This window comes from Psychroserpens sp. (genome assembly GCF_047633235.1).
In the GTDB taxonomy this organism is placed as follows: domain Bacteria; phylum Bacteroidota; class Bacteroidia; order Flavobacteriales; family Flavobacteriaceae; genus Psychroserpens.
In genome coordinates this window covers 1-53,660 of record NZ_JBLIET010000023.1, presented here as the reverse complement: position 1 = coordinate 53,660, position 53,660 = coordinate 1, and the positions used below count along the sequence as shown (strand labels likewise).

General features: G+C 33.6%; 46 protein-coding genes, 2 tRNA genes and 1 pseudogene. 20 read left to right on the top strand and 29 right to left on the bottom strand.

Annotated features, from left to right (window positions below; genetic code table 11):
- Positions 1-2,228, bottom strand: a 2,228-nt coding sequence (locus ACJAZK_RS09315; RefSeq protein ID WP_415223702.1) for a WD40/YVTN/BNR-like repeat-containing protein, incomplete at its 3' end; no start/stop codon positions are given.
- Between the two features lie 541 nt (positions 2,229-2,769).
- Positions 2,770-3,376, bottom strand: a pseudogene (locus tag ACJAZK_RS09310) (VIT1/CCC1 transporter family protein).
- Positions 3,377-4,018: 642 nt separating this feature from the next.
- Here ACJAZK_RS09310 and ACJAZK_RS09305 point away from each other — a divergent pair.
- The gene (locus ACJAZK_RS09305; RefSeq protein ID WP_415223701.1) at positions 4,019-4,465 is read left to right on the top strand and encodes an FKBP-type peptidyl-prolyl cis-trans isomerase; all 447 of its coding nucleotides are present in this window, start codon (positions 4,019-4,021) and stop codon (positions 4,463-4,465) included.
- Between the two features lie 745 nt (positions 4,466-5,210).
- Here the strand turns inward: ACJAZK_RS09305 and ACJAZK_RS09300 are convergent.
- The 5 genes from ACJAZK_RS09300 to ACJAZK_RS09280 form a co-directional block, all read right to left on the bottom strand.
- Entirely contained in the window at positions 5,211-5,885 is a 675-nt protein-coding gene (locus ACJAZK_RS09300) for a hypothetical protein (RefSeq protein WP_415223700.1), read from the bottom strand.
- Positions 5,886-6,092: 207 nt separating this feature from the next.
- The gene (locus ACJAZK_RS09295; protein ID WP_415223699.1) at positions 6,093-6,941 is read right to left on the bottom strand and encodes a DUF6671 family protein; all 849 of its coding nucleotides are present in this window, start codon (positions 6,939-6,941) and stop codon (positions 6,093-6,095) included.
- A 19-nt stretch (positions 6,942-6,960) separates the two neighbouring features.
- The gene (locus ACJAZK_RS09290; protein WP_415223698.1) at positions 6,961-7,917 is read right to left on the bottom strand and encodes an L-threonylcarbamoyladenylate synthase; all 957 of its coding nucleotides are present in this window, start codon (positions 7,915-7,917) and stop codon (positions 6,961-6,963) included.
- Positions 7,918-7,925: 8 nt separating this feature from the next.
- A complete protein-coding gene (locus ACJAZK_RS09285) occupies positions 7,926-9,272 on the bottom strand; it encodes a dihydroorotase (RefSeq protein WP_415223697.1) in 1,347 nt (448 codons plus the stop codon).
- A 196-nt stretch (positions 9,273-9,468) separates the two neighbouring features.
- Positions 9,469-9,891, bottom strand: a complete 423-nt coding sequence (locus ACJAZK_RS09280) for a hypothetical protein (protein ID WP_415223696.1) — start codon at positions 9,889-9,891, stop codon at positions 9,469-9,471.
- A gap of 442 nt (positions 9,892-10,333) precedes the next feature.
- Between ACJAZK_RS09280 and ACJAZK_RS09275 the strand changes: the two genes are divergently transcribed.
- Positions 10,334-11,851, top strand: a complete 1,518-nt coding sequence (locus tag ACJAZK_RS09275) for a choice-of-anchor I family protein (RefSeq protein WP_415223695.1) — start codon at positions 10,334-10,336, stop codon at positions 11,849-11,851.
- A 201-nt stretch (positions 11,852-12,052) separates the two neighbouring features.
- On the opposite strand, the gene ACJAZK_RS09270 is transcribed toward ACJAZK_RS09275, so the two are convergent.
- From ACJAZK_RS09270 to ACJAZK_RS09250, 5 genes are all read right to left on the bottom strand, one after another.
- Positions 12,053-12,520 (bottom strand): GNAT family N-acetyltransferase, encoded by a 468-nt coding sequence (locus tag ACJAZK_RS09270; protein WP_415223694.1) that lies wholly within the window; start codon positions 12,518-12,520, stop codon positions 12,053-12,055.
- A gap of 161 nt (positions 12,521-12,681) precedes the next feature.
- The gene (locus ACJAZK_RS09265; RefSeq protein ID WP_415223693.1) at positions 12,682-12,888 is read right to left on the bottom strand and encodes a hypothetical protein; all 207 of its coding nucleotides are present in this window, start codon (positions 12,886-12,888) and stop codon (positions 12,682-12,684) included.
- Positions 12,889-13,026: 138 nt separating this feature from the next.
- Positions 13,027-14,883 (bottom strand): M1 family metallopeptidase, encoded by a 1,857-nt coding sequence (locus tag ACJAZK_RS09260; RefSeq protein ID WP_415223692.1) that lies wholly within the window; start codon positions 14,881-14,883, stop codon positions 13,027-13,029.
- Between the two features lie 177 nt (positions 14,884-15,060).
- Positions 15,061-15,297 carry a hypothetical protein gene (locus ACJAZK_RS09255; protein WP_415223691.1) on the bottom strand — a complete coding sequence of 79 codons (237 nt, stop codon included), beginning with the start codon at positions 15,295-15,297 and terminating at the stop codon, positions 15,061-15,063.
- The gene (locus tag ACJAZK_RS09250; RefSeq protein ID WP_415223690.1) at positions 15,290-15,745 is read right to left on the bottom strand and encodes an SRPBCC family protein; all 456 of its coding nucleotides are present in this window, start codon (positions 15,743-15,745) and stop codon (positions 15,290-15,292) included. The genes ACJAZK_RS09255 and ACJAZK_RS09250 overlap by 8 nt, the downstream gene beginning before the upstream one ends.
- A gap of 303 nt (positions 15,746-16,048) precedes the next feature.
- Between ACJAZK_RS09250 and ACJAZK_RS09245 the strand changes: the two genes are divergently transcribed.
- The 7 genes from ACJAZK_RS09245 (at position 16,049) to ACJAZK_RS09215 (ending at position 24,972) form a co-directional block, all read left to right on the top strand.
- Positions 16,049-17,995 (top strand): peptidylprolyl isomerase, encoded by a 1,947-nt coding sequence (locus ACJAZK_RS09245; RefSeq protein ID WP_415223689.1) that lies wholly within the window; start codon positions 16,049-16,051, stop codon positions 17,993-17,995.
- 1 nt (position 17,996) lies between these two features.
- The gene (locus tag ACJAZK_RS09240) at positions 17,997-18,848 is read left to right on the top strand and encodes a peptidyl-prolyl cis-trans isomerase (protein WP_415223688.1); all 852 of its coding nucleotides are present in this window, start codon (positions 17,997-17,999) and stop codon (positions 18,846-18,848) included.
- Positions 18,832-20,268 (top strand): peptidylprolyl isomerase, encoded by a 1,437-nt coding sequence (locus ACJAZK_RS09235; RefSeq protein ID WP_415223687.1) that lies wholly within the window; start codon positions 18,832-18,834, stop codon positions 20,266-20,268. Before ACJAZK_RS09240 ends, ACJAZK_RS09235 begins: the two co-directional genes overlap by 17 nt.
- Before the next feature lies 1 nt (position 20,269).
- On the top strand, positions 20,270-21,223 hold the full coding sequence (locus ACJAZK_RS09230) for an AAA family ATPase (RefSeq protein ID WP_028872011.1): 954 nt from the start codon (positions 20,270-20,272) through the stop codon (positions 21,221-21,223).
- Positions 21,224-21,415 (top strand): GldL-related protein, encoded by a 192-nt coding sequence (locus ACJAZK_RS09225; RefSeq protein ID WP_415223686.1) that lies wholly within the window; start codon positions 21,224-21,226, stop codon positions 21,413-21,415.
- A 596-nt stretch (positions 21,416-22,011) separates the two neighbouring features.
- Positions 22,012-24,282 carry an aconitate hydratase gene (locus ACJAZK_RS09220; RefSeq protein WP_415223685.1) on the top strand — a complete coding sequence of 757 codons (2,271 nt, stop codon included), beginning with the start codon at positions 22,012-22,014 and terminating at the stop codon, positions 24,280-24,282.
- Between the two features lie 111 nt (positions 24,283-24,393).
- Entirely contained in the window at positions 24,394-24,972 is a 579-nt protein-coding gene (locus tag ACJAZK_RS09215; RefSeq protein ID WP_415223684.1) for a TlpA family protein disulfide reductase, read from the top strand.
- On the opposite strand, the gene ACJAZK_RS09210 is transcribed toward ACJAZK_RS09215, so the two are convergent.
- The 7 genes from ACJAZK_RS09210 to ACJAZK_RS09180 all read right to left on the bottom strand — a co-directional run bounded on the left by ACJAZK_RS09210 (position 24,959) and on the right by ACJAZK_RS09180 (position 30,247).
- A complete protein-coding gene (locus ACJAZK_RS09210; protein ID WP_415223683.1) occupies positions 24,959-26,104 on the bottom strand; it encodes a lycopene cyclase family protein in 1,146 nt (381 codons plus the stop codon). The genes ACJAZK_RS09215 and ACJAZK_RS09210 overlap by 14 nt on opposite strands.
- A 15-nt stretch (positions 26,105-26,119) precedes the next feature.
- Positions 26,120-26,569 carry a sterol desaturase family protein gene (locus ACJAZK_RS09205; RefSeq protein ID WP_415223682.1) on the bottom strand — a complete coding sequence of 150 codons (450 nt, stop codon included), beginning with the start codon at positions 26,567-26,569 and terminating at the stop codon, positions 26,120-26,122.
- Between the two features lie 4 nt (positions 26,570-26,573).
- Positions 26,574-27,413 (bottom strand): phytoene/squalene synthase family protein, encoded by an 840-nt coding sequence (locus ACJAZK_RS09200; protein WP_415223681.1) that lies wholly within the window; start codon positions 27,411-27,413, stop codon positions 26,574-26,576.
- 2 nt (positions 27,414-27,415) lie between these two features.
- Positions 27,416-28,879: a phytoene desaturase family protein gene (locus ACJAZK_RS09195; RefSeq protein WP_415223680.1), complete on the bottom strand. Its 1,464-nt coding sequence runs from the start codon at positions 28,877-28,879 to the stop codon at positions 27,416-27,418.
- A gap of 54 nt (positions 28,880-28,933) precedes the next feature.
- The gene (locus ACJAZK_RS09190; protein WP_415223679.1) at positions 28,934-29,833 is read right to left on the bottom strand and encodes a MerR family transcriptional regulator; all 900 of its coding nucleotides are present in this window, start codon (positions 29,831-29,833) and stop codon (positions 28,934-28,936) included.
- Between the two features lie 201 nt (positions 29,834-30,034).
- Positions 30,035-30,118, bottom strand: a tRNA-Leu gene (locus tag ACJAZK_RS09185).
- A gap of 56 nt (positions 30,119-30,174) precedes the next feature.
- Positions 30,175-30,247: transfer RNA gene (locus tag ACJAZK_RS09180), tRNA-Lys, on the bottom strand.
- 129 nt (positions 30,248-30,376) lie between these two features.
- Here ACJAZK_RS09180 and ACJAZK_RS09175 point away from each other — a divergent pair.
- The gene (locus ACJAZK_RS09175) at positions 30,377-30,895 is read left to right on the top strand and encodes a shikimate kinase (protein WP_415223678.1); all 519 of its coding nucleotides are present in this window, start codon (positions 30,377-30,379) and stop codon (positions 30,893-30,895) included.
- On the opposite strand, the gene ACJAZK_RS09170 is transcribed toward ACJAZK_RS09175, so the two are convergent.
- Positions 30,887-31,390, bottom strand: a complete 504-nt coding sequence (locus tag ACJAZK_RS09170; RefSeq protein ID WP_415223677.1) for a phosphoribosyltransferase family protein — start codon at positions 31,388-31,390, stop codon at positions 30,887-30,889. The two genes, ACJAZK_RS09175 and ACJAZK_RS09170, sit on opposite strands and share 9 nt — an antisense overlap.
- Positions 31,391-31,447: 57 nt before the next feature.
- Positions 31,448-31,828, bottom strand: coding sequence for an RNA-binding S4 domain-containing protein (locus tag ACJAZK_RS09165; protein ID WP_147231777.1), 381 nt, complete (start codon positions 31,826-31,828; stop codon positions 31,448-31,450).
- A 125-nt stretch (positions 31,829-31,953) separates the two neighbouring features.
- Here ACJAZK_RS09165 and ACJAZK_RS09160 point away from each other — a divergent pair, with 125 nt between their 5' ends.
- On the top strand, positions 31,954-32,877 hold the full coding sequence (locus ACJAZK_RS09160; protein WP_415223676.1) for an FKBP-type peptidyl-prolyl cis-trans isomerase: 924 nt from the start codon (positions 31,954-31,956) through the stop codon (positions 32,875-32,877).
- Between the two features lie 87 nt (positions 32,878-32,964).
- Here the strand turns inward: ACJAZK_RS09160 and ACJAZK_RS09155 are convergent, their stop codons facing one another.
- The 3 genes from ACJAZK_RS09155 to ACJAZK_RS09145 form a co-directional block, all read right to left on the bottom strand.
- Positions 32,965-33,555, bottom strand: a complete 591-nt coding sequence (locus ACJAZK_RS09155; protein ID WP_415223675.1) for an outer membrane beta-barrel protein — start codon at positions 33,553-33,555, stop codon at positions 32,965-32,967.
- Positions 33,556-33,714: 159 nt separating this feature from the next.
- Positions 33,715-34,668 carry a transketolase family protein gene (locus ACJAZK_RS09150; protein ID WP_415223674.1) on the bottom strand — a complete coding sequence of 318 codons (954 nt, stop codon included), beginning with the start codon at positions 34,666-34,668 and terminating at the stop codon, positions 33,715-33,717.
- Positions 34,669-34,691: 23 nt separating this feature from the next.
- Complete coding sequence (locus tag ACJAZK_RS09145; RefSeq protein ID WP_415223673.1) at positions 34,692-35,537, bottom strand: transketolase; 846 nt, start codon at positions 35,535-35,537, stop codon at positions 34,692-34,694.
- 221 nt (positions 35,538-35,758) lie between these two features.
- On the opposite strand from ACJAZK_RS09145, the gene tgt reads away from it, so the two are divergent.
- The 9 genes from tgt (at position 35,759) to ACJAZK_RS09100 (ending at position 46,577) form a co-directional block, all read left to right on the top strand.
- On the top strand, positions 35,759-36,889 hold the full coding sequence (gene tgt, locus ACJAZK_RS09140) for a tRNA guanosine(34) transglycosylase Tgt (RefSeq protein ID WP_415223672.1): 1,131 nt from the start codon (positions 35,759-35,761) through the stop codon (positions 36,887-36,889).
- Complete coding sequence (locus tag ACJAZK_RS09135) at positions 36,890-37,960, top strand: LptF/LptG family permease (RefSeq protein ID WP_415223671.1); 1,071 nt, start codon at positions 36,890-36,892, stop codon at positions 37,958-37,960.
- On the top strand, positions 37,947-38,870 hold the full coding sequence (locus tag ACJAZK_RS09130; protein WP_415223670.1) for a DMT family transporter: 924 nt from the start codon (positions 37,947-37,949) through the stop codon (positions 38,868-38,870). The genes ACJAZK_RS09135 and ACJAZK_RS09130 overlap by 14 nt, the downstream gene beginning before the upstream one ends.
- 209 nt (positions 38,871-39,079) lie before the next feature.
- Positions 39,080-40,033 (top strand): acetyl-CoA carboxylase carboxyltransferase subunit alpha, encoded by a 954-nt coding sequence (locus tag ACJAZK_RS09125; RefSeq protein WP_028871993.1) that lies wholly within the window; start codon positions 39,080-39,082, stop codon positions 40,031-40,033.
- Between the two features lie 166 nt (positions 40,034-40,199).
- Positions 40,200-41,738: a replicative DNA helicase gene (dnaB, locus tag ACJAZK_RS09120; protein ID WP_415223669.1), complete on the top strand. Its 1,539-nt coding sequence runs from the start codon at positions 40,200-40,202 to the stop codon at positions 41,736-41,738.
- 425 nt (positions 41,739-42,163) lie between these two features.
- The gene (locus ACJAZK_RS09115; protein WP_415223668.1) at positions 42,164-43,210 is read left to right on the top strand and encodes an AI-2E family transporter; all 1,047 of its coding nucleotides are present in this window, start codon (positions 42,164-42,166) and stop codon (positions 43,208-43,210) included.
- A 298-nt stretch (positions 43,211-43,508) separates the two neighbouring features.
- Positions 43,509-44,426, top strand: a complete 918-nt coding sequence (locus ACJAZK_RS09110; protein ID WP_415223667.1) for an aminotransferase class IV — start codon at positions 43,509-43,511, stop codon at positions 44,424-44,426.
- Complete coding sequence (locus ACJAZK_RS09105; RefSeq protein ID WP_415223666.1) at positions 44,419-45,147, top strand: sulfotransferase family protein; 729 nt, start codon at positions 44,419-44,421, stop codon at positions 45,145-45,147. Before ACJAZK_RS09110 ends, ACJAZK_RS09105 begins: the two co-directional genes overlap by 8 nt.
- 245 nt (positions 45,148-45,392) lie before the next feature.
- Complete coding sequence (locus ACJAZK_RS09100; RefSeq protein WP_415223704.1) at positions 45,393-46,577, top strand: asparagine synthetase B; 1,185 nt, start codon at positions 45,393-45,395, stop codon at positions 46,575-46,577.
- Between the two features lie 107 nt (positions 46,578-46,684).
- Here the strand turns inward: ACJAZK_RS09100 and ACJAZK_RS09095 are convergent, their stop codons facing one another.
- The 5 genes from ACJAZK_RS09095 to thrS all read right to left on the bottom strand — a co-directional run bounded on the left by ACJAZK_RS09095 (position 46,685) and on the right by thrS (position 53,353).
- Complete coding sequence (locus ACJAZK_RS09095) at positions 46,685-49,951, bottom strand: amidohydrolase family protein (RefSeq protein ID WP_415223665.1); 3,267 nt, start codon at positions 49,949-49,951, stop codon at positions 46,685-46,687.
- 165 nt (positions 49,952-50,116) lie between these two features.
- A complete protein-coding gene (rplT, locus tag ACJAZK_RS09090) occupies positions 50,117-50,461 on the bottom strand; it encodes a 50S ribosomal protein L20 (RefSeq protein ID WP_028873112.1) in 345 nt (114 codons plus the stop codon).
- Between the two features lie 104 nt (positions 50,462-50,565).
- The gene (gene rpmI, locus ACJAZK_RS09085) at positions 50,566-50,763 is read right to left on the bottom strand and encodes a 50S ribosomal protein L35 (protein WP_028873111.1); all 198 of its coding nucleotides are present in this window, start codon (positions 50,761-50,763) and stop codon (positions 50,566-50,568) included.
- A gap of 65 nt (positions 50,764-50,828) precedes the next feature.
- Positions 50,829-51,374 carry a translation initiation factor IF-3 gene (gene infC / locus ACJAZK_RS09080; RefSeq protein WP_084142342.1) on the bottom strand — a complete coding sequence of 182 codons (546 nt, stop codon included), beginning with the start codon at positions 51,372-51,374 and terminating at the stop codon, positions 50,829-50,831.
- A gap of 35 nt (positions 51,375-51,409) precedes the next feature.
- Complete coding sequence (gene thrS, locus ACJAZK_RS09075; RefSeq protein ID WP_415223703.1) at positions 51,410-53,353, bottom strand: threonine--tRNA ligase; 1,944 nt, start codon at positions 53,351-53,353, stop codon at positions 51,410-51,412.
- Between the last annotated feature and the right edge of the window lie 307 nt (positions 53,354-53,660).

Below are 53,660 nucleotides of genomic sequence, written 5' to 3'. Positions count from 1 at the left end.
TCAGAATTCATGTTTTGTAATACACCTAAATCATCTAATATCCAGAATCCACGTCCAGACGTTGCAGCAACCAAATCATTATCTTGAATGATTAAATCATTGATAGGAACAACGGGTAAGTTTAATTTTAGACGTTGCCAATGAGCACCATCATCATTTGAAACGTATAAACCAATCTCGGTACCAGCATACAACAATCCTTCTCTTTTTTTATCTGCCCTAACGACTCTTACAAATCCGTTTGGATCCTCTAGACCATTTACAATTTTTGTCCAAGTTTGTCCATAATTGGTTGTTTTAAAAACATACGAGTTCAAGTCCATAGATTTGTATCGCATGATAACTGCATAGGCTGTTGCTGGATCATGTGGAGAGATATCAATACTATTTATAATACCATCTTCAATTCCTTTTGGAGTAATGTTCTCCCATGCTTGACCACCATTTTTAGTAATATGAAGTAAACCGTCATCACTACCTGCATATAAAACACCTTTCTCATGTGCTGACTCTACTAAAGCCGTAAGCGTATTGTAATTTTCACCACCTGCCGCTTCATTGGTATAGGGACCTCCACCAGGACCATGTTTTTCGGTTTCATTCTTAGTAAGATCTGGACTAATAGTAGTCCAGCTTGTGCCACCATCTGTTGTTTTAAAAACAACATTACCAGCATGATAAATGGTAGTTCTGTCGTGCGGTGAGCTTATAATTGGTGCATTCCAATTATAACGATACCGAGCGTCTTTTGGTGCAATACTTAATCCTAGTTCTGGGTATTCTTTAATTGATTTTTGTTCTTTAGATGTTTTGGTCCATTTGCTGATGTTACCTTGATAGGTACCACCATACACTGTTTCTGGATTGTTGGGATCGAAAGCAATAAAAGCACTTTCACCACCTGCTACAGAATACCAGTCTTTCCAATCTATTCCTCGATCGTTTGTTCGGCTTGCAATGGCAATGGCAGAGTTGTCCTGCTGACCACCATATACGTTATAAGGCACCAAATTATCAGTTATAACACGATAAAATTGAGCAGTTGGTTGGTTTTGTTGAGAGCTCCAACTTTCTCCTCCATTAAAAGATATATTAGCGCCTCCATCATTCGAGTTTATTAGATTGGTATTATCATTTGGATTGATCCATAAATGATGATTATCTCCATGAGGAACAGGAATATTAAAAAAACTATTACCTCCATCAATAGATTTCATAACCGGTGCATTTAAAACATAGACTATATTTTCATTTTGAGGATCAGCAAAAATCTCCATATAATACCAAGACCGTGCAATATTAACACGGTTGCTATTTACTTGTTTCCAAATTTTTCCTGCGTCGTCTGATCGGTATACACCTCCTTTTTCATCCTCAGCTTCAATAACTGCAAACACACGTTCTGGGTTTGCTCTAGAAACAGAAATGCCTGATTTACCAAAAGCTTCAGGCAATCCTTCTTTCATGTTTCCCCAAGTATCTCCACCATCATTAGACTTATATAAACCGGAATCTTTACCACCAGATTCCATAAACCAAGGATATCTGTGATGTTGCCACATTGAAGCATATAAAATACGAGGATTGGTCATATCCATAGACAAGGACGAAGCTCCTGTAGTATCATTTACTGACAATATGTTCTCCCAAGTAATACCACCATCTTGAGTTCTATAAATACCTCGCTCTGCGGATGGAGCATATTGTGCACCTTGTGCAGTCACATAAATAATATCAGGGTTTGTGGGATGTATGACAACATCTGAAATATGCCGGGTTTTTTCTAATCCTAAATGCGTCCATGTTTTCCCAGCATCCATAGATTTGTATACACCATCGCCCATCGAAGTCATAACACCACGTGCAGCATGTTCGCCCATACCAACAACGACTATGTTTGAATCACTTTCAGATACAGTAATAGCACCGACAGATCCTGTTTTAAAAAAATTATCAGAGATATTTTCCCATGTGATTCCATCATCAATAGTCTTAAATACACCACCTCCTGTAGAGCCCATATAGTAGGTGTGAGGCTGTCCTATTACTCCAGTAGATGTAACGCTTCGACCTCCTCTAAACGGACCAATATTACGCCATTTTAAACCATGAAATAAAGAGTCTGTTAGCTTTATAGTAGGCTCTGAAGACTTGTTTTTTCTTTTTTGGGTATTAACAGTTAGTGGCAGCATAAGCATGCAAATAATTAATAGTTTTAGTGATTTCATGTTATTGCTTTTGGTTAATAGATGTACATGTTGATAGACTTTTATCATATTTACTTTTCAAGAAATTGGGAATCTTAATGGTTGTTTTGTATGAAGCACAACTTTGTTGTTTGTGATTAATCGTTTTAGTGAGAACTAAGGTAGTAAATAGAAAACGAACCAGAGGAAAACCTTTGGGGTTTTCTGAGCATGAGTAGATTATGAATGTAATGATACATGGCAGTGTGTGTGGTTTTTTAATTCTCATTTTTTAATATATACATCCATCTACGGATGAAAGGAATAAAAGATTTAGCCACAGCACTTTAAAATGAACACCGCTAAAAATAGAGTAAATTCGGGCGAATAGTTTTGAGAAATCTGGCCTCATTTCGTTAACAAGTTCCATTTTAGTTACAATCAGTGATGCTCTATAAAAACTATCAATCCCTTTTAATTCAATAATATAAGGATATTCTAAAATTCCAATGTCTATCGAGAAAATCAAAAGACATTTTTATTTTTTTTAATGTTATAAAATTTTGCCTTTTCTTTCCAAGAATTATTCAATACTCATATTAAATAAATATCCATCTATTGCTGTTAGTCCCATTGCGAGAGTTCCCCAGAATTATAAGAAAAAATATTGCAAAACATAAAGTGAATATTCCATACTTTTTAAAGGAAGTATTCCTTCTACCGTATAAGCTAATGCAGATTGCATGGGTTTATTAACGTATTTCAATCCCTAATTCGTCCCTAACATGAGCACCCAAGGCATCGTGCGCTGTTAATTCTTTAGTGACTATTAAGGAAGTTTTCTTTTGAGGCCTCTTTTTTCATAAATTTCTGCGAGCCTTTCTAATTCGATTTTGGGCATTTGATTCAGTTCTTGCTTTTTACGTTCGATATCAGCTTTTTCCAAATCTGTTTGAGAGCTTACCAAAACATCTTCTCGAGCTACCATTGATAAAGCACCAGCAACTAGTCCAGCTAAAGTTTCCAAAACAATAGGCTAGAGTATCACTGGCAAAAGCAACACCAATCGCCATACTCGCAACTGATAAAATACCGTCATTAGCTCCAAGTACGACCGCTCCCAACCAATTACTTCTGTGTAGGTAATGATTATTTAAATAATCGTCTATACCGTCTGTTTTTTCTGTCATTTATTTTGTTTGGTCAAATTAGACATAACGATTTTTAAGAATCGTTACATAGTTGACTACTAATTTAGAGGAAATTGGGACGAACTAGAGGTAAACTATTGGATTTTTAAGTAGTATAGTACGAAGCAATTATTTTTACACGATGTGACTAGACTTCTTTTCTTTTGTGAAATAGTACTGTTGAGAATAAAACTAAGAAAATATAAACTTAAGAGTTTTAAAATAATTTAGATGAATTGTTTTTAGGAATTATAAAATTCAAATTAGGTAGATAACAAATTGTGATGTCTCTTTACCAATCAATAGTTATTTTTAATATTTGAACTAAACTCCTTTTTGTGTTTTTGCGGAGTTGGCACACATATTTGATGATTTTTAAATTTTACTGACAGATTTGCTGATTTGATTATTTTTTTTGTGTTTATTTTTTAATTTAATTCTAAAGTTGTGCTTTCCTGCCATTAAAGGGATACAATACGATTTTCATGTATTAAGTTTAATGATTTATAGGTTAATAACTTTTCATTGTAGTTTTTTGGAGTTTTGGCTTGATTTTGGCGGCTGGTGGTGTAATAAGTTTAAACTAAAATGTTTGCTGCATAAAAATTATGCAAAGAATATTTTTAAAATCAATAATATAGTATGAATCAAGTTAAAGAGAATAACACGGTAAAAGTAAATTACACAGGTAAGTTATCTGATGGACAGGTTTTTGATAGTTCTGAAGGAAAAGAACCGTTAGAGTTTACTTTAGGTCAAGGACAATTAATACCTGGTTTTGAAAAAGGATTAATCGACATGAAGTTAAATGAAAAGAAAACCATTACTATTTCTAAAGAGGAAGCGTATGGAGAAATCAATGAAGATTTAAAACAAGAAGTCAAAAAAACAGAACTTCCCCAAGATATTACGCCAGAAGTTGGTATGGGACTAGTTTCTAAATCTCCAGATGGACAAGAAACGAATTTACTAGTGGTTGAGGTTAAAGAGGAAAGTATCGTTATAGACGGAAATCATCCTTTAGCTGGTAAAGACCTAATTTTTGATCTTGAAGTAGTAGCAATTAAAGAGACAGAGGTTACCAAATAAATTAAGTTACTTAATTTTGAAATACCTGACAGCCGTTGTTACAACTTTTTCAGCAAAGGTTGTCAGGATTTATTGTTAGATTAATTTGCTGTATCGGTTTTGAGTTTATAATTACAAATTTACTTGAGCATTCAAATAGAGATGATTTTAAAGAATAGTTTTTTTAATCGCGAGCTTTATAGGTTGAGGTAAGTGTTTTGAATTTTTATTAATCCTACTGAAACAGATTAAATGAACATTATATATACCCTAATCGGAATTGCATTTCTCATTTTTATAGTGGTTACATTTTATATGATTTTATTTCAACCATTTCTAGACTCCTTTAAAAAATAAAAATTATATCCTCATTTGGATTTTGTAAACATATAATGAGGCTTTCTTTCGCTTAAAATGTTCGCTTAAAATGTTCGCTAATTATGTTTGTAAATGACTAGTTATGCAGCAGCAACTAAGAACAAACTGCTTCAAAAGCAATTGCTATCAATTCCGCTAAGCCAAGATTTTTATTTCTTTTTCTATGTTGTTTCATTTCTTCAAATTGGGCGTAACATGCGCTATATTGTTATTCGTTTGTGTAAGAATCTAATTTAACAAAAAACGCATAGATAGAAAATTCTAAAAAAATTTTAGTAAGTAAGCGATTACCAGCCATTAATTATACATGATGTGATGTTTTCGTTAAGTCTTCTTTTTTAGTCTTATTATGATCAGCAATATCATTTTTTTTAATTCCTCATTACGGTTACTCTATCTCTTCTGGTAAAGGTGAAATCATAATGTGCGCTCTATGTGTTCCAGGATTCATAATCCAAGGATGATTTGGTGCCATTGGAGCTGCTGGCAAACCAGTCGATTCTGCTGTAGCCCAAGGCATATATACCACGTAGCGGAGTTGAGCACCTTCAACTTTTGAAGTTTCAGGATCATACATTGTTTTTGCTCCGTAGTAGATATGTAAAGTCAATCCCGGAGATATTTTAAGTTGACCTGATTTTATTTCTGCTTCACGCAAAGCAAAAATTTCTTGTCCTGTCTTTCCCTCTGCTCTTAAAGCTCTTCCTCTAGCCATAAAGGGTTCAAGGTCTTTATGATAACATGCGGCATTAAATCCATCTTGATTAGGATTATCTGCAAGAACAATAAATTCATTATCTCCTTCTCTTAAAGTTACAAATTCACCTGCCATATTATATCCAATAATTTTACATTTTGATCTGCTTTCTTCCGGAGCAGCCATTAATGATGTTGCCATTAAAGATTCATTACTATCAATAGTCTTTAATTGTTTATCATTAGACGTGCTTTCTGTTGCAGTTTTCGTTTCAGAGGATTCCTGTGTTGATATTTTTGTATTGTCTGAGGAATTACAAGAAATCAAAATTCCTATAAAAATAAATGCTGTAATAATACGTTTCATTTTTTATAAATTTTTAGCAGCGTCATATGGAAGTATAACGCCTTTATTATTTGTAGTAGAGAATTTAGGAGTACTACTTGTCAAAAAGTAATTTACAAAATAAAAAAGAATAGTGATTTGAATTAGAACTAAAATCGCTGTTCCTTAAACTCAGCGTGGTGACAATGTTTTTAGTTTCATTTTGCTTAGGGCAGTTGTACGAAGTCATTATGGGTTGCAATAGTCACAATACATAGGGTCTTCGCTTGTTTTTGTGTGGGGATACATTTCTTCTGTTGTGTAATTACAATGTTGGCAAACGTAAATGTGGCTTAATATAGAATTTGTTGGCGATCCACATAAGTCACATTCTAATCCTTTTTTTGAGTCTGTAATTCCAAAGCCGGGTTTACTACATTGGTGACACGAAGAGTTTATTTTGATAATCAATTTTTGGGTTGCTGCTTCAATTACTTTCATTCGAGAAGGGTTATATAATGCTCTCATGTCTGTTTCAGAATAAATAGTATTTGACTTTTTAAGAAGTTTTTTGAATGCTTTTTGTAATTGAATTAGATCTGTAATACCTTTAATTATTTCGCTATTGTCGTTTTTTGATCTACGAAGTATTAGTCCGTGAGAAGGGAATTTTACAGATTCAGCAAAGTCAAACAAGTCTTTCTCTGTCTCAATCTCTTTTCCATTAAAATTGGTTTCCATACTCAGTTCTCTGACAATTATTTCCAAGTTATTTTTCTTGTCAATAAATATTAAAAACTCATCATCTGCGCTAGCAAAAAATATTGAGGGATGAGCACCAAAAGAGCCTTCACTTGCAACACCTAAATCACAGTCGCTTGCGTCCATAGCGAGAAGACATTTTTTTCTAGCAGTTGCTATTGGGTCAAACTCTCTTTCAATTTCTCCTGAAAAAGTTCCTAAAGTATCCGTGTCGAAATTTTTATTAGTAAAACAGGTTACACCAAGATTTTTTTCTAATATAGGAGCTATTACTTTTTCCTTTTCGTGCTTGGTAGCGATTAAGAGTCTTCTGTTTTTAAATAATGAGATGCTCATATAATTGGGAGTAATTATTTTATTTTGTTGCTCTTTCTAATCGGTCATTAATAGATTTTCCTAACCCAAAGTCTGGAAATATTTCTGCTACAATCAGATCTAAATTTAAATTATCCAATTTGTGTAATGTATTGTACAATTTTGAGGCAGCTTCTTTTAAGTCCCCTGATTTTGATAAAACCTCTAGGTGTTCTATATGTGAGCATTTTATCTCTACTGAGAACTTTATCACACCAATTCTTTTGTTTTTGAAATTCTTAATAAAAGTTTCAACATCGTCTACGAGGTATGTTTTAGTCCTAGGCGCATAGTGTCTTGTTAGCATTCCGGGAGCACTTGGAGCCTTCTCATTCTTGTTTTTAACTTTAATTTCTCCAATTACATTTTCAATTTCTTCTATAGAGATAGCTCCCAATCTGTAGAGTACAGGCTCGTTGTTTTCAAATCCAATAATGGTAGATTCTATTCCGTTTTCACATTCTCCACCCTCGAGTATCATGGGTATGGTCTCCTTAAAATAGTGTTCAACATGCAACGAACTGGTGGGACTAATTCTATTAAACGGATTTGCACTAGGTGCTGCCACTGGAAAAGATAATTCTTTTAATAAACTTAAGGTAACAGGATGATTTGGAATTCTAATTGCTACAGCATCTTTACCTGCGGTTATTAAATCTGGAATGTTCGATTTTTTCTTTAGAATTAAGGTTAGTGAACCAGGCCAAAAAGTAGCAGCAAGTTTTCGAGCTTTAGCAGGAAATTCACTTACTAGTTCTTCTATTTGCTCAATAGTATGAATATGAACTATCAAAGGGTTGAAGAAGGGTCTTTGTTTGACTTCAAAAATTTTACGAATTGCTTTTTCACTGTAGATATTTCCTGCTAATCCATAAACAGTCTCTGTAGGTATTGCAACGACATCTTCGTTATTTAGGATTTCAATTGCTTTAGCAATATCATTTGAAATAATAGTCATATTTAAAGCTATTTATTGCTAAACTCTATAGGCATTCCAAAACTATTTTCTTGAAAGACACCATGATCATATATTAGTTTTCCATTTACGAAGGTCTGTATAATTTTTGTTTGAAAAGTAGTGCCTTCTAATGGCGACCAAGCACATTTATAAAGCAGATTATCTTTAGCGACTGTCCATTGGTTATTTAAGTCCACTAAGGTCAAGTCTGCATAATATCCTTTTCGAATAAATCCTCTGTTTGTAATGTTATACAGAATGGCTGGGTTGTGACACATTTTTTCAACTATTTTTTCCAATGAAATTAGGTCTTGTTTATAAAACTCCAACATACAATTTAGTGAGTGCTGCACCATTGGTGCTCCTGACATAGATTGAAAATAGGGTTGTTGTTTTTCTTCCAAGGTGTGAGGTGCATGGTCCGTAGTTATGATATCTATTTTGTCATCAAGTAATGCCTTTAATAAACCTTCTCTATCCTCTTCTGTCTTTATAGCCGGATTCCATTTAATAAGCATTCCTAACCGTTCATAGTCTTTGTCTGAAAACCATAGGTGATGAACAGAAACTTCAGTCGTTATTTTTTTCTCTTGTAGCGGAATGTCGTTTTGAAATAAGTGAGTTTCTGCTTCAGTAGTTAAATGCAGAATATGAAGTCTGGCATTGTGTTTTTTGGCTAGCTCAATAGCGCGTTTGGTCGCTTCGTAGCAGCCTTCAGTACTTCTAATAATTGGATGAAATTTCGCAGGAATATGATCGCCATATTTTTCTCTAAAAGCTTTTTCATTGTGTCCTATGATCTCTTCTTTTTCTGAATGTATAGCGATTATGGATTTGCAATTAGCAAATAGTTTTTCCATTGTCTCTGGGTTGTCTGCAAGTAGATTTCCTTTTTTTGTAAAATACAAACCGTCATCTGACACTCCAATAAATTGGCTTGTGTCTGTTTTTATTATAGCATCAATATTATCTCCATTTACACCAAGGAAAAACGAATAGTTGGCTAAAGATTTTTTTGAAGCAATTTCATACTTTTCTTTTAGGCTTTCAACGGTCAAAATATTAGGAACCGTATTCGGCATATCAATAAAAGAAGTAACTCCTCCTGCTATAGCTGCTTTACTTTCGGTATATAAATCTCCTTTGTGCGTAAGTCCTGGGTCTCTAAAATGGACTTGACCGTCAATTATTCCAGGGAATAGGTGTTTGCCTGATCCATCAATTACTTTGTAATTCGGTTCAATATTAATAGTTCCGATTTGTTGAATAAACCCATCCGAAAGCAGCACGTCTGCTAAAACTGATTTTCCCTCATTTACAACTGTTGTATTCTTGATTAAAATTATTTGCTTCATTGTTTGTTTTCTGTCTTTGAGTTCGATTGCTACTTAGTCCATTGGTCACGATTACTAGTGAATATAAGAACACAACTATTTAAAAAGTAATTTGGAAAAATAATAAAGACTAGCGAACTGAATTCGCTAGTCTTATATAAGGTATTTGCGAAAGTCTTTTTTGCTCTTTTTGTAAACGAGTTAAATATTTATTTGTCTAATTTCCTTCAGTTAAAGTAACGCTTCCGTCACCATTAAAATTAGTAACGTTGATTGTTACGGTCCAGTTTCCTGGCTCACCAGCAGATGTTACGCCAGAAAAAGAATCTGGCTCGATAGCACCATTCAATGACCTGTCTAAAACGGTGTTCCCTTCAGAATCTTCAACTATCATTTGGAATAATCCAGTTGTTGAGGCTGTAATATCTGCGTTGTAGTCAGCCGTAGAAAGGTTGTTTTGCCAGTTGAAAGTTTCGGATGTATTGCCTCCACTCCCCGTAAAATCTCCTCCAATGTCACCATTGACACCTTCAGTTAAAGTGATATTTGCTATTAAATTATCATCATCATCAGAACAACTATAGAAAAAGAATACCGTAGCGATAATTGTTAGAATAATTGTCGGTTTTAAAATTTTCATGAAACATATGGTTTAATGCAAAAATAAATATTAATACTATTAATTAATATTTATATTATTAATAGTATACATAAATAATGTTTATGTATACTATGCTTTGAAAAGAGCTTATTTATTTAAAGACCTAAAAGCATAATATATTATTAGGGATAATAAGGCTGCCGGTTTTCTGTATGGTGTTTTGATTGTTTTTAAACATAATATGCTCTTATTGAAATCTAGGATTCGAAAAACAGAGAGATTCTGGTTCTAATAGCTAATACGATTCTGAGTATTTCTCTTTAAGCTATACGTTCAATAAACTAATAATCAGGGATAAATAAAAGTCGGCGAAACGTTATGGACACAACTGTAAGTAAATCCTAACGTAAGCTTTTTAATTGCTTAACCTTAACTTTAAGTGTAAGGATCATATTTGTAATTAATTATAAAAAAACCAAATATGAAATACTTTAGTAAGTTAATTATGGCATTTTGCCTAGTTTTAGTAGTGAGTTGTAATAAAAATGATGACTCAATTTCAAGTTTAATTGTAGATACAACTGTTAATTTTCAGTTTAAAACGTCAATTAATATTGGAGGTGAAGGTGCTTCGGAAATTTCAGCTTATGACCCAGTTTCTAAAAAACTATTTACCGTTAATGTAGAGTCTAATCAAATATCTGTGACCAATATTTCGAATATAAGTTCACCTATTCAAGAAACGCCAATTAATTTAAATGCCTTTGGAGCACCAAACAGTGTTGCTATTAATAATGGTAGATTAGCAGTTGCCGTTGAGGCTGATCCCAAGCAAAACCCTGGAAAAATACTAGTCTATAACACAACAGATAACTCTTTACTCAAACAATTTACAGTGGGCGCTCTACCAGATATGGTTACATTTTCAAAGGATGGTAATTTAATTATCTCAGCTAATGAAGGAGAGCCTAATGACGATTATACTAATGATCCTGATGGAACAATAAGTATAATTAATTTAACTGATGACTCTGTCATTACTCTTGACTTTTCGTCGTTCAATAGTCAAGAAAGCGCATTAGAAAGTCAAGGGTTTAGAGTCTTTGGACCGAATGCAAATTTAGCGGCAGATGTTGAACCAGAATATATAGCAGTTTCAGAAGATTCTAATACTGCTTGGGTATCATTGCAAGAGAATAATGGTATCGCCGAAATTAATTTAGTTACCAAAACAATAACTAATATTTATCCTTTAGGTTATAAAGATTATAGTTTGTCAGGCAATGAAATTGATGCAAGTGATCGAGATAATAATAAAGAGATAAAAAATTGGCCAGTATATGGCATGTATCAGCCAGATGCCATTGTAACTGTTAGCATAAACGGTACTGACTATATCATTTCTGCAAATGAGGGAGATGCTAGAGATTATGACGGTTTTAGTGAAGAAGTTCGTGTAGAAGATGTAGTGTTAGATCCAACTGTATTCCCAGTTTCTCAAGATTATCAAAACGAAATTTATTTGGGACGTTTAAAAACAACAACATCTCTAGGAGATGTCGATAATGATGGCGACCAAGATATTATTTATAGTTATGGAGCACGTTCTTTTAGTATCTGGTCAACTGGTGGAAGTTTAATTTATGATAGCGGTAATAGTATTGCTATTGAAACCTTAAATGCAACTCCAGATAGATTTAATGATGACGATGGAAGAAGTGATGATAAAGGAGCAGAACCTGAAAGTGTTGAAATTTTAAATATTGGAAATGAGCGCTATATACTTTTTGTTGGCTTAGAGCGAAATGACCAAGTTTTGGTGTACGATATTACAAATCCAACAGCGCCACAATTCTTAAGTATTTTATCTCATCCAGGAGACCAAGCTCCTGAAGGGTTGTTAGCGATTACATCTGAAGATAGTCCAAGTGGAAATGCTCTATTAGTAGTTTCGAATGAAGATAGTGGAACGGTTACTATTTATGAGAATATGCAATAATTTTATTTAATTTTTTTTATTAGCCTGAAGCCTTGATACATTTTTATTGAGGCTTTTTGTTTTATACTAGTCGTACTTATATTTAAAATAGTCATAGAAATTATACAGTCAGATGTACAGAATGGACACCCGCGAGTATGTTAAATTATATAGTCTTTATGATAATTAATAACTTCATTGTTCGTCCATAATTCAATTTCATTAACGTGTTTTATATATAAAATTTTTTTTCTGAATTTTCATTGGTGTTATAAAAGACCCATAAAAGTTGGTTTTTTTGCCCGTGATTTCTCCGCCTAACTTTAAGACTATTTCAACGGTTATATCTCTAGCGTCGATTATTACTTTTTCTATTCCTATTTGAAATAATTCGTCTAAGGATTTTATTGCAATTCTTTTTCCTAGACCTAGACCTCTTAGCTTTTTATGAATTGCGAATCGTCCCCAATGCCATTCAGATTTAATTTTCCAAGCGGCAACTGTTCCAACAATCTCATCACTATTTCTAATGCACCACCATTTTTGATGATCATTTTCAAGAAGTAACAGTTCTTTTGGAATATTTTGCTCATTGTAAAATACAGTCTCAATAAATAATATAGCCGCGTCATAGAATTCTTGATTCAATTGTTCTACTTCGTATGAAATTGAGTTTTGTTTATTGTTCAATTTTGACTTTTTAAAACTAGATTTAAAAGTTTTGAATAGAATTGACTAGATTGTTTAATACTTAAATGTAGTAAATATAAAACGAATATAAAAACTGCTAGGATTTTCTTAAAGGGACTAGAACTTACAATAAATTAGGTCCGGTGTTATTTCACGTGTTTTTATCCTGCCATCAATTCTTTCCATTTGTTAGATTCTTCAAACTCTTTTACAATTGGATTCCAATCAATTAGTAATTGAGTCATATGCTTTTGAAAGAACAATTTGTCTGCTAGATTCCATAAAACACCAAATAGATACATTAAATTTTGAAAAGTGATGTTCGTGTTTGAATTGCTTACAAAAGGCATCACAGTTTTGAAACACATTTATTAGAACAGATTTTTTCTATTAGAGTTATTCAACAACTATGAGATCATAAGGACATGAAAACAACTCAAATATACACTTAGGTATTTACCTTATAAATCTCCAACGTTGTGAACTCTTTAGACCATCTCTAAATATTACTCTTTATCATATCCCAAAAGCATATCAATAGTATTGACAGTCACGCTGTGATAATTAGGTCTAGACTGTTCATAAATAGCCAAGGCCTTGTCAACCTTATCTGCTTTTTTAAATGCCTTAAATAGAGTAGAAACATACCAACGTCTGCCAACTCTAATTAAAAAGTCTTCTATCTTTTGGTCCACGTCATTACCATGATAATCATGATTAATTGCCTGCTCATACCAAACCATGGCAATATGAGAATTTGTTGCATTGGTGAAGTCAAAAGCGTTGTCTAATCGCAATAGGTCGTCGGTTGTTACTGTTTCAGGGAAATTTCTAATAAAATGAACCCATTCTTGTGTTGTCCAATCTTGAGTTTTAGAAATATCAACAGCTTTTGTATCCAAATAGTATTGCAACGTTTTTTCTGCGTTCTCAAATTTATTAGAAATAATTATAGATTGGTTGTCAGGGATTCCCGGCTGATAAATCCATTCTTTGGTATTAAATGTAATACCATTAGGTTCTAATAAATTACTATTCAAATAGTCTATAAAACTTTCGGTAGTTACCGCAGAAAAGGCATTAGTCTTAAAATAGTTTTTAAGAAAGGCATCAAAGGTGTCTCGACCTACTTTTTCTTCTAATGTTCGCAAAAATAAATAGCCCTTATCATAAGCAATACTGTTCATGCCATCATCAGGATTTTTGTTGCTTAAATCTAATTTGAGTTTTGTCATTTCTGGTTCATCTTTAAAACCTTCTACTGCCTCTTCCAAATCTTGCCTGCCAATTAACGCAATCATGTTTGCACGATCTTTTCCGTAGAGAGCTTCCATAATTCTAATTTCAAAATACACTGTAAAACCTTCGTTAAGCCAAAAGTCATTCCATGTGGCATTAGTCACTAAATTACCAGACCACGAGTGTGCTAGTTCATGAGCAATTAGAGAGGTTAAGCTTTTATCCCCAGCAATGACAGTAGGTGTAGCAAAGGTAAGTCGCGGATTTTCCATACCACCAAACGGAAAACTAGGAGGTAAAACAATCACATCAAACTGATCCCAATCATAGTCGCCGTACAAATGCTCTGCAGCCACAACCATTTTTTCCATGTCTATAAATTCTGCTTGAGCTTTATCAACCATAGATTTTTCCGCATAAATACCTGTGCGATTACTGACCGCTTTATACTCGAGATCTCCAATTGCTAATGCAATAAGATAGGGAGAGATCGGTTGCTTCATTTTAAAATTATAAACACCATCAACTGTTTTTTGCTTTGGGTTTTCAGCACTCATAACTGCCATTAATTCTTTAGGCACAACCACTTTTGCATCGTAGGTGATGCGAATTTGCGGACTATCCTGAATAGGAATCCAACTACGTGTTAAAATAGCCTGACCTTGTGTAAATAAAAACGGATGCTTTTTATCTGCTGTTTGTTGTGGACTCAACCATTGCAGAGCTTCGGTTTTATCTGTAGTTTTGTAGTGTACTGTGACTTGTTTTGTGTCTTTGGAAATTGGAATACGCAAAGCTTGTCCCAATTGTTCATCAAATGATCCTAATTCAAAATTATTTGGTCTTCCATCAACTTCTGTACTTATAATATCTAAAAACTTTGAATCTAAGACGATTTCGGAAGCCTCATAGTTTTCAATAGCGTAGGACGCTGTGCCAGTAATAACTTCAGTTTCAAAATCAACAACAATGTCCAAATCTAAGTGCTTAATTACAGCTTCATTTGGTTTTGCATAAGAGTGTGATTCTTTAACATATATTGCCGTTATAGATGCTTCCTTTTTTTTATTAGTGCAATTAAAAGCAAGAATAAAGAGAGTGTACAAAAGGGTTTGTTTTTTCATGTATGTGTGTCTGTTTTACGGTCATATGTTGCTCGCTATTAATCATTGTTTTGAGTTCTAACGATTTTAATACGCTCGTTTAATAATGTATGTTTTGAAAGTCGCTACATTTTATAATGTAGCGAAAATCAGATATTTTATCTGTAAAAAAAAGACAATGTCCTTGCGAATTCAAACTTACTCTTGATACAATGTACCACGATGCGGTTTTAAAGCATCTCTAATAGGCTTCATTTCGTCGTCTGTAACTACCATAAATGCAGTACTATGCAAATCACTAAGTTGTTCAAAACCCGTAATGTTGAGGCTTGTGTTTTTAATGGCTATAAATTCTTTGAGATGTTTGACATGGTGCTCAGCAATTTTATGAGCGTCGGGACCTTTAAAGTCCCAAATGAGTTTTAATTTACGCATTGGCAATAGAGGTTCCTTTTTCGGCAAAACTTTTAAAATTTTGCATATAGATTAGTGATTGTTTTTTAAAGGCTCTAGGTATAAAAAAGAGCATAAGTCTCATTTTTAAATTTAAAGGTACAAATTCTGTAATAGAGGTCCATTTTGTAAACCCATTATTGGTGTTTTTAAAATAGTTTTGTTGCACATTTTGCATGGCTTTCATGGTATAGTTAGCATGAAATTCGTTAGGGAAATTGCGTTTTGTTATGGTTTCAATAATTTCCATTTTACGTTTTCCAAAACGATATTTGAGTTTCATTTTAGCGCCTAATTGTCCTAAATCTCCAGAGATATGCTCTGCAGACACAAATCCATGTTGCCAATGTTTCATATTGTCAACATTATCCATTTTTTTTATAAACTCGTCTAAAGTGACATTGACTTTTATCTCTGTAGTATATTTCATTTTGAATGTAGAGGAATTATTCAAATTTAAAGGTAAGTAATTTTCAATATAAATAAAGGATTGAAAGCCCAACAACCATAATATTAGACAAGCGGTTCAAGTTGTGTTTCTAACCGGTAATTAGACATACTAAAGACAATGGACTTAACGTTTGTTGAATGCGACTTGTTTTATATGACAATTGTTTTATTTTTGCTGAACTTGGATATACTAATCCAATTTGATAAATACATTAAAAAAGTCATCATTAAACATGTTTTTGTATCATGGATGAACCACAACTGCTAAATTAAATAGTAACACATGAAATTATTAGTAACCACAGTTTGTTTTTGTTTCACTTTCTTGGCTCAGGCACAAGTAAAAAAAGATGACGTATTATTTACGGTTGAAGGAGATGCTATAATGGCTTCAGAATTTGTAAGAGTGTACAATAAAAACTTAGATTTAGTTAAAGATGAGAGTCAAAAAGATATTGATGCTTATCTAGAGTTGTTTGTTAATTATCAACTCAAAGTAAAAGAAGCCCGTCGTTTAGGCTTGGATGAAGATGCTAAATATATTAGAGAGTTTAATAATTATAAAACACAGCTTACTAAAAACTTTATGTCAGATAATAAAGTGACTGATGCTTTAGTAAAAGAAGCTTATGATCGTACAATTAGCGATGTCAAAGTATCTCATATCTTAGTGCGTTTAGATGAATCTGTATCTGACACGTTGGCCGTGTACAATAAAGTGCTCAAATTGCGTGAGCGTCTCATTAATGAGGGGTTTGAAGTGGTGAAAGAAGATGTCCATGATGGTGAAACTATTTTTGCTGAAGATTTAGGTTATTTTGGGGGCTTTAAAATGGTATATCCTTTTGAGACAGCTGCGTTTAATACATCAGTAGGTGAAGTCTCTATGCCTTTTAGAACTCGTTTTGGATATCACGTTGTTAAAGTGTTTGAAAAACGTCAATCTTTAGGTGAAGTTACGGTGGCTCATATTATGATATCTATAAAACAAAATGATAGTACTGTAGATCCAGAAGCTCGCATTAATCAAATTTATAAGAAATTAGAACAAGGTGAGAAATTCGAGTCTTTAGCTAAGCAGTTTTCAGAGGATAAGAGCTCTTCTAAAAAAGGAGGTGTTTTAACGCCTATCGTTGGTGGTCAATTACGTGCCAAAGAATTTGAGGATGTGGCATTTTCGTTAGAAAATAAAGACGATATTTCTAGGCCTTTTAAAACAGACTACGGTTGGCATATTGTTAAGTTGATAACTAAGAAAGGGATTCAACCTTTTGACGAGGTTAAAAATGAACTTGAAAATAAAGTGAAACGTGATTCTAGGTCAGCACTTATAAATTCGGCATTAGTAAAAAAACTAATGACGAAATATAAAGTTAAAGTATTCAAGGATGAAGGTTTGGCTTTCATGGAAACAATTCTTAATGATGGATTTTTTAAGCAGTCATGGGAAACTCCAAAAGATATAAAAGAAGGTGCGCTCATCACAATTCGTGACACACAAGTATCTTACAAGGATTTTGCAGATTATTTAATGTCTAACCAACGTAAATACAATAACCAATTAGTAGATTACAAAGCGCTTCTAACTATCGAGTTCGATGCGTTTTTAGAACAACAAGTTTTGAAGTATCATGAAGATAACTTAGAATTTGAGAATGAGGATTTTGCTTTTGTATTGAAAGAATATAGAGATGGACTTTTATTGTTTGATCTTATGGAAAAGGAAGTTTGGAATGCGGCGGTAAAAGATTCTGTAGGTCTTGAGAAGTTTTATAATGATAATACGTCAAATTATGTTTGGCGTGATAGAGTAGATGCAGTGATTTTCTCATCGGCTTCTAAAACAACAATAGAAACGGTGAAAACGGAATTGCAAAAAGATATTTCCGCAGAAAACATTCTGGCAATGATAAATAAAGATGAAAATCTAAATGTCATTTCAACTGCAAATACCTTTGAGGAAAGTGATCAAGAATTACCTCAGGATTTTGAGTTTAAAGAAGGTGTGTCTAAAGTTTATGAGCACAATGAATCATATCATGTGATACTTGTGAATAATGTATTGCCAGCAAAGAAAAAAACACTTGAAGAGGCAAGAGGAAAAGTTATTAGCGATTACCAAAACTATATTGAAACTAATTGGGTGAAATTATTACGTGAACGCTTTGGAGTTGAGGTTAATAAGAGAACTCTAAAACGCGTTAAAAAACAAATTTTAAAGAACAACTAGTTTGAGACAATTATTTGCTATTATTCTACTTGCTTTTACTGTAATGTCGTGTGATTTTTTTAAAGAAACTGACGATAGAATCCCTATTGCTAGAGTTGATGAAATGTATCTCTATGAAGAAGATATTAAAGATTTGGTGGCAAAAGGAACGCCTCCAAATGATAGCTTACAAATGGTTAATAGTTTTATAAATCGTTGGGCAACTCAACAATTATTATTGGATGGCGCAGAGCGTAATCTATCTGAGGACAAGCAAATCGATTTTAATAAACTCATTCAACAGTATAAAAATGACTTATACACAAAAACCTATCTAGAAGCTTTAGTTAAAAAAAGTATTGATACGTTTGTAAATAATGCTCAAGCAACTGCTGTTTATGAGGCTAATCAAGAAACCTTTAAACTTAACGAAGAGTTAGTGAAGTTTAGATACATAACGATTTCTCAAAATGCAATTAACGAAGACGATATTAAAAAACGTTTTAAACGTTTTAATACAGCAGATAAATTTTTTCTAGATTCAATATCTGTTCAGTTTAAAAGTTATTCGCTAAATGATTCCATGTGGATTAAAGCGTCTCAGATTACCGAAAAAATTAGAGTTCTAAATTCTGAAAACAAAAAAGAACTGTTAAAAAAATCTAATTTTGTACAACTCAAAGATTCATTAGACCTATATTTGATGCAAATTGAAGACGTTCTATATCAAAACGATTTGGCACCTCAAGAGTACGTAAAACCTACAATTAAACAAATTGTAATTAATAAAAGAAAACTAGAGTTGATTAAACAACTTGAAAAAGATATTACTAAAGATGCAATTAAAAATAAACAATTTGAAGTCTATAAATAAATCAGTAATTACAGCATTTATTGTTGCCCTTTTCGGTGTAAATATGTCAGTTTCCCAAGAGATTATAGAAGATGTGGTTGACGCATCAAAAAAACAAAGAGATACGACCAAGACTTCTGGACGTCAAAAAGTTGACGGTGTTGCTGCTGTAGTGGGAGATTTTGTGGTTTTAGACTCAGATATAGATAAAGAGTATATCCAATTACAAGCAAGAGGAGTTTCTATAAAACAGATTTCTAGATGTCAGTTATTTGGTAAGCTATTAGAAGATAAGTTGTATGCTCATCATGCTATTCAAGATAGTATTGTGGTAAACGAATTGGAGGTTAGATCTAATATAGAGCAACAAATTAATGCGTTTTTAGAACAAAAAGGGGGTTCTATGACTGAGCTTTTAGAATTTTATAATAAAGACAGTGAGCAAAGCTTGCGCGAAGAAATGTTTGAGATCAATAAGAACGCGAAGTTGGCAGGTGATATGCAGCGCAAAATTATTGAAGAAGTTGAAGTGACTCCAGAAGAGGTAAGAGAATATTATAATAGTATCCCAAAAGATTCTTTACCAATATTTGGTACAGAACTTAAGGTTGCACAAATTGTTGTGATTCCAGAGGTGTCAGAGGAAGCAAAGCAAGAAGTTATTGATCGACTTAAGGGGTATAAAGCCGATGTTGTAGAAAATGGAGCGAGTTTTACGACTAAGGCTGTTTTTTATTCAGACGATACTGCTGCTCGAGCTAAAGGAGGAATGTACACGCTCAACAGAAAACGTCCTCAAATGGTGAAAGAGTTTCGTGATGTTGCCTTCTCATTACTTGAAGGTGAAATTTCAGATCCTTTTGAAACTGATTTTGGATTTCACATTATTTTGTTAGAAAAAATTAGAGGTCAAGAATATGATGTAAGACACATTTTACTACGTCCAGAAATCACAGATGCTTCTGTATTAGCGGCCAAAGAAAAGATTACTAAAGTAAAAGAGCGTATTGAGTCGGGCGATTTAAAATTCGCAGACGCTGCTCGTGAGTTTAGTGATGAAGAGGAAACGAAATTTGAAGGCGGACAATTGATTAATCCATACACACAAGATTCTAGTTTAGAATTAACAAAAATGGATCCAGAATTATATGGTCAAATTCAAGATCTGAAAGAGGACGAAATTAGCTTGGTATTACAAGATCAGGATAGAGTTAATCCAATCAAATTTAAAATATTAACCGTTACAGATAGAACAGAAGACCATCAAGCAAATTTTGCTCGTGACTATCTTAAAATTAAAGACCTTGCTCTCCAAGAGAAGCAATTTAAGGCGATTCAGAAGTGGCAAGAAGAAAAGATTTTTGATACGTATGTAAAAATTGACGATGATTACAAGGGCTGCGAATTTGAGAGTAATTGGTTAAAAAATGAAAAAGAATAGTATGTCTGACGTTGCTGCAATAGAACAGTTTGTAAAAAAATATAATGACCTAAAAACCGAAGTTGCCAAAGTTATAGTTGGCCAAGACGAGGTTGTAAATCAAATACTTATTTCGATATTTTCTGGTGGTCACTCGTTATTAATAGGTGTTCCTGGGTTGGCAAAAACCTTAATGGTCAATACCATTGCACAAGCGCTAGGTTTAGATTTTAAGCGTATCCAATTTACACCAGATTTAATGCCTAGTGATATTTTAGGAAGTGAAATCTTAGACGAGAACAGGCAATTCAAATTTATTAAAGGTCCAATTTTTGCCAATATTATTTTGGCAGATGAGATTAATCGTACTCCCCCAAAAACTCAAGCAGCTTTATTAGAAGCTATGCAAGAACGTTCTGTGACGGTTTCTGGACATAATTATAAATTAGATTTACCTTATTTTGTGTTGGCAACACAAAACCCTATTGAGCAAGAAGGAACATATCCTTTGCCAGAAGCCCAATTAGATCGTTTTATGTTTGCTATTAATTTGGAATATCCCTCTTTTGAGGAGGAAGTTCAAGTCGTAAAGTCGACTACTTCAGATCATAAAGCGACTGTAAATGCATTGTTCACTTCTCAAGAAATTATAGATTTTCAAAATGTAATACGTCGCATTCCTGTCGCAGATAATGTTATTGAATATGCTGTAAAAATGGTTAGTAAAACAAGACCAAAAACATCAACTGCTTCAGACCTCGTTACAGAGTTTGTAGATTGGGGAGCAGGACCAAGAGCTTCACAAAATTTAATCTTGGCAGCCAAAACACATGCTGCAATTAATGGTAAATTTTCTCCAGATATTGAGAATGTACAAGCAGTAGCTTCTGGGATTCTACGTCATAGAATTATTAAAAATTATAAGGCAGAAGCTGAAGGTATTACGGATGCTCAAATTATTAAGAGTTTGTTTTAAATGAATTTAAAAAGGCTACTACCTGCGGCAATTATACTTCTTTTGGGTATCGGTGCAACTATCTTGGGTGCGCTTTTTAAAATTCAACATTGGACGTATGGACCAATGCTTCTAACAATTGGAACGTTTCTAGAACTGTTAGCTATATTTATGGCGATCGTTGCATTGATCAAAATGCGTAGAAGGAAGTGAATTTTTGTCTAATAAAACAGGATAGAATCCAGGTTTACACCGCTCTACATTATGATATTCAAAATTAGTCTCACATAAAAGTATTATATATTTTTAGTTGGTCATGTGAAAAAATAGTCATCGTTTTAATCGATGTTGTCTGCAATAAACATGTCTTTACTAGTGAACTGTTTTTAGACTCTATAGATTTTTAAATGTTGTTTATTACATAAGTTAGTACAAGTGAAGGTCGTACGATTATCACTTAGATTTTTTTTACTTAAGGATTATGGAGTTGGAATTTCATCATCTCCTTTTTAGTTGATGCTACATTAACTAGAGTCAGGTCTTACGTACTTTATATGTTTTTTGAAAGCCCTATGGCTAATCTTCGTGATACCGCTAAAATTAAGAATCGTTTTAAATAACATATAGTTGTTAATTTTATAATTTTCACCTATTTTAATTGTTAAATCATCAAAATAATGATATATATTGTCTTTTTTATTGATGAATCTGCACAGTTTTTCACATTTTGTTACATATTTTAAAATCTGCTTTAAAATTCGTAAATTTGCTATACTAAAAAATAAAAATCAACCTTATAAATAAGACTTATGGCATTTGATATTAACATGATTAAAAAGGTGTATTCTAATATGGCAGAGCGTGTAGATGCCGCTCGTGACTTTGTTGGAAAACCATTAACACTTTCAGAAAAAATATTATACTCTCATCTTTGGGATGGAAATTCTACCAAAGTGTTTACTAGAGGTAAAGATTATGTTGATTTTGCGCCAGATAGAGTTGCATGTCAAGATGCTACAGCGCAAATGGCATTGTTGCAATTTATGCAAGCAGGAAAAACTAAAGTTGCTGTGCCTACAACAGTTCATTGCGATCACCTTATCCAAGCAAAAGATGGTGCAACAACAGATTTGCAACATGCCATAAATACAAGTAATGAAGTATTTAACTTCTTAGAGTCTGTATCTAATAAATACGGTATTGGTTTCTGGAAACCAGGAGCTGGTATCATACACCAAGTGGTTTTAGAAAATTATGCATTTCCTGGAGGAATGATGATTGGGACAGATTCTCATACTGTAAATGCAGGAGGATTAGGAATGGTAGCTATTGGAGTTGGTGGAGCAGATGCTGTTGATGTCATGGCTGGTATGGCTTGGGAGTTGAAATTTCCGAAGTTAATAGGCGTTAGATTAACAGGTAAATTGTCTGGATGGACAGCACCAAAAGATGTTATTTTAAGAGTAGCAGATATTCTTACCGCTAAAGGTGGCACAGGAGCTATCGTTGAATATTTTGGACCTGGAGCAACAGGAATGTCATGTACAGGAAAAGGAACAATTTGTAATATGGGTGCTGAAATTGGAGCAACCACATCAACCTTTGGATATGATGAATCTATGGAACGTTATTTACGAGCTACAGATAGAGCAGATGTTGCGGATGCGGCAAATAAAGTTAAAGAGCATTTAACTGGAGATGCAGAAGTTTACGCTAACCCGGAGCAATACTTTGATCAATTAATAGATATCAATTTATCTGAGTTAGGTCCATTATTAAACGGTCCTTTTACTCCAGATTTGTCAACACCAGTGGGTTCTTCAATGACCGAAAAAGCAACCGCTAATGAGTGGCCATTAAAAGTCGAATGGGGTTTAATTGGATCATGTACCAATTCTTCTTATGAGGATTTATCTCGTGCTTCTTCTATTGCACAACAGGCTTTAGATAAAGGCTTAAAAATGAAAGCAGAACTAGGAATTAATCCAGGTTCTGAACAAGTTCGTTTTACTGCAGCACGTGACGGAATTATTCAAATTTTCGAAAAATTAGATGCTAAGATTTTTACAAACGCTTGCGGTCCATGTATTGGGCAGTGGGCTCGATATGAAGATCCTAAAAATGCACCTAAAAATAGTATCGTGCATTCATTTAATAGAAACTTTGCAAAACGTGCAGATGGAAATCCAAACACGCATGCCTTTGTTGCATCGCCAGAACTAACAGCTGCAATTGCAATTGCAGGTCGTTTAGATTTCAACCCATTGACAGATAAGTTAATCAATGAAAATGGTGAAGAAGTGATGTTTGAGGAACCAACAGGATGGGAATTACCTCCAAAAGGTTTTGCTGTTGATGATAATGGGTATTTGGAACCAATGGAAGATGGAAGAGGTGTCAAAGTAACGGTTAATCCAGAGTCTGAAAGAATACAACTGCTAACACCATTTACGCCATTAGGAGATTCTATAACAGGTGCTAAATTATTAATCAAGGCCTTTGGGAAATGTACAACAGACCATATTTCTATGGCTGGACCATGGTTACGTTTCCGCGGACATTTAGATAATATTGCAAACAATACCTTAATTGGTGCTGTGAATGCGTTCGGTAAAAAAACAAACTTTGTTAAGAACCAATTATCAGGTGAGTTTGGTGGTGTGCCAGATACAGCAAGAGCGTATAAAGCTGCAGGTGTCAAGTCTATAGTTGTTGGAGATCACAACTATGGTGAAGGATCTTCTAGAGAGCATGCAGCAATGCAACCACGTTTTTTAGGAGTAGCTGCTGTGATTGTAAAATCATTTGCGCGTATCCATGAGACAAACCTTAAAAAACAAGGGATGTTAGGATTGACATTTGCTAACGAAGCAGATTACGATTTAATCCAGGAGGATGACACCTTCAACTTCTTAGATTTAAATGAATTTGCACCAGAAAAGCAATTGACACTAGAAGTTGTACATGCAGATGGAAGTAAAGATACAGTGATGCTAAACCATACATACAACCAACCTCAAATTGATTGGTATAATGAAGGTTCTGCTTTGAATTTAATCAAAAAAGAAAATGCTGCATAGCATAATATTAATATGATAGAAATGAGCCTTTGAGAAATCAAAGGCTTTTTTATTGTTAGATTTGAGGAGTATTACCGACTATCGTAATGCGTTTATTAATTTATATAACTTATGGCACAACCTAAACGATTTAAAACATCTCGCATTATTTTTGTAGTTGTTATTGCATTGATGATTATACCTCAAACAAGACAGCCCATTCAAATATTGCTTCAAAAAGGAATAGCAATGATTGTAAAACCGAGTGTTGTGAATGCTTCTGAAAGAGTAAAACTTTCAGGATATGACTGGAAATTAAAAGATATTGAAGGAAATAATTTTGACTTTTCTTCTGCCGAAGGAAAAGTGATTGTGATTAATTTTTGGGCTACTTGGTGTCCGCCTTGTATTGCTGAAATGCCCAGCTTAGATCAGCTCTATCGACATTATGAAGCTAATGATGATGTGGTGTTTTTGTTTGTGTCTAATGAGGAAGTAGCTGTAATTCGTGATTTCATTAATAAAAAAGGATATGGTTTCAACGTCTACCAATCAGCGACGCAGTATCTTCAAGAATTTGATGTGTCTTCAATACCCAGAACATTTATCATAAGTAAGCAAGGGGAGATTGTTATTGATAAATCTGGAGTTGCAGATTGGAGTAGTGAACGAGTTACTAATACTATAGATGAACTACTTAAAGTGTTTTAAAAAAAGCCTTTATAAAACTCCACGAGAATAGCGAGATCATAATTTTGAGTTCTTCAGCAAAGGTAGATTCTTCATCCAAAAAACGGAACATCGTTTGTACGGAGTTTTTTGCATAAAAACTTTCAAAAATCCATTCTCCTTTATGATTCTCGTCTTTAAGTACTTTTAAAAAAACCGTATCGTAAAACTTATATTTTCTTCTGAATAAACCATGGGATGGTATACGTCCTGATTTTAGGTTGTCAATAATTATGGCAACCTTCTTTTCGGTATGTTTAAATGAATAGCCTGTAGAGCCTTTTACCCATCCACCTCCTGTTCCTATTTTGGTAATCTTACTGGTGTTAAATTGTTCAAAGTTGTAATTGGTCATAGGGATTTGACCAGCCTCTGTCTCTATAATAGAGTAGGACTCTATTTTTAAATAGTCTTTGATGTAGGTTTTGATGTAATCGTCGTAAACGCTATCTTTTACTGTGTTTTTTGTGAAATAGGTGAACTCCACTAAGGCTTCTGTTTTTGAAAAGGGTAAGACGTAAGTGAATGTTGTTTGATGTCCGTCTTTAAGACGATAATCCATCATGATAACTTTATTTTCGTCAAAAATATCTCTTTCAGTTTTAATAACCCAACCTTTAAAATGTTGAATAATAGAAATACTGTTCTTAGGTTCTATGATGAACTCTTCAGGCACGCGACTATCAAAAGCGTGAGTGGTAGTAAATGTTTTAGTACTTGTTTTTACGGTGACTTGTGAATTTTCTGTGACAGAAGTCACGTGTTCTTCAATGAAGTAAATATTGTCTTTCTGTTTCAGTTGTGCTTTAGCTTCCGTATAAAAATCTATTGCTCGTATCGTTTTGTAAGTATACGGATCAAGGTTTAGATGTATTTCTTTGTTTGAAGTTATAATTGACGCTTTGCTCCACGTTTTATGAGTGAGTGCCTTCCATTGTGAAGGTTCCGTTTCCCAAAAACTCCATGTTTTGTCATTAGTGGTTTTTTTAGAAGGGTCAATTAGAGCTATTGTTTTCTCATGAAAAGATATTTCAGTAGATAACTTAAGAGCCAATTGGAGTCCCGCTAATCCATTTCCTATAATGATAAAATCGAAATGGGAAGACCTGTGCATAAATGAATTTAACTACTATTTTTTGAAGTATTTGAAAGGTACGAAAAGCATTCCAAAATTCTCACTATCTCCTTTGCCTAAAGATTTATGATGAATTTTGTGGGCACGTCTAACGCCTTTTGCATACCAGTTACTAGCTTTCTTAAACATTTTGAAGCGTTGGTGTATAAAAATGTCATGAACTATAAAATAGGCTAGTCCATAAGCCATAATACCTAGTCCAATAGGTAGGCAGTACCATAAAATTTCATAGCTCCAAAGGTAGAAACAGGACATGCTTACTATGGCATAAAATATAAAAAATGCATCATTGCGTTCAAACCAATTATCATGATCTTTATGGTGATGGTCTTTATGTAAACTCCACAGAAAGCCATGCATGACATACTTGTGAGTAAACCAAGCCATGAATTCCATGGTGCTAAAAACACCTAAAAATATTAATATCCAGTATATAGTTTGCATTAGGTTATATTAGGTTTAATTGATATTTAACATAGCTTCTTGTGAGTATCTCAATCTTTTTGTAATTAGGCACTCGAATTCTTGTAGATTTTATTTCTAATGCTGGAGTTTTCTTCAGTTTTTTTAGCAATTGGTTATAATAGCGATATGCCATAAAAACCCCAAATTTTGCTTCTATTGGAAGTCGTTTTATACCTTGGAGACCTAAAGCGAAATCATTTTCTATGTCTGCTATAATCGCTTGCTTAGAGATTTCATCCAGATGGTTTAAATCTGTATTTGGGAAATAGGTTCTACTTAAATCTTCGAAATCTGCTTTTAAATCTCTCAAGAAATTAACTTTTTGAAATGCAGATCCTAAACTCATGGCAGAGTCTTTTAACGACTCGTACGTTTCGTTATCACCTTTTACAAAGACTTTTAAACACATTAGACCAACAACGTCTGCAGATCCATAAATGTACTGTTTGTACTCTTCGTCTGTTAAATACGTATTTTTATGTAAATCTGTTCTCATACTTTTCATGAAAGCATCGACTTGTTTTTTATCAATATTGTACTTGTGATACGTTTCTTGAAATGAATTTAATATTGGATTTAAACTTATTTTTTGTTCTAATGCGAGCTCTAAATCATTAGTGAAATTTTTAAAGAGCAAATGCTTATCATAATCGTGAAAGGTATCTACAATTTCATCTGCGAACCTTACGAATCCATAGATATTGTAGATGTCTTGACGTATTGAGTCAGACAACATTTTTGTTGCTAATGAAAAAGAAGTGCTGTAAGATTTTGTTACAGTCTTACTGCACTCGTGGGAAACAGAATCAAAAATTGACTTCATACTTAGTTACTATGGTGTTTCTTAATGAGCTCAGCTACTAATTTACCTGAGATTAGAGCAGGAGGAACTCCTGGTCCTGGAACCGTTAGTTGTCCTGTGAAATAGAGATTATTTACTTTTTTACTTTTTAATTTGGGTCTTAAAAATGCAGTTTGGGATAGCGTATTTGCCATACCGTAAGCATTACCTTTATAAGAATTATAATCCTTTATAAAGTCTTTGACACAAAAGGATTCCTTAAATATAATATTATTTTTAACATCTTGATGTGTTAAGTTTTCAAATCTTGATATAATCAAATCAAAATATTGTAATCTTAATTCCTCTGTATCTTCAATTCCTGGAGCTATAGGTATTAAAAAAAAGCCTGTTTCACAATTCGCTGGTGCCATAGATTCATCTGTAACGGAAGGAAAGTTCACATAAAATAAAGGATCACTTGGCCATTTAGGATTATCATATATTTCTTCTGCATGCGTTTCAAAGCTAGTATCAAAAAATAAATTGTGATGAAGTATATTTTTTAATTTTTTATCAAAGCCTACATAGAATAGGAGTGAGGATGGTGCAAATGTCTTTTTATTCCAATAGTCCTCAGAATATTGACGATACTTTTCGTCTAATAAGGTCTCTGAGTGGTGATAATCTGCTCCACTTAACACAATGTCGCTTTTGTACTCAATACCATTGGAAACAATAGATGTAGCAGTACCATTATCTACATTGATTTTATCAATGGAGTGTTCTGTGAGAATCTTTACACCTAAATCTACTGCTACAGTTTTCATGGCCTTTATGATTTCATACATGCCTCCTTTTGGATGCCATGTGCCGAGACCGAAATCGGCAAAATTCATAAAATTATAAAATGACGGTGTTTTGCTAGGTTTTGCTCCTAAAAACAAAACAGGGAATTCTAATGTTGATATAAGTTTAGAATTTTTGAAGTTCTTTCGGACCTCTCCACTTATCGTTTTGAAAAATTGATCAACGCGCATAGCTGTGTCAGGAGTGACCAATTCAAAAGGAGAAATTCCTGGCTTTAAAACAACTTTATTAATTGCTATATCATAGTTTGTGGCGGCCTTATCGATAAACTTTTTGAGTGCGACAGAACTCCCCGGTTCTATACGGTCAAACTCTTTACCTATTTTTTCTAAAGTATCACCAATTGTGATTATTTCATCTTTAAAGAATATCTGATATGCAGGATCAAGTTTATGAAGTGCGTAAAAGTCTGAAGTTTTTTTGCCGAAATCAGCAAAAAATTTATCAAAAATATCAGGCATCCAATACCAACTAGGTCCTATATCAAAAGTAAAGCCCTCTTTTTTGAATTGTCGGCATCGACCGCCAATAGTTCCGTTCTTTTCGAAAATGGTTACATCATAGCCCTCTTTTGCAAGATAACAAGATGCTGAAAGAGCTGAAAAGCCAGAACCAATTATAGAAATGTGTTTTGTCATTGTTTAACAAAGTTAGCTTAAAGTTAAACAGAATTAACTTTTAAGAGCGTTTTTTTATAGTTTTTTAACTAAATTTTCAATAGAGTTAAAAGCTGTGATTTGTTTGGGTAGTTTATTTAGGTCCAGTTCCTGTAACATTCTTCCTAAAACCCAAAGTTTAATAGATTTTTTTGTTAGAATTTCCTTAGAAAACTCATTGATATAATCAACAATATTTTCTTTATCAGGCATTACCGTGAAATAAGATAGAAATGTAATGTCATCGTAGTATTTAAGAAGATCTTTTAAACTATCAAGGGGAACACTTTGTCCCAAAAATATGGATTTATGACCCTTTGCTATTATTTGATAATTTATAATCATAAGTCCTAATTCGTGGACTTCATTGTCTGGAAGATATAGAACAAATACTTTATCAGTTTTCTCCTGATTTTGAGATTGAATTATTTCAGTGTTTATGAGTATCTTCTGTCTAATTAAAGAGGTTAGAAAGTGTTCATGGGCAGGTGTAATCGTATCGGTTTGCCAAAGCATACCAATCTCAGAAAGTAGAGGTATAAAATCTTGATAGAACATCTCAATAAATGATTTCTCTTTTATCAAACTTTCATAAGTATCATAGAAGAGTTTTTGATCAAAATTTAACATTGATAATTTGAACGTGTCAATAGCGTGGTTATTTGTATGATCATTTTTGGATACTTCTTTAACTAATTCAGGAATGTCGTCACTTTTAAGCAAAGCAATTTTAGATATTTTGTATCCATTATTATTTAAATAACTAATATTTAAAAGTTTTTGGAGGTTAGCTAAGCTGTAGTACCTAATGTTAGTTTCTGTCCGTTCTGGTTCAAGTAGGTTATAACGTTTCTCCCAAATTCGTATGGTATGTGCTTTTATGCCTGTTAGATTTTCAAGATCTTTAATGCTAAAAGTGCTCTTTACGTTGTTCATTATTTATTTAAAAAAGTTAAACAAAAGTAATGTTTTTTTGTAATGGTACTAAATTTTAAGATTTATTTAATAGTAAAACTATTGAAAACGTTATCGTGATATTGAAAGGTGAGTACTCTATTAAAGGTAATCACTAAAAATCGCCTGATTTCCATAGGATTACTTTTATTTATTGTTGTTATAAAGGAAGGTAGTTAAAAGTGCGCACGAGAAGACTCGAACTTCCACGGACTAATGTCCACCAACCCCTCAAGCTGGCGCGTCTACCAATTCCGCCACGTGCGCTTTATTTCAATAAAGATAAAAAAAAAGTTAAGCAAATGCTTAACTTTTTTTTATTGTGACCAGTCTGGGGCTCGAACCCAGGACCCTCTCCTTAAAAGGGAGATGCTCTGCCAACTGAGCTAACTGGTCATTAAGTTTCTCTAACGAGGGTGCAAATATAAAACGAATAATTAATTAACCAAACCTATTTTTGGATATTTTTTTGTTTTTTTGTTTAAATATTAATTATGATTTTAATAATCAATTTATAATGACAATATGACGCTTTTTTTAGTTGGGTATATGGGATCGGGTAAGTCTGTAATTGGCAGTAAATTAGCAGATATTTTGAAATATAATTATCTAGATTTAGATGGTTATATTGAGGAAAAAGAGGGTGCAACCATAAAAATAATATTTAAGACGAAGGGTGAAATTTATTTTAGAAAACTTGAAAGTTCCTATCTTAAAGAGTTAATTGGTCTAAATAATACGGTTATATCTCTAGGAGGTGGTACTCCGTGTTATGGAAATAACCTGAATCTAATTTTAGAGTCTGAAAATTCATTAAGTATCTATTTAAAAGCTTCAATTAAAACGCTGGTAGGAAGATTGTATCAAGAGAGATATAAAAGACCTTTAATAGCTCATCTAGAAGATATAAGTGCACTTAATGAATTTATAGGTAAGCATATATTTGAGCGTGCTCCTTTTTATGAACAATCTAGTCTTAGTATTAAAACTGATGGTTTAGATATAAATGAGGTAGTTGATAATCTCGTTTTAAAATTATTTTAGAAAAGCTTGATGCACTTTACCAGTTAAAATAATTTCAATATGTTCATGTAGTGATGTTGATAAAGAAATTCCTTTGAAGTCTGCTTTCACTGGGTATTTCTTGTGATTTCTATTGACTAATACGGCGGTCTTAAATTGTTTTAAAGGCACATCTAGAAAATGTTTTACTCCATATATTAAAGTGCTTCCAGAGTTTAGAACGTCATCAATTAATACGATTGATTTATTGGCGTATGCTTCTTTACTTAAGGAGGTTTTTACTTCAATAAGGGGATTCTTTTTATCAATAATAACTTTGCAAATTACTGGTTTTATGTCAGAAATTTTTTCGAGAGTTTGTTTTAATTTTTGCGCGAGAATGAAACCATTATGTTCTATGCCAGCTAGTATAATGACCTTCTCCTCCACATTACATTCATAAATCTGATAAGCAATACGTTTTATTTTATGCTGTATTTCCTGATGATTTAATATAATATTTTTAGTAATGCTCATAGGTGCTTTCTGTTTCTTCAAAGATAAAAAAGAGTTTTCTTAATTGTTGTTTAAAAGTTAGATATCTTCTTCTGGTGTATCGTAAAAATCATCAATATCCCTTCTATCTTTTTTCGTTGGTCGACCTACTCCTTTTTTTCTATAATACTCTTTGGAGTATTTGAGTAATTCTTTAGCGTCAAACGCGTCTTTGGGAGTAACGTCTGTTACGTACAAATTAACTAGCTTGGCACCAACACGACTTTCAGGTAAATCATTGACTTGTAATTGATATTTTACTTGGTCTTTTCTAAATTCAATTTTATCAGTTGCATAAACATCTCTACTAGGTTTAACAACTTGATTATTTATTTTCACATGACCTTTTTTGCATGCATTAGTTGCAATACTTCTTGTTTTGCAATATCTAGTGCACCAAAGATATTTGTCTATTCGCATATTAAAACTGTAAAATTGGCGTTAATTGTATTGTGCAAAAGTATTATATTATTGTATCTTGCGCCTTAAAAATAAGCAATATTGAACAATTCAAATTTTTTTGAATTAAAGCAAATTTAATCACTATGAATTCTAAATACATTACAATCTTAATTGTTTTTTTAATTGCGACATTTTGGGCATGTACTCCAGATGAAACAGAGATTACAATAGTGCCCGCTCGTGATAGGGGAGAGCAGCAGATTATAGACAATGACTCATTGATAGAATATTTACAAACACATTATTATAACAAATCTTTCTTTAGTGACACGTCTGCAAATTATTCTAAAGATGATATAATAATATCGGAAGAATCAACGGATAGTGAAGGGAATCCCTATGAATTATTATTTAATGATGTTATTATGTACTCCTCATCATTTTTAAGCCAAGATTATGACTACTATGTCCTTGATTTGAATCCCGGAACAGGAGGTCCTCAGCCAAATTTTACTGACAATGTAAGTATAAGTTACACAGGTTTTTTACAAGATGACGATATTTTTGATAGTACTGTAAATCCGACGACTTTAGATTTAATAGGTGTGATTCCTGGTTGGAGAGACGTGTTGCAAGATGTTAAAACTGCTGAGAGTGGGCCATTTGAAAACGCTGACGGAACTTTTAGCTATGATAACTATGGACTTGGTGTTATGTTTTTACCATCTGGTTTAGCCTATTTTAACACGCCTCCATTTGGAATTCCACTTTACTCAAATTTAATATTTAAGTTTGAATTATACGCTTCGGAAGCAAATGATCATGATAGTGATGGTGTTTTTAGTCATTTAGAAGATATTAATGGGAATGAAAATATTACCGATGACGATAGTGATGGTGATTTAGTGCCAAATTTCTTTGATGTAGATGATGATGGTGATGGTGTATTAACCAGAAATGAAGATATAGATAATGATGGTGATCCAACTAATGATGATTCTGATATGGATGGAATCCCCAATTATTTAGATGTAGATTCCACTGAATCTAATCAAACAGATAGTTAAAAATAAAATTTATTTTCTTAGGATGATAGAATAAAAAAAAGACGCTAGAAGCGTCTTTTTTTTGTTTTTTACTCTTTCCGAATTAAATTATAAGGCAATAGACAAACTCAAAATTAATTGATCTGGTCTTGTGTCAATTCTGCTTATTGCACCTTCACCAATATTGTTATCAATAAAAGTAGCTTCGTTTTTGCTAAAACCTCTTTCGTACCTTAAGTCAATACCAATTTTATTAAAGCTTAATCCGATACCAAAGTTTAATCCAACAGAGAAGTCATCTTCTACATTTTCTATATTGATTCCATTGAATTCGGTATCAAGAATATATTGAAATGAAGGTCCAGCAAACACGCTAATTGGCCCAATAATAGTTATACCAACAAGTATAGGCGCATCAATTTTTTTTATTGAAAACTCACTACTATCGTATTCGCTTTTTGTAGCTGTATATATGAGTTCTGGTCTTAGGTACAAATCGTCACCAAATTTCCCAAAAACACCAAGATGATATCCGATATTTCGATCAGGGTTTTTAGAATTCTCACTGATAGATTCAAAGTAATCACCATTGGAACTGTAGTTTAATCCTCCTTTAAGTCCAAATGCACTCCCTTCTTGGGCATTAACATTCAAACAAAATAACGTTAGTAAAAACGTACTCATAATTAATTTTTGCATAATATTCTTTTTTTGTAATTTGGATTTATAACATCATAAACGTTACCAAAACAGAATTATTTCTTTTTTGTCTCAAAATAATAGGATGCTACAATGTGTTTAACATAAAAAATCTAGCTGATGAAAGCTAGATTTTTGAATTGATATTTTATAAAAGTTTTATTTTCTTTTTATAACCTTTTCAGAGGCATTTATAATAGCATTTGCATTCAACCCGTATTTTTCCATTAATTGAGCTGGAGTTCCAGACTCTCCAAAGGTGTCTTGAGTAGCAACAAACTCTTGAGGTGCAGGCCGGTGTAGGGATAATACTCTTGCAATACTTTCTCCTAAACCTCCTAAAATATTATGTTCTTCAGCAGTAACAATGCATCCAGTTTTTATCACAGAGTCTATAATAGCTTTGTCATCCAGAGGTTTGATGGTATGAATATTAATGACTTCTGCCGAAATACCTTTTTCATTTAGCGATTTAGCAGCTTCAAGTGCTTCCCAAACCAGATGACCAGTAGCAACGATAGTAACATCAGTACCTTCAGTTAATTTTAGTGCTTTACCAATTTCAAATGTTTGATCTACTGGAGTAAAGTTAGCTACTTTTGGTCTTCCAAAACGCAAATAAACAGGTCCTTGATGTTTTGCTATGGCAATAGTAGCGGCTTTAGTTTGATTATAATCACAGGTATTAATTACAGTCATTCCAGGTAACATCTTCATCAAACCAATATCTTCGAGGATTTGGTGCGTTGCTCCATCTTCTCCAAGTGTTAATCCTGCATGAGATGCACAGATTTTTACATTTTTATCAGAGTATGCAATACTTTGTCTAATTTGATCATAAACACGACCTGTAGAAAAATTAGCAAATGTACCTGTAAATGGAATCTTACCACCAATGGTCATACCTGCTGCAAGACCAATCATATTGGCTTCTGCAATTCCTACTTGAAAAAAACGTTCTGGATGGTTTGCCTTAAAATCATCCATTTTAAGGGAGCCAATCAAATCTGCACAAAGTGCAACTACATTCTCATTGGTTTTTCCTAATTCTGTCAATCCTGCTCCAAATCCTGAGCGAGTATCTTTATTTCCTTGGTTTTCGTATGTTTTCATCTTTTATCTCTTAATTTGAAGGATTAATAATCGCCTAAAGTTTCAGGGTTCTGTCTTAAACCAATAGCTAATTGATCGTCATTAGGTGCTTTACCATGCCAAGCATGCGTGTGCATCATAAAATCTACACCGTTGCCCATTACTGTATGCAGTAAAATACAAACGGGTTTACCTTGTCCCGTAAGTGATTTAGCTTTGGCCATTCCTTCTAAAATAGCATCTATATTGTTTCCGTTTTCAATATCTAAAACAGTCCAACCAAAAGCTTCAAACTTTCCTCTTATGCTACCCATAGGTAAAACATCGTCTGTAGAGCCATCAATTTGTTGTCCGTTTAAATCAATAGTAGAAATTATGTTATCCATATTATTTGCCGCAGCATACATAATACCTTCCCAGTTTTGACCTTCTTGTAATTCACCATCACCATGTAAACTGTAGACTAAATGAGTATCTCCATTTAATTTTTTTGTTTGGGCAGCACCTAAAGCAACACTAAAACCTTGACCTAATGATCCTGAGGCAATACGAATTCCTGGCAAACCTTCATGAGTTGTTGGGTGACCTTGAAGTCTTGAGTTAATTAATCTAAAAGTATTTAGTTCATCAACAGGGAAATATCCTGATCTCGCCAAAACACTATAAAATACTGGTGAGATATGACCGTTTGATAGAAAGAAAAGGTCTTCATCTTTCCCATCCATATCAAAAGTATCTTTTCTATCCATAATGTCCTGATAGAGTGCTACAAAGAATTCGGCACATCCTAATGAACCTCCTGGATGACCAGAATTTACCTTGTGAACCATTCGAAGAATATCTCTACGAACTTGGGTTGTTAAGTCTTGTAATTGTTGTGTGTTTGGCATATAAAGAGTGTGAATATTTAAGCCTCAAAAATAAAGTTTTCGTAAGGCTAATCAAAAATAGAGGCAATGCACTTATTAACGATTTTAGTCAGTTGCTAACAATTTTTATTCAAATGGAATATGAAAACTAGTTTTTAAGTTTCCGAAGACATAATTTTATTAAATGTTTAAGACCATAATACGTCTAGATAATTATCTTTGCTCACTTACGAATACGTTTTATGAAATTTGAATTAAAAGCAAGTGATCCTCAAAGTAAGGCCAGAGCTGGTTTAATAACAACAGATCATGGTCAAATTGAGACTCCTATATTTATGCCTGTTGGCACCGTTGCCTCTGTAAAAGGGGTTCATCAACGCGAACTTAAGAATGATATCAATCCAGATGTTATTTTAGCTAATACCTATCACTTATTTTTAAGACCTCAAACGCCTATTTTAGAAAAAGCAGGAGGTTTGCACAAGTTTATGAATTGGGATAGAAATATCTTAACCGATTCTGGAGGTTATCAAGTGTATTCTCTATCTGATAACCGAAAGATAAAAGAAGAAGGCGTAAAGTTTAAATCTCATATTGATGGGAGTTACCATGTCTTTACTCCAGAGAATGTGATGGAAGTTCAGCGTAGTATTGGTGCTGATATCATTATGGCATTTGATGAATGTACACCTTATCCATGCGATTATAATTATGCGAAACGTTCAATGCATATGACGCATCGTTGGTTAGAGCGTTGTTTAACACATTTGGATAAAACACCTTTTAAATATGATTACGAACAAACATTTTTTCCAATAGTTCAAGGAAGTTGTTATAAAGATTTACGTCAACAATCAGCAGAGTATATTGCCAATGCAGGAGCCCAAGGAAATGCCATTGGAGGCTTATCTGTTGGAGAACCAGCAGAAGAAATGTATGCCATGACAGATGTTGTTTGTGAGATTCTGCCTTGGGACAAACCACGTTACCTAATGGGAGTAGGTACACCTATAAATATTTTAGAGAATATTGCTTTGGGTGTGGACATGTTTGATTGTGTGATGCCAACGCGTAATGCAAGAAACGGGATGTTATTTACTGCTCACGGTTCTATAAATATTAAAAACTTAAAATGGGCAGATGATTTTTCTCCTGTTGATGAGATGGGAATTACTTTTGTTGATACAGAATATAGTAAAGCATACCTTAGACATCTATTTACAGTGAATGAATTACTGGGTAAGCAAATTGCTACAATTCACAACCTCGGATTTTATTTATGGTTAACTCGAGAAGCTAGAAAGCATATAATAGCTGGGGATTTTAGAGCTTGGAAAGACAAAATGGTGAAACAAATGGATAAAAGATTATAGGTGAAAATTCTCGATTGGTACATATTAAAACGCTATCTGCTTACATTTTTAATGATGTTGTTATTGTTTATTCCTATTGGGATTACAATAAACCTCGCTGAGAAAATTGGTAAGATTTTAGAACGTAATGTTCCTTTTGGAGCAGTCGCTCAGTACTATTTAGATTTTACGATTTATTTTGCAAATTTATTATATCCAATATTTTTATTTATCTCAGTAATTTGGTTTACATCTAAGCTTGCAAATAATACAGAAATCGTAGCTTTTTTAAGCTCGGGAGTTTCATTTTGGAGATTTTTAAGACCTTATATGATTGGCGCTACTATAATAGCGAGTCTTGCCTTAGTTATGGGTTTATATCTTGCTCCAGAAGCTAGCAAGGGGTTTAATGAGTTTAAATATAAATATTTAAAAAACAACTCTAGCGTTACTAAAACCACGAATATTTACCGGCAAATTAATGATAATGATTATATTTATGTAAGTAATTTTAACCCAGTAACGAAACGAGGGACTAATTTTACGCTAGAGCATTTTGTAGGTAATAAACTGACATACAAAATTACCGCAAATTCTATCATTGATAATGATTCGACATACCGACTTATCAATTATACAAAAAGAACGTTTGGTCCAGAAAATGACCTTATTGAAAACTCAAGTAGAAAGGATATTGAGTTTGATTTCGATACAGACGATTTAACACCAGAAGAATATATTGCAGAAACACTCCAATACGGTGATTTGATAAAATTTATTGAAAAAGAAAAACGAAGGGGCTCCTCTAACATTGGTCGCTATGAGGTCGTGAAATATAAAAAATGGAGTCTACCAGTGTCTGTATTTGTTTTAACCATCATCGCTGTTTCTGTATCCTCTATTAAACGTAGAGGAGGTATGGGAATTAATCTAGCCTTCGGGATTACAATTGCTATGGTTTTCGTGTTTTTTGATAAAGTGTTTGGAGTCATGGCAGCACAATCTAGCTTTTCACCAATAGTAGCCGTATGGTTACCAAATATTGTTTTTGGCATCTTAGCCGCTTATCTGTTATACAATGCCAAACGATAAATTTAAAAATTATCTTCATTTACATTTTCTAGTTTTTATAGCTGGTTTTACAGCTATTTTAGGAGAGCTAATTTCCATTGGTTCCACCGCTTTGGTATGGTATCGGATGCTCATTGCAGGTGTTTTGATGTTTACGTATATTAAAATTATTAAGCTCAAAATACAAGTATCAAAAAAAACAAAACTTAAATTTTTTGGAGCGGGAATTATAATCGCATTACATTGGATTACATTTTTTGAAGCCATAAATCAATCCAATATTTCTATAACTTTAGCGATGTTCTCTACAGGCGCTTTTTTTGCTTCTTTTATAGAGCCTTTGATTTATAAACGAAAAATTATCTGGTATGAAATTCTCTTCGGAATCATTGTCATAATTGGTGTTTTTCTAATTACACAAAGTGAGATCAAATACTTAAATGGGATTTTATTAGGGATTGTATCAGCATTGTTCTCTACGTTATTTGCAGTTATAAACGGAAAGTTTATCGCAAAACATCGTGCTACGGTTATCTCATTTTACGAATTTATAAGTGGTGTTGTCTTTTTATCATTATTTATACTCGTATTTCAAGGTGGTTTTTCTACAGATTTTTTCATATTAAAAACATCAGATTGGATTTATATTTTAATCCTTGCTTCTATTTGTACAGCTTATTCGTTTATTGGTTCTGTAAACGTGATGCGACATTTAAGTCCATATACTCTGATTTTAACCTATAATCTTGAACCTCTATATGGTATAGCATTGGCATTGTTATTATTTCCTGAAACTGAAATAATGAGTACACAGTTTTACTATGGTGCCTTTTTAGTTTTGGCTACCGTTTTAGCAGATGGTATTTTAAAAAACTATAAGCGCCATGTAAAGCGAAGTCGGTTAATGAGTAAAGCTGATACCCATCAGTAAATAACTGATTTCACCAGAATAAAACGCCTTGTTTATCTTTCTTTATCTTAACAAAAGGAATCGATAACTAGCGCCATGAATATATTTTCTTATCCATATAAAGACAAAAACATCATTTTCTTTTCAAGCGTATTCAATCTTTAACTGATAGAAAGTTTTTATATTTGCAGCAACTAACTAATCACTAATTATAACTAATCAAAATTTCTATGGAATATTTAGATTTTGAACTACCCATAAAAGAACTTCAAGACCAATTAGAAAAATGTCAAGTAATCGGTGAGGAGAGTGAAGTAGATGTCACACAAACTTGCAAGAAAATTGAGAAAAAGTTACTTGAAACTAAAAAAGAGATATACAAAAACTTGAGTGCGTGGCAGCGTGTTCAACTCTCAAGACATCCAGATAGACCTTATACTTTAGATCATATTAAAGCACTATGTGGCGATTCTTTTTTAGAATTACACGGCGATCGTAATGTTAAAGATGACAAAGCGATGATTGGTGGTTTAGGTAAAATTGGAGATCAAACGTATATGTTTATTGGTCAGCAGAAAGGGTATAATACTAAGACACGTCAGTACAGAAATTTTGGAATGTCAAACCCAGAAGGTTATCGTAAAGCTTTGCGATTAATGAAATCTGCAGAGAAATTTGGAATTCCCGTAGTGACATTGATTGATACTCCTGGTGCTTACCCAGGATTGGAAGCAGAAGAACGCGGGCAAGGAGAAGCAATTGCTAGAAATATACTGGAGATGACTCGCCTTAAAGTACCTATTATTACAATTATAATTGGAGAAGGAGCATCAGGTGGAGCTTTAGGGATTGGAGTAGGGAACAAAGTGCTAATGTTAGAAAATACATGGTATTCTGTTATTTCACCCGAATCTTGTTCCTCTATTTTGTGGAGAAGCTGGGAATATAAAGAACAAGCAGCTGAGGCTCTCAAATTAACATCTCCAGATATGAAGCGTCTCAAATTAATTGATGGTATTATCAAAGAACCGTTAGGAGGTGCACATACAGATAGAAAAGCAACATTTTTAGCAGTTAAAAATGCAATAGAGAAAAATTACGAAGAGCTTAAAAACTTATCACCAAAAGATTTGGTGAATCAACGTATGGAAAAATACTTAAACATGGGAGTTTTTAAAGGCTAAACCTTATAAAATATAGGCTTAAAAAAACTGAAACTTATTGTTTCGGTTTTTTTTGTCGCTATTAACAATATATTTAAGTTATTAACAGTTAAATTGTTGATGACCTGTTAAGATTGAGAATTTTTGAAATCCAATATTAGAATACATTTTATTTACATTCGCAGCTATGAAACAACCCAACCAACTACAAGGCTATCCAATAGATAAAAGCACAATTATAAGCTTAGAGAAAGGTAAGATACCGCCTCAAGCACTTGATCTAGAGGAAGTTGTACTTGGAGCTATGATGATTGATAAAAAGGGTGTTGATGAGGTTATTGATATTTTAAGTACTGAGGCTTTCTATAAAGACGCCCATAAACACATCTTTGAAGCTATTTTCAAATTATTTGAAAACAGTGAGCCTATTGACTTATTAACCGTTTCTAGTCAATTAAAGAAAGATGCAAAATTAGATCTTGCTGGAGGTGACTTTTATTTGATTTCTTTAACGCAACGCGTATCATCTTCTGCGCATATTGAGTTTCATGCGCGTATTATTCTTCAAAAGTATATTCAAAGAAGTTTAATTAAAATTTCTAACGAAATTATAGAAGAGGCTTATGACGAAACTAAAGATGTATTCGATTTATTAGATACAGCAGAAGCTAAGCTTTACGAAGTTACCCAAGGTAACGTAAAGAAATCTACAGAGTCTGCCCAAAGTCTGGTGATTCAAGCAAAAAAGAAAATTGAAGAAATATCCAATAAAGAAGGGATGAGTGGTATTCCAACAGGATTTACTAAATTAGATAGATTGACTTCAGGTTGGCAGCCAAGTGATTTGATCATTATCGCAGCACGTCCAGGTATGGGGAAAACAGCATTTACGTTGACCATGGCAAGAAACGTTGCAGTAGATAGTAATATTCCGGTAGCATTTTTCTCTCTGGAAATGTCATCTGTACAGTTAATAACACGTTTGATTTCTTCGGAAACGAACCTGTCTTCGGAAAAGTTAAGAACCGGAAAATTAGAAAAGCACGAGTGGGAACAGCTCAATGTGAAAGTGAAGACTTTAGAAAAAGCACCTTTGTTTATTGATGATACACCGTCGTTATCTATTTTCGATTTACGTGCAAAGGCAAGACGTTTAGCGTCTCAATACGGAATTAAAATGATCATGATTGATTACTTGCAGTTAATGACGGCAGGAGGAAGTCAAAAAGGGGGGAATCGTGAGCAAGAGATCTCAACAATTTCTCGAAACTTAAAAGCACTAGCAAAAGAATTAGCAATTCCTGTAATTGCCTTATCTCAGTTATCTCGTGCAGTAGAAACACGTGGAGGAAGCAAGCGTCCATTACTTTCAGATTTACGTGAATCTGGAGCCATTGAGCAAGATGCAGATATTGTATCCTTTATTTACAGACCAGAATACTACAAAATAGACGAATGGGATGATGACGAGCGCTCACCAACTGAAGGTCAAGGAGAATTTATTGTAGCAAAACACAGAAATGGTGGACTAGAAAGTATTCGATTGAAGTTTATTGGTCACTTAGGTAAGTTTGACAATTTAGATGATTTTGATACACCATTTGGTGAGTTTCATTCTAAAATGAATGCTGCTGCAAATGATGATACATTTACTCCAGATAAATTCCCATCTGCTTCTGATGCTTTTGGCACTCCAGAAGAGGATGATAATGATGTGCCATTTTAATGTTTTTTCGTTTGCTTAGTTGAATCTTTATTCACTTTTTATCGAAGTTCTAAATTTACTGTTTCAAAATCTAATCTTGAAAAGACGACTAGTTCAGACTACAATGGTGGAGGTAGATTGTCATCTTAAATCACAATTGTCCTTGCAGCTAAAAATAGAATGTAAGGTATTCCTAAGGAATATGACTATATAGAAAGTATACAAGTAAAACTTAATGTGAATCATAAGACTATTAGTCAATCATTAAACTATAATGTCATCCTAAGCTAGTATGTGATAACGATAGTCGTATCGAATAATAGCAATGAATTAAAATATATTTTGATATAAATGATTTCTTCGGAAAATTTTAAGATACTCTTAATTTATATAACACTATTTTCCACTAAATTTGCTCTTGCTATTAAGAAAACAATCAACGCCTCATGTTAGAAGAAAGACGTACAACTAATATCCTACTTTTATTTATTGTAGTTCCCGTAGTATTTTATCTGCTCCACATTTTATCGTTTATATTCATTCCGTTGATTTCATCAATGTTCATTGCCTTATTGTTTTTACCGTTAATGCGATGGTTGAGTAGACGAAATGTACCCAGATTAGTCAGTATCATTATAGTAATCGCTTTAATTGTTGGTGGTGTAATGATAGGAGTTGAGCTTGTGCAGCTGTCAAGTAAGCAAATACTATCAAACGATACGGGTTTTTTTGCTAAAGCAGAGGTTAAATTAAATGATCTTATTCTCTATATGCAAGACCGATTTGGTGTAGATTATAATCAAGGAGGTAATTTCTTATCACAGTTTTTAGCTAAAGACAATATAGGTTCTACATTTGATTTCGTTAGAAAGTTTCTTACCAATATTTTAATGATCGTGTTTTTTACTATTCTTTGGTTGTCTGAGTCTATCAACATGCACAAGGTTTTAAATAATACTATTTTAAAACGAAAGCATACCTCTGTAAAAGCATTTATAAAAATTGAAAGAGATTTAATCACCTTCATCAAAGTTAAATTTTTAGTGAGTTTACTTACTGGAATATGTACAGGATTAGCTTGTATTTTCTTTGATGTGAGTTTTCCTATATTTTGGGGATTATTTGCCTTCTTAATTAACTTTGTACAAATGGTAGGTTCGTTCATATCCGTAATACTATTATCTGTTTTTGCTTTTGTAGAGTTAGATCCTACCAGCACTTTATTCTTTTTTATAGTGTCTATAACAGGAGTTCAAGTGTTGTTTGGAGCTATATTGGAACCTATTTTTATGGGTAAATCATTTTCAATCAATGTCATAGCAGTACTAATAATGCTTATGCTTTGGGGTTTTATTTGGGGAATTCCAGGTTTAATTATGGCCATTCCTATTACAGTGTTCATCAAAATTATTTTAGAGCAGTTTCCAGCAACCAAAGTTATTGCTTCCTTACTTTCTGGATCAGAACGAAGTATTAAACCACGCCGTAAATAGATTTATTTCAATCTATAGTCTTCAGTCTAAAGTGTTCAGTGTTTGGGTTCATATATAGAGCCCAAATTTAAAACAAAAAGCAAAATCTAGTTCCTGACTTCTTTCGAAGGGAGGACAAATTCAGCTCAGCTGCATTAGGAGGGGTTAATACAATGAGTGCGTATTCATTATGAATTTAAAATTCTAAATACAGAATTTTATGCGTAAAACAGAAAACGGTGACTGGAAACTTTTTCAATTAACTTCAATTCTCTACTAAATCAATTACCTTTCTAGAATCATATTTAATTCGATAAAAATGGTTCATGGCACACATAATGCTGTCGCAGACGACAGAAATAAAGACATAAAAATTTATATTAATGGTGAGTACTTCAAAAGAGAGGATGCTAAAATTTCAGTATTTGATAGTGGTTATCTCGTAGGAGACGGGATATGGGAAGCATTACGTTTACACAAAGGGGTCTTGGTTTTTATTGATGATCATTTGGATCGCCTATGGACATCGGCCGCAACTGTTGGAATGAAATTCCCGTTTTCAAAAGAAGAACTAACCACTATCGTTTGGGAAGTGCTCAATGAAAATAGGATGACAGATCACATTCATGTTCGTATCATGATTACTCGAGGAATCAAAAAAACACCTTCTCAAGATCCAAGACTTACAATCTCTGGACCTAATATTGTTATTATTCCTGAATATAAAAAAGCTTCCGAAGAAAGTAAAGAAAAAGGAATTACCCTTTTCACATCTACTATAAGACGTGGGTCGCCAGATTATCTCGATCCTAGACTAAATTGCCATAGTAAATTACACGAGGTTCAAGCACTTATCCAAGCCATTGAAGCTGGTGCAGATGAAGCTTTGATGCTAGATGTCAACGGATTTGTATCTACCTGTAACGCCACTAATTTTTTTATTATTAAAAATGGAGAGGTCTGGACGTCAACTGGACAATATTGTATGAATGGTATCACCAGAGCCAAAGTTATTGAGGCTTGTAATCGCAATGGTATTATTTGTCGTCAAAAAGATTTTTCTCTATTTGATGTTTATGGTGCAGATGAGGCATTTGTCACTGGAACATTTGGAGGCTTAACACCTGTGATCAAGATTGATGGACGTGAAATTGGAACTAAATCTTATGGCGATATGACCAGAAATTTAAGTTGTCTATACAATGGATTAATCAATGAGGCTGTTACAAATGGTTAAAAATATAAAACGAATATCTGTTTGGTCTGGACCTAGAAACATATCAACGGCCTTAATGTATAGTTTTGCTCAGCGTAAGGATACCAAAGTGTTTGATGAGCCTCTGTACGCTTTTTATCTTAAAAATTCTAATGCTAAAGCTTATCACCCAGGAGCTCAAAACATTTTAGAAACCATGGAAAATGATGGTCAAAAAGTGGTGGATATGATGATTACTTGTTCGGAAAGTGACGTGCTTTTCTTTAAGAATATGACACATCATTTGTTAGACTTGGAGCGTTCATTTATGAAAGGTCTCACCAACGTGATTTTGACTAGAAATCCAATTGAGATGTTACCTTCGTTTGATAAGGTCATTCAAAACCCATCTATTGATGATGTTGGTTATAAATTACATATGGAATTGATTGAAGGGTTTATAAAAAACGATATTGATTTTGTTGTACTGGATTCTATGAACATATTATTAAACCCAAAGGGTGTATTAAAGCAATTGTGTGACCATATCGGAATTCCATTTGATGAAAATATGCTTAAATGGGAACCATCCCAGCGACTAGAAGATGGGGTTTGGGCAAAATACTGGTATGATAATGTGCATAACTCTTCTGGTTTTTCAGAATATAAACCTAAAATAGTTCCATTTCCGAAGCATTTAGAATCATTGCTGAATGAATGTTTGCCTTATTATAATAAACTTCGGAAATTCGCATTGACATAAAAACTCGGTTTTGAGTTAAAAAACATTTAAAACTATATTAAACTGGTGAACTTCGGAATAATTTTTGATTATATTTCAAGTATGAAACGTACCTTTTAAGAGCCTTGCTACCTGAGGCATTGATTAAAAGCAATTAGTATGTCACCGTTTGAAACAATACGCATAACCACATGAAAAAGATAGTTTCTCTAGTTATATTTTTATTTGTAATAACGCATTCTTATGCGTCTTACATATTAATCCCCATGGATTCTGAAGGCCAGGATAATCATTTAAAAGCCTATGGTGTTACCTATTGGACACTTGAAAAACAATTAAAAGTCAAATGGCTTTTAAATTATAAAGGAGGTTCCTTTTTATTACCAGATTCTGAAGAACTTCAACGAGAATGTCAAATTAGAGGCGTGACCTTTGAAGTCATATCAAATTCTAAAGCAGAAGAGATTTTAGAAATGATTGCCAGTCCGTCACAAAACATGGAAGCGGTTGTATTAGAAAAAGCACCAAAAATAGCGGTCTATTCGCCAAAAGGATTGCAGCCTTGGGACGATGCAGTGACTATGGTATTAACGTATGCCGAAATTCCTTATGAGACTATTTATGATGAAGAAGTGCTAAATGACGCGTTATTATTATACGACTGGTTGCATTTACATCATGAAGATTTTACAGGACAATACGGTAAGTTTTATAGAGCATATAGATCTGCATCTTGGTATATAAGAGAAAAAAAGGAAGCCGAAGAATTAGCGACGATCTTAGGTTATTCAAAAGTTTCCGATGAGAAACTGGCAGTCGCCAAAAAAATAAGAGAATATGTTATTGGTGGTGGGTTTATGTTTGCGATGTGCAGTGCAACAGATAGTTTTGATATAGCACTCTCTGCAGATGGTGTTGATATTTGTGAACCTATGTTTGATGGTGACGGGAGTGATGCTGGCTATCAAAACAAAATTGATTACTCCAAGACATTCGCTTTTAAAGACTTTTTATTAGAGACGAGTCCCAATGTTTATGAATTTTCGTCTATAGATATGACTAGAAAGCGCAGTATTCCAAAGACTACTGATTATTTTACACTTATGGAGTTCTCAGCGAAATGGGATCCCATCCCGTCAATGCTCTGTCAAAACCATACAGCTTTAGTAAAAGGTTTTATGGGACAAACAACGTCTTTTACTCGAGAAGAAATTAAGTCTAATGTTTTGGTAATGGGAGAGAACAAAACAAATGGCGAAGCAAAATATATTCATGGAATTAAAGGGAAAGGCTTTTTTACCTTTTATGGAGGTCATGATCCAGAAGATTACACGCATAAAGTTGGTGATCCAAAAACTGAGTTAGATCTGCATCCAACATCTCCAGGTTATAGATTGATCTTAAATAATGTGTTGTTTCCAGCTGCTAAAAAGAAGAAACAGAAGACCTAGTATTTAATATTAGAGTTATAGATTGAGTGGCTTTTTAATATAAATAAAATTGCACCTCGTTTTGACGATAAAAAAACCGATTCAGGCATGAATCGGTTTTTAAAGTATTAATGAGAACCTACACTACAACCACAAGCGCTCCTTGTAAAGCTTTGTGAATCTTCATGCCAAGGAAAAGCTTGGTTGTATTTTGAATTCTCCCAATAAAATTCTGATCGTTCTTTAGGGTGATTTCCAATTTCATTCATCGTTTCGGTATCGTACATACGACCATTAATCATGGTATAAATAATGCTTTCAGAGTTTCTAATATCCTCTAATGGATTTTTATCCATAACAATTAAATCTGCTAATTTCCCCTTTTTAAGAGAACCAATATCATTTCCAGCGCCTATATAATTAGCTCCATTTATGGTAGCAGCTTGTAATGCTTCGTGATTGCTCATTCCGCCTTGTTGAAGCATCCATAATTCCCAATGCGCACCGAGACCTTGAAGCTGTCCATGCGCACCAAGATTAACTTTTACTCCAGCATCAGTTAACGCTTTACATGTTTTAGAAACTAGGATATGTCCATTCTCATATTCTTCATCAGGAATCATAATGCGATGTCTTGATCGTGCATCTATAATTCCTCGAGGTGTATACTTTAAAAGTTTTTCGTTTTCCCATACATTGGTATTTTGATACCAATACATCTCACCATTCATTCCTCCATAATTCACAATAAGTGTTGGCGTATAACCTACATTACTACTTCCCCAAAGTTCTAAGACATCTTTGTAAACTGGAGCCACAGGAATATTATGCTCAACTCCAGTGTGTCCATCCATAATCATTGTCACATTATGATAAAATGTTGATCCGCCTTCTGGAACAACAAAGATGCCTTCTTCACGTGCTGCCTGCAACACCTGCTGTCTTTGCTCGCGTCGTGGCTGATTATAACTTTTAACAGATAAGGCTCCAAAAGCTTTTGTTCTTCTAATTGATGAACGTGCATCTTCAAGATTATTTATGACTGCTTTAAAATCACCATCGGCTCCATATAGTATAAAACCAGTAGAGTAGAGACGAGGTCCAACGAGTGTTCCGTTTTTTTGTAATTCGGAAAGCGCAAAAACTGTTTCAGAATTTGCTGAAGGATCATGAGCAGTTGTGACACCATAAGCTAGGTTTGCATAGAATTGCCAGTGTTTTTGAGTCGTTAAACCAGCTCGAAATCCGCCAATATGGGCATGAGCATCAACCATCCCAGGCATAATTGTCTTTCCTCTGACCTCATACACTTTTGCCTCTGATGGAATTGAAATATCAGAACTCTTACCAAGAGCTTCTATTCTATTGTTGTTGATAACAATCGTTCCGTTTTCAATGATTTCATTACCTTCCATTGTGATGATTCGGGCGCCTTTAAATGCGATTTTCCCTTGAGGTTTATCTGTGTTTACTTCTAAGTTTATTTTGGTTCCAGACTCTATAAGTTTTAGGTCTTCGGAAACTTCAGTTGAATAATACATGTTTCCTAATGACCAATGTATGGTTTGACTATCTTTTGACCAATGTAAATTAATACCAGCATCTTTAGAAAGTTGCGTAATTGGAACAAATTTAGTTTTGTCTGTTAAATCTAAAGTTTGCCCAGCTTTAGGCATTGGAGCCATAAATACTTTATGTAAATGGACAAAAGCGATCCAATTTTCATCTGGACTTGGAACGAGACGATTACCGTGTTTAGACTTTATAAGAATACGTTCGTCAAAACCATTAAGGTCTATACTCTTCAATTCTTTGGTCAATGCACCAAAAAACTGGCCCCCTTTCTGGTAGATGATTCTAGTGTCAGCATTATTAAATAGTGCATAATCTCCTTCTTTTGATATCCGTTTTGGATTAGATCCATCAGCATTCATTAGATATAATCCGGTTTTCTTATCGAAAGTTCGTCCTTGTTCATTGTTTCCGTCTTCTTTTCGATATACAATATGTTTACCACTGTGTGCATATGACGGATTTCTATAGATGCCTTTTTCCGAAGATAATTGTATTGGAGTTCCTCCGTTTGTAGGAACCGAATATATTGCCCCTAAACGGTTGTCATTCCATGTAACATAAGTAATTGTTTTACCGTCAGGAGAGAAGGTCGGTTCAAATTCAAAATCTGTTCCAGTCGTTAATCGTTTTGCTGTTCCGTTTGGTAACTTCTGAGTATATAAATAACCAAGTGCATTAAAGGCTATGTGTTTTCCGTCTGGAGAAGTTACTGTATGCCTAATCACTTTTGCATCAAAAGTATCTGGAGATACGGGAGTATCAAACTCAATTGCTTTAGCGATTTTAATCGTTGCATTGACCTGAAATGGAATATCAGAAACCTCAAGTGAGCTAATATTTATAGTGTTTATTTTTCCACCAGACCAAATGACAATATCTTTATTATTAGGCATCCAATTAAAATTAGTATACACACCAAAAATGGCCCAAGCTTCTTGTTGATCTTTATTAAGTTGATCATAGATTGGCCATTCTTCACCAGTTTCTAAATCATGAATATATAGCACAGATTTTGTACGAACACGTTTTACAAATGCGAGTTTCTTTCCATCTCTAGAAATTTGAGGACGAGCAGCACCACCAGGACCTCCGGTAACCCTTATGGTTTTTCCTGTTTCCATGTCGTAACGATTAATCACATAAATTTGACTGTTCGGATCTTTATTATACTGAAATGCTCCCCCTGGGTATACGTCCTCACTATAATAAAGATATTTGCCATCAGGAGACAAAGTTGGTTCATTGACATCTTGTTGGTCATTTTTCTTTGTGGTTAACTGTATGCCGCTCCCACCCGTTTTATGATACATCCATAGCTCACCAGCACCAAGAGAGCGACCAGAAGTGAAATGCTTTCTGGCAATCAAATAATTCCCATCTGGTGTCCAAATAGCATTGTTTAATAGTCTGAATTTCTCTTTAGTGATTTGTTTGGCATCAGACCCATCAGTATTCATAATCCAAATATTGTCACCTCCGCCAGCATCACTTGTAAAAGAAATATAATTACCATCTGGACTAAAACGAGGTTGAATTTCAAATGGGAGTCCCTCGCGCAGAACGGTCGCTTTTCCACCATGAATATCTAGTTTGTAAAGGTCTCCTAATAAATCGAAAACGATAAATTTACCGTCAGGACTTACATCTAGATTCATCCATGTGCCCTCGTTAGTGGATAGCTCTAGTTCTTCGAAGTCCCAATTACCTTTAGGATTGGATACATCCCAATGCTTTTTCTCATCTTCTTTTTTATCTTCTTGACTAACTGTATTTAAAGAAAATAGAAGGACGAGTATTGTAATGAGTTGAATGCGTTTCATTTGATTAGTTTTAATTGAAATGTAAGTTACTTAAAAAATTGAAAGTGCGTTGCAAATCTACTTTAGAAAAATGCTCCTTAACTTAAATAGTTAAAGCACAAAAAAACCGATTCATTTCTGAATCGGTTTTCTAAGCGAATTGTTATTATTATTTAGGCCAACGCCTTATTTGATTTTGTTTACCACTGCTTCAAAAGCTTCTGGGTTATTCATTGCTAAATCTGCAAGAACTTTACGGTTCAATTCGATATTATTAGCCTTAAGTTTCCCCATAAATCTTGAATAGCTCATTCCATGTTGTCTAGCTCCCGCGTTAATACGCATAATCCATAATGAACGGAAATTTCTCTTTTTTACTCTACGGTCTCTATACGAATATTGCATCGCTTTGTCAACCGCGTTTTTTGCTACTGTCCAAACGTTTTTACGTCTTCCAAAGTAACCTTTTGCTTGCTTAAGAACCTTTTTTCTTCGGGCTCTTTTTGCTACTGAATTTACTGATCTTGGCATTTTTTTAATTGTGTTTTTGTAGTAGGCGGTCTATAATGACACTTGCTAAATTTTTTTGCCTAACTCCAGGGTTTATAAATTTGTTTTAACCGATTAAAACAAGATTACTTTAAACGTAACATTGTTTTAATATTGTTCTCATCTGCTTTATGTACTAAACCATCATGAGTTAATCTGAGCTTACGCTTTTTCGACTTCTTTGTTAAGATGTGACTCTTAAAAGCATGCTTTCTTTTAATTTTACCAGTACCTGTAAGCTTAAAACGCTTTTTAGCACTAGATTTTGTTTTCATTTTAGGCATTGTTTCCTATTTTATTTTACGATTCGCTTATTATCTTCAATACTGTTCCGAAGCGTCGGTTCAGTTTATTTTACTTTTTTTGGTGCGATGAACATAGTCATACGCTTACCTTCTAATCTTGGCATTTGTTCGACCTTACCTAATTCTTCAAGATCTTGAGCTAATCTTAATAATAAGATTTGACCTTGTTCTTTAAATATGATTGATCGTCCTTTAAAAAATACAAATGCTTTTAATTTTGCGCCGTCTTTTAAAAACTTCTCAGCATGTTTCTTTTTAAACTCGTAATCATGGTCATCTGTTTGAGGTCCAAAACGAATTTCTTTGATCGTTACCTTAGTTGCTTTAGATTTTAGAGCTTTATCACGTTTCTTTTGTTCATAAAGAAACTTCTTATAGTCCATAACCTTGCATACAGGAGGATCAGCTTTCGGTGAAATTTCAACAAGATCTAAACCTTGCTCATCTGCAATGGCTAATGCATCTTTAGTTACATAAATACCAACTTCAATATTGTCACCGACAAGTCTTATCTTTTCGGCTCTAATTTTAGAGTTAATTTTGTGTTGATCTTCCTTTACTACTCTCTTAGAGTTGTGTCTTCTACGTATTGCTATGGCTTATATATTTAAGTTAAACTAATTTTTTATTTAAACGTTTTTAACGTCTTATTGACTTCGTTTGTAACGATTTCTGAAAACTCTTCTACACTAATCATCCCTAAGTCCTCTCCACCATGTTTTCTCACAGAAATCATGTTTTCATTCTCCTCATTCTCTCCAATAATAATCATGAATGGTATTTTGTTCATTTCCGCTTCACGGATTTTCTTACCTATTGTTTCGTTTCTATTATCTTCGAGGGCGCGAATTTCGTGTTTTTCTAGCAATTTTAAAACTTTTTCGGAGTATTTTTCATATTTCTCACTTAATGTTAATACAATTGCTTGCTCAGGCACTAACCATAAAGGGAAATTACCTCCTGTATGTTCTAATAAAATGGCGATGAAACGTTCCATACTTCCAAAAGGTGCACGGTGTATCATTACCGGTCTATGTAGCTCATTATCACTTCCTTTATAATTGAGATCAAAACGTTCAGGTAAGTTATAGTCTACTTGAATTGTACCAAGTTGCCAATTTCTACCTAAGGCATCTTTCACCATGAAGTCTAATTTTGGACCGTAAAAAGCAGCTTCTCCAGTTTCAACCACATAATCTAAACCTTTATCAATTGCGGCATTTAGTATGGCATCTTCTGCTTTTTTCCAATTTTCGTCGCTACCTATATATTTTTCAGGAGTCTTTGGATCTCTTAAAGAAACTTGAGCTTTAAAATTTTCAAAACCTAAGGAACCAAATACATAAAGAACTAAATCAATAACATCTTTAAATTCTTTATCTAATTGATCTGGAGTACAGAATATGTGAGCATCATCCTGAGTAAAACCTCTTACTCTTGTCAATCCATGTAATTCTCCACTTTGTTCATATCTATATACGGTACCAAATTCGGCATAACGTTTTGGTAGTTCTTTATATGAAAAAGGTTTTGCATTATATATCTCGCAGTGATGCGGGCAATTCATTGGTTTTAATAAGAATTCTTCTCCTTCATTAGGAGTATGTATGGGTTGAAAACTATCTGCGCCATATTTTTCAAAATGTCCAGATGTTACGTAAAGTTCTTTTTGTGCGATATGTGGTGTGATTACCATTTCATACCCCGCTTTTTTCTGAGCGGCTTTCAAAAAGTTTTCTAGACGTTCTCTTAGAGCAGCACCTTTAGGTAGCCATAACGGAAGACCTTGCCCTACTTTTTGAGAAAATGTGAATAACTCTAATTCCTTGCCTAGTTTTCTATGATCACGTTTTTTTGCCTCTTCTAAAAGGTGTAAATACTCGGTGAGTTCTTTTTGCTTCGGAAATGAGATACCATATATTCTAGTCAGCTGTTTGTTGTTTTCATCACCTCTCCAATACGCACCAGCAACAGACATTATTTTTACAGCCTTGATGATTCCCGTATTTGGGATGTGTCCACCGCGACATAAATCGGTAAACGTGGAATGATCACAGAATGTAATAGTACCATCCTCAAGATTTTCAATTAATTCAACTTTGTAGTCATTGTTCTGAGATTTATACAATGATAAAGCGTCATCCTTGCTAACAGAGCGTAATGTAAAATCATGCTTACCTCTTGCAATTTCAATCATTTTAGTCTCAATAGTCTTAAAGTCTTTTTCTGAAACTGAATGATCTCCAAAATCTACGTCATAATAAAACCCGTTTTCTATTGCTGGTCCTATAGATAATTTAATACCTGGATATAATTCCTCAAGGGCCTGAGCTAAAAGATGAGAAGACGAATGCCAGAACGCTTTTTTTCCTTCGTCGTTTGTCCAGGTGTAAAGTGTTAATGAGCCATCATTGTATAGTGGAGTGGAAGTTTCAATTGTTTCATCGTTGAAATTTGCTGAAATAACATTTCTAGCGAATCCTTCACTTATACTTTTAGCAACTTCCATAGGAGTTGTTCCTTCTTCAAAAGTTTTAATGGTACCATCCGGTAAAGTAATATCTATCATAATAAGAGACCTCATAATTTAGTGGGTAAAGATAGTATCTTAAATAATTACACACAATATATGTAACACATAATCGTGTATGCAAATAGTTCAATGATGAAATATTTATTAATTATCAAATTTATAAGGGTGTAATCTCCTCATTTATAGAGTGTGCATGGTACTTAAAAAAGTACTTTTTAAAAAATCTCAAAAAAGGTTAGTTTAGAATAGAATAAGTATTGTATATTTGCACCCGCTAAGCGCAATATGTTTGGCGGTGTTCTTATAGAAAATGTATTGTTTTTAGGATTGAGAAAGTTTTTAA

What these genes read in the sequence shown, in the direction of transcription:
- ACJAZK_RS09305 (WP_415223701.1), top strand. Translation starts at nt 4,019, where the DNA reads ATGAATCAAGTTAAAGAGAATAACACGGTAAAAGTAAATTACACAGGT.
- ACJAZK_RS09300 (WP_415223700.1), bottom strand. Translation starts at nt 5,885, where the DNA reads ATGAAACGTATTATTACAGCATTTATTTTTATAGGAATTTTGATTTCT.
- ACJAZK_RS09295 (WP_415223699.1), bottom strand. Translation starts at nt 6,941, where the DNA reads ATGAGCATCTCATTATTTAAAAACAGAAGACTCTTAATCGCTACCAAG.
- ACJAZK_RS09290 (WP_415223698.1), bottom strand. Translation starts at nt 7,917, where the DNA reads ATGACTATTATTTCAAATGATATTGCTAAAGCAATTGAAATCCTAAAT.
- ACJAZK_RS09285 (WP_415223697.1), bottom strand. Translation starts at nt 9,272, where the DNA reads ATGAAGCAAATAATTTTAATCAAGAATACAACAGTTGTAAATGAGGGA.
- ACJAZK_RS09280 (WP_415223696.1), bottom strand. Translation starts at nt 9,891, where the DNA reads ATGAAAATTTTAAAACCGACAATTATTCTAACAATTATCGCTACGGTA.
- ACJAZK_RS09275 (WP_415223695.1), top strand. Translation starts at nt 10,334, where the DNA reads ATGAAATACTTTAGTAAGTTAATTATGGCATTTTGCCTAGTTTTAGTA.
- ACJAZK_RS09265 (WP_415223693.1), bottom strand. Translation starts at nt 12,888, where the DNA reads ATGTGTTTCAAAACTGTGATGCCTTTTGTAAGCAATTCAAACACGAAC.
- ACJAZK_RS09260 (WP_415223692.1), bottom strand. Translation starts at nt 14,883, where the DNA reads ATGAAAAAACAAACCCTTTTGTACACTCTCTTTATTCTTGCTTTTAAT.
- ACJAZK_RS09255 (WP_415223691.1), bottom strand. Translation starts at nt 15,297, where the DNA reads ATGCGTAAATTAAAACTCATTTGGGACTTTAAAGGTCCCGACGCTCAT.
- ACJAZK_RS09250 (WP_415223690.1), bottom strand. Translation starts at nt 15,745, where the DNA reads ATGAAATATACTACAGAGATAAAAGTCAATGTCACTTTAGACGAGTTT.
- ACJAZK_RS09245 (WP_415223689.1), top strand. Translation starts at nt 16,049, where the DNA reads ATGAAATTATTAGTAACCACAGTTTGTTTTTGTTTCACTTTCTTGGCT.
- ACJAZK_RS09230 (WP_028872011.1), top strand. Translation starts at nt 20,270, where the DNA reads ATGTCTGACGTTGCTGCAATAGAACAGTTTGTAAAAAAATATAATGAC.
- ACJAZK_RS09225 (WP_415223686.1), top strand. Translation starts at nt 21,224, where the DNA reads ATGAATTTAAAAAGGCTACTACCTGCGGCAATTATACTTCTTTTGGGT.
- ACJAZK_RS09220 (WP_415223685.1), top strand. Translation starts at nt 22,012, where the DNA reads ATGGCATTTGATATTAACATGATTAAAAAGGTGTATTCTAATATGGCA.
- ACJAZK_RS09215 (WP_415223684.1), top strand. Translation starts at nt 24,394, where the DNA reads ATGGCACAACCTAAACGATTTAAAACATCTCGCATTATTTTTGTAGTT.
- ACJAZK_RS09210 (WP_415223683.1), bottom strand. Translation starts at nt 26,104, where the DNA reads ATGCACAGGTCTTCCCATTTCGATTTTATCATTATAGGAAATGGATTA.
- ACJAZK_RS09205 (WP_415223682.1), bottom strand. Translation starts at nt 26,569, where the DNA reads ATGCAAACTATATACTGGATATTAATATTTTTAGGTGTTTTTAGCACC.
- ACJAZK_RS09200 (WP_415223681.1), bottom strand. Translation starts at nt 27,413, where the DNA reads ATGAAGTCAATTTTTGATTCTGTTTCCCACGAGTGCAGTAAGACTGTA.
- ACJAZK_RS09195 (WP_415223680.1), bottom strand. Translation starts at nt 28,879, where the DNA reads ATGACAAAACACATTTCTATAATTGGTTCTGGCTTTTCAGCTCTTTCA.
- ACJAZK_RS09190 (WP_415223679.1), bottom strand. Translation starts at nt 29,833, where the DNA reads ATGAACAACGTAAAGAGCACTTTTAGCATTAAAGATCTTGAAAATCTA.
- ACJAZK_RS09175 (WP_415223678.1), top strand. Translation starts at nt 30,377, where the DNA reads ATGACGCTTTTTTTAGTTGGGTATATGGGATCGGGTAAGTCTGTAATT.
- ACJAZK_RS09170 (WP_415223677.1), bottom strand. Translation starts at nt 31,390, where the DNA reads ATGAGCATTACTAAAAATATTATATTAAATCATCAGGAAATACAGCAT.
- ACJAZK_RS09165 (WP_147231777.1), bottom strand. Translation starts at nt 31,828, where the DNA reads ATGCGAATAGACAAATATCTTTGGTGCACTAGATATTGCAAAACAAGA.
- ACJAZK_RS09160 (WP_415223676.1), top strand. Translation starts at nt 31,954, where the DNA reads ATGAATTCTAAATACATTACAATCTTAATTGTTTTTTTAATTGCGACA.
- ACJAZK_RS09155 (WP_415223675.1), bottom strand. Translation starts at nt 33,555, where the DNA reads ATGCAAAAATTAATTATGAGTACGTTTTTACTAACGTTATTTTGTTTG.
- ACJAZK_RS09150 (WP_415223674.1), bottom strand. Translation starts at nt 34,668, where the DNA reads ATGAAAACATACGAAAACCAAGGAAATAAAGATACTCGCTCAGGATTT.
- ACJAZK_RS09145 (WP_415223673.1), bottom strand. Translation starts at nt 35,537, where the DNA reads ATGCCAAACACACAACAATTACAAGACTTAACAACCCAAGTTCGTAGA.
- tgt (WP_415223672.1), top strand. Translation starts at nt 35,759, where the DNA reads ATGAAATTTGAATTAAAAGCAAGTGATCCTCAAAGTAAGGCCAGAGCT.
- ACJAZK_RS09130 (WP_415223670.1), top strand. Translation starts at nt 37,947, where the DNA reads ATGCCAAACGATAAATTTAAAAATTATCTTCATTTACATTTTCTAGTT.
- ACJAZK_RS09125 (WP_028871993.1), top strand. Translation starts at nt 39,080, where the DNA reads ATGGAATATTTAGATTTTGAACTACCCATAAAAGAACTTCAAGACCAA.
- dnaB (WP_415223669.1), top strand. Translation starts at nt 40,200, where the DNA reads ATGAAACAACCCAACCAACTACAAGGCTATCCAATAGATAAAAGCACA.
- ACJAZK_RS09115 (WP_415223668.1), top strand. Translation starts at nt 42,164, where the DNA reads ATGTTAGAAGAAAGACGTACAACTAATATCCTACTTTTATTTATTGTA.
- ACJAZK_RS09110 (WP_415223667.1), top strand. Translation starts at nt 43,509, where the DNA reads ATGGTTCATGGCACACATAATGCTGTCGCAGACGACAGAAATAAAGAC.
- ACJAZK_RS09105 (WP_415223666.1), top strand. Translation starts at nt 44,419, where the DNA reads ATGGTTAAAAATATAAAACGAATATCTGTTTGGTCTGGACCTAGAAAC.
- ACJAZK_RS09100 (WP_415223704.1), top strand. Translation starts at nt 45,393, where the DNA reads ATGGATTCTGAAGGCCAGGATAATCATTTAAAAGCCTATGGTGTTACC.
- ACJAZK_RS09095 (WP_415223665.1), bottom strand. Translation starts at nt 49,951, where the DNA reads ATGAAACGCATTCAACTCATTACAATACTCGTCCTTCTATTTTCTTTA.
- rplT (WP_028873112.1), bottom strand. Translation starts at nt 50,461, where the DNA reads ATGCCAAGATCAGTAAATTCAGTAGCAAAAAGAGCCCGAAGAAAAAAG.
- rpmI (WP_028873111.1), bottom strand. Translation starts at nt 50,763, where the DNA reads ATGCCTAAAATGAAAACAAAATCTAGTGCTAAAAAGCGTTTTAAGCTT.
- thrS (WP_415223703.1), bottom strand. Translation starts at nt 53,353, where the DNA reads ATGATAGATATTACTTTACCGGATGGTACCATTAAAACTTTTGAAGAA.